This is a genomic window from Pseudomonas sp. GW822-FHT02D10, from assembly GCF_058802345.1.
In genome coordinates this window covers 1-56,362 of sequence record NZ_JBXAOB010000020.1, presented here as the reverse complement: position 1 = coordinate 56,362, position 56,362 = coordinate 1, and the positions used below count along the sequence as shown (strand labels likewise).

At 59.3% G+C, this 56,362-nt stretch carries 56 protein-coding genes and 1 pseudogene (1 of these 57 cut by a window edge); 18 read left to right on the top strand and 39 right to left on the bottom strand.

Annotated elements, in window-relative coordinates:
* From AC1RPZ_RS24460 to sdhC, 5 genes are all read right to left on the bottom strand, one after another.
* Positions 1-2,514, bottom strand: partial view of a 2-oxoglutarate dehydrogenase E1 component gene (locus tag AC1RPZ_RS24460; RefSeq protein WP_493140090.1) — the 5' portion only. 318 nt of this gene lie to the left of the window's left edge; only the first 2,514 of its 2,832 coding nucleotides appear in the window; it begins with the start codon at positions 2,512-2,514; its stop codon lies off the left edge, out of view.
* A 262-nt stretch (positions 2,515-2,776) separates the two neighbouring features.
* On the bottom strand, positions 2,777-3,481 hold the full coding sequence (locus AC1RPZ_RS24455; RefSeq protein ID WP_493140088.1) for a succinate dehydrogenase iron-sulfur subunit: 705 nt from the start codon (positions 3,479-3,481) through the stop codon (positions 2,777-2,779).
* A gap of 11 nt (positions 3,482-3,492) precedes the next feature.
* Positions 3,493-5,268, bottom strand: coding sequence for a succinate dehydrogenase flavoprotein subunit (gene sdhA / locus AC1RPZ_RS24450; RefSeq protein WP_493140086.1), 1,776 nt, complete (start codon positions 5,266-5,268; stop codon positions 3,493-3,495).
* Between the two features lie 3 nt (positions 5,269-5,271).
* Entirely contained in the window at positions 5,272-5,640 is a 369-nt protein-coding gene (gene sdhD, locus AC1RPZ_RS24445; protein ID WP_493140084.1) for a succinate dehydrogenase, hydrophobic membrane anchor protein, read from the bottom strand.
* Entirely contained in the window at positions 5,634-6,008 is a 375-nt protein-coding gene (gene sdhC, locus AC1RPZ_RS24440) for a succinate dehydrogenase, cytochrome b556 subunit (RefSeq protein WP_493140083.1), read from the bottom strand. The genes sdhD and sdhC overlap by 7 nt, the downstream gene beginning before the upstream one ends.
* Positions 6,009-6,371: 363 nt before the next feature.
* Between sdhC and gltA the strand changes: the two genes are divergently transcribed.
* Complete coding sequence (gene gltA, locus AC1RPZ_RS24435; protein ID WP_019692325.1) at positions 6,372-7,661, top strand: citrate synthase; 1,290 nt, start codon at positions 6,372-6,374, stop codon at positions 7,659-7,661.
* A 338-nt stretch (positions 7,662-7,999) separates the two neighbouring features.
* Here gltA and AC1RPZ_RS24430 read toward each other — a convergent pair whose 3' ends face one another.
* From AC1RPZ_RS24430 to AC1RPZ_RS24420, 3 genes are all read right to left on the bottom strand, one after another.
* The gene (locus tag AC1RPZ_RS24430; RefSeq protein ID WP_493140081.1) at positions 8,000-9,658 is read right to left on the bottom strand and encodes a cation acetate symporter; all 1,659 of its coding nucleotides are present in this window, start codon (positions 9,656-9,658) and stop codon (positions 8,000-8,002) included.
* Positions 9,655-9,966, bottom strand: a complete 312-nt coding sequence (locus tag AC1RPZ_RS24425) for a DUF485 domain-containing protein (protein WP_401115293.1) — start codon at positions 9,964-9,966, stop codon at positions 9,655-9,657. The genes AC1RPZ_RS24430 and AC1RPZ_RS24425 overlap by 4 nt, the downstream gene beginning before the upstream one ends.
* A gap of 226 nt (positions 9,967-10,192) precedes the next feature.
* Complete coding sequence (locus AC1RPZ_RS24420; protein ID WP_493140079.1) at positions 10,193-11,044, bottom strand: glycine betaine ABC transporter substrate-binding protein; 852 nt, start codon at positions 11,042-11,044, stop codon at positions 10,193-10,195.
* Positions 11,045-11,332: 288 nt separating this feature from the next.
* On the opposite strand from AC1RPZ_RS24420, the gene AC1RPZ_RS24415 reads away from it, so the two are divergent.
* Entirely contained in the window at positions 11,333-12,928 is a 1,596-nt protein-coding gene (locus AC1RPZ_RS24415) for a glycoside hydrolase family 17 protein (RefSeq protein ID WP_493140077.1), read from the top strand.
* A 127-nt stretch (positions 12,929-13,055) separates the two neighbouring features.
* On the opposite strand, the gene AC1RPZ_RS24410 is transcribed toward AC1RPZ_RS24415, so the two are convergent.
* Positions 13,056-13,424 (bottom strand): hypothetical protein, encoded by a 369-nt coding sequence (locus tag AC1RPZ_RS24410; protein ID WP_493140076.1) that lies wholly within the window; start codon positions 13,422-13,424, stop codon positions 13,056-13,058.
* 223 nt (positions 13,425-13,647) lie between these two features.
* Between AC1RPZ_RS24410 and AC1RPZ_RS24405 the strand changes: the two genes are divergently transcribed.
* Positions 13,648-14,946: a serine/threonine protein kinase gene (locus AC1RPZ_RS24405; RefSeq protein ID WP_493140074.1), complete on the top strand. Its 1,299-nt coding sequence runs from the start codon at positions 13,648-13,650 to the stop codon at positions 14,944-14,946.
* The gene (locus AC1RPZ_RS24400; RefSeq protein ID WP_493140072.1) at positions 14,939-15,727 is read left to right on the top strand and encodes an MlaA family lipoprotein; all 789 of its coding nucleotides are present in this window, start codon (positions 14,939-14,941) and stop codon (positions 15,725-15,727) included. Before AC1RPZ_RS24405 ends, AC1RPZ_RS24400 begins: the two co-directional genes overlap by 8 nt.
* A gap of 194 nt (positions 15,728-15,921) precedes the next feature.
* Here AC1RPZ_RS24400 and AC1RPZ_RS24395 read toward each other — a convergent pair whose 3' ends face one another.
* On the bottom strand, positions 15,922-16,836 hold the full coding sequence (locus AC1RPZ_RS24395) for a DUF808 domain-containing protein (RefSeq protein ID WP_493140070.1): 915 nt from the start codon (positions 16,834-16,836) through the stop codon (positions 15,922-15,924).
* A gap of 133 nt (positions 16,837-16,969) precedes the next feature.
* On the opposite strand from AC1RPZ_RS24395, the gene AC1RPZ_RS24390 reads away from it, so the two are divergent.
* Positions 16,970-17,578 carry a TetR/AcrR family transcriptional regulator gene (locus AC1RPZ_RS24390; RefSeq protein ID WP_123423283.1) on the top strand — a complete coding sequence of 203 codons (609 nt, stop codon included), beginning with the start codon at positions 16,970-16,972 and terminating at the stop codon, positions 17,576-17,578.
* A 108-nt stretch (positions 17,579-17,686) separates the two neighbouring features.
* Here AC1RPZ_RS24390 and AC1RPZ_RS24385 read toward each other — a convergent pair whose 3' ends face one another.
* Both AC1RPZ_RS24385 and AC1RPZ_RS24380 read right to left on the bottom strand, forming a co-directional pair.
* The gene (locus tag AC1RPZ_RS24385) at positions 17,687-18,145 is read right to left on the bottom strand and encodes an REP-associated tyrosine transposase (RefSeq protein ID WP_493140068.1); all 459 of its coding nucleotides are present in this window, start codon (positions 18,143-18,145) and stop codon (positions 17,687-17,689) included.
* Between the two features lie 196 nt (positions 18,146-18,341).
* Positions 18,342-18,782: a GlcG/HbpS family heme-binding protein gene (locus tag AC1RPZ_RS24380; RefSeq protein WP_493140066.1), complete on the bottom strand. Its 441-nt coding sequence runs from the start codon at positions 18,780-18,782 to the stop codon at positions 18,342-18,344.
* Positions 18,783-19,050: 268 nt separating this feature from the next.
* On the opposite strand from AC1RPZ_RS24380, the gene gcl reads away from it, so the two are divergent.
* The 8 genes from gcl to AC1RPZ_RS24340 all read left to right on the top strand — a co-directional run bounded on the left by gcl (position 19,051) and on the right by AC1RPZ_RS24340 (position 28,649).
* Complete coding sequence (gcl, locus tag AC1RPZ_RS24375) at positions 19,051-20,826, top strand: glyoxylate carboligase (RefSeq protein WP_493140064.1); 1,776 nt, start codon at positions 19,051-19,053, stop codon at positions 20,824-20,826.
* Positions 20,827-20,955: 129 nt separating this feature from the next.
* A complete protein-coding gene (hyi, locus tag AC1RPZ_RS24370) occupies positions 20,956-21,738 on the top strand; it encodes a hydroxypyruvate isomerase (protein WP_493140062.1) in 783 nt (260 codons plus the stop codon).
* 156 nt (positions 21,739-21,894) lie between these two features.
* Positions 21,895-22,785 carry a 2-hydroxy-3-oxopropionate reductase gene (locus tag AC1RPZ_RS24365; protein ID WP_493140060.1) on the top strand — a complete coding sequence of 297 codons (891 nt, stop codon included), beginning with the start codon at positions 21,895-21,897 and terminating at the stop codon, positions 22,783-22,785.
* A gap of 179 nt (positions 22,786-22,964) precedes the next feature.
* Positions 22,965-24,245 (top strand): glycerate kinase type-2 family protein, encoded by a 1,281-nt coding sequence (locus tag AC1RPZ_RS24360; RefSeq protein WP_493140059.1) that lies wholly within the window; start codon positions 22,965-22,967, stop codon positions 24,243-24,245.
* On the top strand, positions 24,235-25,650 hold the full coding sequence (pyk, locus tag AC1RPZ_RS24355) for a pyruvate kinase (protein ID WP_493140057.1): 1,416 nt from the start codon (positions 24,235-24,237) through the stop codon (positions 25,648-25,650). Before AC1RPZ_RS24360 ends, pyk begins: the two co-directional genes overlap by 11 nt.
* 144 nt (positions 25,651-25,794) lie before the next feature.
* Positions 25,795-26,715 (top strand): urea transporter, encoded by a 921-nt coding sequence (locus AC1RPZ_RS24350; RefSeq protein WP_493140055.1) that lies wholly within the window; start codon positions 25,795-25,797, stop codon positions 26,713-26,715.
* A 21-nt stretch (positions 26,716-26,736) separates the two neighbouring features.
* Positions 26,737-27,561, top strand: a complete 825-nt coding sequence (locus tag AC1RPZ_RS24345) for an ion transporter (RefSeq protein ID WP_493140053.1) — start codon at positions 26,737-26,739, stop codon at positions 27,559-27,561.
* Positions 27,562-27,650: 89 nt separating this feature from the next.
* Positions 27,651-28,649, top strand: a complete 999-nt coding sequence (locus AC1RPZ_RS24340) for a sulfate ABC transporter substrate-binding protein (protein WP_493140051.1) — start codon at positions 27,651-27,653, stop codon at positions 28,647-28,649.
* 62 nt (positions 28,650-28,711) lie between these two features.
* Here AC1RPZ_RS24340 and AC1RPZ_RS24335 read toward each other — a convergent pair whose 3' ends face one another.
* The 3 genes and pseudogenes from AC1RPZ_RS24335 to AC1RPZ_RS24325 form a co-directional block, all read right to left on the bottom strand.
* Positions 28,712-29,341, bottom strand: a complete 630-nt coding sequence (locus AC1RPZ_RS24335) for a hypothetical protein (RefSeq protein WP_493140049.1) — start codon at positions 29,339-29,341, stop codon at positions 28,712-28,714.
* Positions 29,342-29,475: 134 nt separating this feature from the next.
* Positions 29,476-29,880: a type II toxin-antitoxin system HicB family antitoxin gene (locus AC1RPZ_RS24330; protein WP_493140047.1), complete on the bottom strand. Its 405-nt coding sequence runs from the start codon at positions 29,878-29,880 to the stop codon at positions 29,476-29,478.
* Positions 29,880-30,093, bottom strand: a pseudogene (locus AC1RPZ_RS24325) (type II toxin-antitoxin system HicA family toxin). Before AC1RPZ_RS24325 ends, AC1RPZ_RS24330 begins: the two are co-directional and overlap by 1 nt.
* Before the next feature lie 212 nt (positions 30,094-30,305).
* Between AC1RPZ_RS24325 and AC1RPZ_RS24320 the strand changes: the two are divergent.
* Both AC1RPZ_RS24320 and AC1RPZ_RS24315 read left to right on the top strand, forming a co-directional pair.
* Entirely contained in the window at positions 30,306-30,773 is a 468-nt protein-coding gene (locus tag AC1RPZ_RS24320; RefSeq protein ID WP_493063665.1) for a helix-turn-helix domain-containing protein, read from the top strand.
* Positions 30,770-31,345, top strand: coding sequence for a PIN domain-containing protein (locus AC1RPZ_RS24315; protein WP_493140045.1), 576 nt, complete (start codon positions 30,770-30,772; stop codon positions 31,343-31,345). Before AC1RPZ_RS24320 ends, AC1RPZ_RS24315 begins: the two co-directional genes overlap by 4 nt.
* A gap of 54 nt (positions 31,346-31,399) precedes the next feature.
* Here AC1RPZ_RS24315 and AC1RPZ_RS24310 read toward each other — a convergent pair whose 3' ends face one another.
* The 10 genes from AC1RPZ_RS24310 to ccmA all read right to left on the bottom strand — a co-directional run bounded on the left by AC1RPZ_RS24310 (position 31,400) and on the right by ccmA (position 38,740).
* A complete protein-coding gene (locus AC1RPZ_RS24310; RefSeq protein WP_493140043.1) occupies positions 31,400-31,807 on the bottom strand; it encodes a hypothetical protein in 408 nt (135 codons plus the stop codon).
* Positions 31,808-31,821: 14 nt separating this feature from the next.
* On the bottom strand, positions 31,822-33,030 hold the full coding sequence (ccmI, locus tag AC1RPZ_RS24305) for a c-type cytochrome biogenesis protein CcmI (protein ID WP_493140041.1): 1,209 nt from the start codon (positions 33,028-33,030) through the stop codon (positions 31,822-31,824).
* Entirely contained in the window at positions 33,027-33,497 is a 471-nt protein-coding gene (locus AC1RPZ_RS24300; protein ID WP_493140039.1) for a cytochrome c-type biogenesis protein, read from the bottom strand. Before AC1RPZ_RS24300 ends, ccmI begins: the two co-directional genes overlap by 4 nt.
* Positions 33,494-34,030, bottom strand: coding sequence for a DsbE family thiol:disulfide interchange protein (locus AC1RPZ_RS24295; RefSeq protein WP_493140038.1), 537 nt, complete (start codon positions 34,028-34,030; stop codon positions 33,494-33,496). Before AC1RPZ_RS24295 ends, AC1RPZ_RS24300 begins: the two co-directional genes overlap by 4 nt.
* Positions 34,027-36,015, bottom strand: a complete 1,989-nt coding sequence (locus AC1RPZ_RS24290) for a heme lyase CcmF/NrfE family subunit (RefSeq protein WP_493140036.1) — start codon at positions 36,013-36,015, stop codon at positions 34,027-34,029. The genes AC1RPZ_RS24295 and AC1RPZ_RS24290 overlap by 4 nt, the downstream gene beginning before the upstream one ends.
* Positions 36,016-36,018: 3 nt before the next feature.
* A complete protein-coding gene (ccmE, locus tag AC1RPZ_RS24285; RefSeq protein WP_493140034.1) occupies positions 36,019-36,474 on the bottom strand; it encodes a cytochrome c maturation protein CcmE in 456 nt (151 codons plus the stop codon).
* Positions 36,471-36,647, bottom strand: coding sequence for a heme exporter protein CcmD (gene ccmD / locus AC1RPZ_RS24280; protein WP_019692354.1), 177 nt, complete (start codon positions 36,645-36,647; stop codon positions 36,471-36,473). Before ccmD ends, ccmE begins: the two co-directional genes overlap by 4 nt.
* Complete coding sequence (locus AC1RPZ_RS24275; RefSeq protein ID WP_493140032.1) at positions 36,647-37,399, bottom strand: heme ABC transporter permease; 753 nt, start codon at positions 37,397-37,399, stop codon at positions 36,647-36,649. Before AC1RPZ_RS24275 ends, ccmD begins: the two co-directional genes overlap by 1 nt.
* 94 nt (positions 37,400-37,493) lie before the next feature.
* Positions 37,494-38,162 carry a heme exporter protein CcmB gene (ccmB, locus tag AC1RPZ_RS24270; protein WP_262116711.1) on the bottom strand — a complete coding sequence of 223 codons (669 nt, stop codon included), beginning with the start codon at positions 38,160-38,162 and terminating at the stop codon, positions 37,494-37,496.
* Positions 38,159-38,740, bottom strand: a complete 582-nt coding sequence (ccmA, locus tag AC1RPZ_RS24265; protein ID WP_493140030.1) for a cytochrome c biogenesis heme-transporting ATPase CcmA — start codon at positions 38,738-38,740, stop codon at positions 38,159-38,161. The genes ccmB and ccmA overlap by 4 nt, the downstream gene beginning before the upstream one ends.
* Positions 38,741-38,989: 249 nt before the next feature.
* Between ccmA and fliK the strand changes: the two genes are divergently transcribed.
* Together fliK and AC1RPZ_RS24255 are read left to right on the top strand one after the other, a co-directional pair.
* The gene (gene fliK, locus AC1RPZ_RS24260; protein ID WP_493140028.1) at positions 38,990-40,561 is read left to right on the top strand and encodes a flagellar hook-length control protein FliK; all 1,572 of its coding nucleotides are present in this window, start codon (positions 38,990-38,992) and stop codon (positions 40,559-40,561) included.
* The gene (locus tag AC1RPZ_RS24255) at positions 40,558-40,887 is read left to right on the top strand and encodes an EscU/YscU/HrcU family type III secretion system export apparatus switch protein (RefSeq protein ID WP_493140027.1); all 330 of its coding nucleotides are present in this window, start codon (positions 40,558-40,560) and stop codon (positions 40,885-40,887) included. Before fliK ends, AC1RPZ_RS24255 begins: the two co-directional genes overlap by 4 nt.
* Before the next feature lie 119 nt (positions 40,888-41,006).
* Here AC1RPZ_RS24255 and AC1RPZ_RS24250 read toward each other — a convergent pair whose 3' ends face one another.
* From AC1RPZ_RS24250 to flhA, 14 genes are all read right to left on the bottom strand, one after another.
* Positions 41,007-41,399: a DUF2802 domain-containing protein gene (locus AC1RPZ_RS24250; protein WP_493140025.1), complete on the bottom strand. Its 393-nt coding sequence runs from the start codon at positions 41,397-41,399 to the stop codon at positions 41,007-41,009.
* Positions 41,400-41,885 (bottom strand): chemotaxis protein CheW, encoded by a 486-nt coding sequence (locus tag AC1RPZ_RS24245; RefSeq protein WP_019692361.1) that lies wholly within the window; start codon positions 41,883-41,885, stop codon positions 41,400-41,402.
* Between the two features lie 76 nt (positions 41,886-41,961).
* Positions 41,962-42,855, bottom strand: coding sequence for a CheW domain-containing protein (locus tag AC1RPZ_RS24240; protein ID WP_493140024.1), 894 nt, complete (start codon positions 42,853-42,855; stop codon positions 41,962-41,964).
* 33 nt (positions 42,856-42,888) lie between these two features.
* Complete coding sequence (locus AC1RPZ_RS24235) at positions 42,889-43,677, bottom strand: ParA family protein (protein WP_054596306.1); 789 nt, start codon at positions 43,675-43,677, stop codon at positions 42,889-42,891.
* 50 nt (positions 43,678-43,727) lie between these two features.
* Positions 43,728-44,615, bottom strand: a complete 888-nt coding sequence (gene motD / locus AC1RPZ_RS24230; RefSeq protein ID WP_493140022.1) for a flagellar motor protein MotD — start codon at positions 44,613-44,615, stop codon at positions 43,728-43,730.
* Between the two features lie 16 nt (positions 44,616-44,631).
* The gene (locus AC1RPZ_RS24225; RefSeq protein WP_493140021.1) at positions 44,632-45,372 is read right to left on the bottom strand and encodes a flagellar motor protein; all 741 of its coding nucleotides are present in this window, start codon (positions 45,370-45,372) and stop codon (positions 44,632-44,634) included.
* Positions 45,372-46,499 carry a protein-glutamate methylesterase/protein-glutamine glutaminase gene (locus tag AC1RPZ_RS24220; RefSeq protein ID WP_493140019.1) on the bottom strand — a complete coding sequence of 376 codons (1,128 nt, stop codon included), beginning with the start codon at positions 46,497-46,499 and terminating at the stop codon, positions 45,372-45,374. Before AC1RPZ_RS24220 ends, AC1RPZ_RS24225 begins: the two co-directional genes overlap by 1 nt.
* 49 nt (positions 46,500-46,548) lie before the next feature.
* The gene (locus AC1RPZ_RS24215; RefSeq protein ID WP_493140017.1) at positions 46,549-48,789 is read right to left on the bottom strand and encodes a chemotaxis protein CheA; all 2,241 of its coding nucleotides are present in this window, start codon (positions 48,787-48,789) and stop codon (positions 46,549-46,551) included.
* A 14-nt stretch (positions 48,790-48,803) separates the two neighbouring features.
* Entirely contained in the window at positions 48,804-49,592 is a 789-nt protein-coding gene (locus AC1RPZ_RS24210) for a protein phosphatase CheZ (protein WP_493140015.1), read from the bottom strand.
* Between the two features lie 31 nt (positions 49,593-49,623).
* Entirely contained in the window at positions 49,624-49,995 is a 372-nt protein-coding gene (locus AC1RPZ_RS24205) for a chemotaxis response regulator CheY (RefSeq protein ID WP_008006721.1), read from the bottom strand.
* A gap of 164 nt (positions 49,996-50,159) precedes the next feature.
* Positions 50,160-50,900 (bottom strand): RNA polymerase sigma factor FliA, encoded by a 741-nt coding sequence (gene fliA, locus AC1RPZ_RS24200; protein WP_007894214.1) that lies wholly within the window; start codon positions 50,898-50,900, stop codon positions 50,160-50,162.
* Positions 50,897-51,727, bottom strand: a complete 831-nt coding sequence (gene fleN / locus AC1RPZ_RS24195; RefSeq protein ID WP_019692370.1) for a flagellar synthesis regulator FleN — start codon at positions 51,725-51,727, stop codon at positions 50,897-50,899. The genes fliA and fleN overlap by 4 nt, the downstream gene beginning before the upstream one ends.
* A 114-nt stretch (positions 51,728-51,841) precedes the next feature.
* Positions 51,842-53,173, bottom strand: coding sequence for a flagellar biosynthesis GTPase FlhF (gene flhF / locus AC1RPZ_RS24190; protein ID WP_493140013.1), 1,332 nt, complete (start codon positions 53,171-53,173; stop codon positions 51,842-51,844).
* 11 nt (positions 53,174-53,184) lie between these two features.
* A complete protein-coding gene (gene flhA, locus AC1RPZ_RS24185; protein WP_493140011.1) occupies positions 53,185-55,314 on the bottom strand; it encodes a flagellar biosynthesis protein FlhA in 2,130 nt (709 codons plus the stop codon).
* 342 nt (positions 55,315-55,656) lie between these two features.
* Here flhA and AC1RPZ_RS24180 point away from each other — a divergent pair, with 342 nt between their 5' ends.
* Entirely contained in the window at positions 55,657-55,953 is a 297-nt protein-coding gene (locus tag AC1RPZ_RS24180) for a DUF3077 domain-containing protein (protein WP_493140009.1), read from the top strand.
* Positions 55,954-56,362: the final 409 nt, after the last annotated feature.

Here is a 56,362-nt window from a genome sequence, read left to right as displayed (position 1 = left end):
TTCCAGCAGGTCGTAGTAGACCTTGCCGCTACACAGCACGAGACGAGTGACCTTTTTCGGATCATGCGCATCGATTTCCGGAATAACGGTCTGGAACGAACCTTCGGCCAGATCTTCCAGGGTCGAGATGGCCAGTTTGTGACGCAGCAGCGACTTCGGAGTCAGGACTACCAGCGGTTTGCGCAGCGGGCGAATCACCTGACGACGCAGCAAGTGGTAGATCTGAGCCGGCGTAGTCGGTACGCACACCTGAATGTTGTGCTCGGCGCACAGCTGCAGGTAACGCTCCAGACGAGCCGACGAGTGCTCCGGACCCTGACCTTCATAACCGTGTGGCAGCAACATGGTCAGACCGCACAGACGGCCCCACTTGTGCTCACCGCTGGTGATGAACTGGTCGATAACCACTTGGGCACCGTTGGCGAAATCGCCGAACTGGGCTTCCCAGATCACCAGCGCGTCAGGCGTGGTGGTGGAGTAGCCGTATTCGAACGCCAGTACGGCTTCTTCGGACAGGAACGAATCGTACAGATCGAAACGTGGCTGGCCTTCGTACAGGTGTTGCAACGGGATGTAGGTGCCCGCGTCTTTCTGGTTGTGCAATACCGCATGACGGTGCGAGAACGTACCGCGGCCGATGTCCTGGCCGGTCATGCGAATCGGGTGACCTTCGAACGCCAGGGTCGCGTACGCCATGGTTTCGGCGTAACCCCAGTTGATCGGCAGGCCGCCGGCTTGCATTTTCTGACGGTCTTCGTAGATCTTCGCGACCTGACGCTGAACCACGAAACCTTCCGGGATTTCCAGCAGTTTGGCGGACAGCTCTTGCAGGGTCTTGAGATCGAACGTGGTGTCGTGACGCGCAGTCCAGGCGTGGCCCAGGTACGGACGCCAGTCGACGAACAGCTCTTTGTTCGGCTCCTTGACCAGGCTTTTCACTACGTGCAGACCGTTGTCCAGCGCGTTGCGGTATTCGTCGACTTTCGCCTGAACACGTGCAGCGTCAAGCACACCGCTCTGGGTCAGACGATCGGCATACAGTTCACGAGTGGTGCGCTGCTTGGTGATCTGCTGATACATCAGAGGCTGGGTGCCGCTTGGCTCGTCGGCCTCGTTGTGGCCGCGACGACGGTAGCAGACCAGGTCGATCACTACGTCACGCTTGAACTGCATGCGGTAGTCGATGGCCAGTTGGGTTACGAACAATACGGCTTCTGGATCATCACCATTCACATGGAGGATCGGCGCCTGGATCATTTTCGCAACGTCGGTGGCGTACTCGGTGGAGCGAGAGTCTTCCGGGTTGCTGATGGTGAAGCCAACCTGGTTGTTGATCACGATGTGAATGGTACCACCGGTCCGGAAGCCGCGGGTCTGCGACATCTGGAAGGTTTCCATGACCACGCCTTGACCGGCGAATGCCGCGTCACCGTGGAGGGAAATCGGCAGGACCTTCTCACCGGTCGGATCGTTACGACGATCCTGACGGGCACGGACCGAACCCTCGACCACTGGCGAAACGATTTCCAGGTGGGACGGGTTGAAGGCCATGGCCAGGTGGACTTCGCCGCCTGCGGTCATCACGTTGGAGGAGAAGCCCTGGTGGTATTTAACGTCACCGGAACCCAGCTCGACCTTCTTCTTGCCTTCGAACTCGTCGAACAGCTCGCGCGGGTTCTTGCCGAAGGTGTTGACCAGCACGTTCAGACGGCCACGGTGGGCCATGCCGATGACGATTTCCTTGGTGCCGTAGGAACCGGAGCGCTGGATCAGCTCGTCAAGCATCGGAATCAGGCTCTCGCCGCCTTCCAGGCCGAAACGCTTGGTGCCCGGGTATTTGGTACCCAGGTATTTTTCCAGACCTTCGCCTGCGGTGACGCGCTCGAGCAGGTGGCTCTTGATATCGGCCGAATACACCGGACGGCCACGCACGCCTTCCAGGCGCTGCTGGAACCACTGGCGCTGCTCGGAATCGACGATGTGCGTAAATTCAGCGCCGATGGTGCGGCAATATGTCTGCTGCAACGCTTCGTGAATTTCGCGTAGGCTCGCTTCCTCTTTGCCGATGAACAGGTCGCCGGCACGGAAGGTCGTATCAAGATCGGCATTGGTCAAGCCGTAATGATTGATCGACAGGTCTGCAGGTGCAGAACGCTGCCACAGCCCCAGCGGGTCAAGCTGGGCTGCCTGGTGGCCACGCATACGGTAGGCCTGGATCAGTCGCAGTACTTCAACTTGCTTCTTCTCGTGCTCACTGCTCACGCTGCCGGCGGAAACCGGTTGAGCGCGGCGCTGGTTCTTTGCCAGCAGCACGAAATGATCGCGAATCGTCGAATGCGAAACATCGGTGGCAGCGTTGCCGTCAGCGGGCAACGTCTGAAATTTGGTGCGCCATTCTTCTGGCACAGCGTTAGGGTCGTGCAGGTAGAGCTCATAAAGCTCTTCCACATAGGCAGCGTTACCACCTGAAAGATAGCCGCTGTTCCACATGCGCTGCATCACGCTTTCTTGCATGCTTGGTCACCCTCGGTTAGGGGAACACCATCGGCGAAGACACCGAGCAAGCTTGCAGAAGTCCGAGTGCAACGACCAAAACAAGCCACTTAGGATCACGCTGATAGTCCGGGTACCAGCCCGGATGCCCCTGCTTGTCTCATTTCTTCAAAATAAGAGCCGTAGCCTTATGGGCTGCTGCTCTGGTTATAGCTACGACGCGGGTTGAAGCCCGCGCCTTAGCCTCTACGGGTACAGCGGTCCTACGGGTACAACAGCTGAATCACACGCCGCTTTGCAGCAGCATGTTACGTATGTGACCGATGGCCTTAGTCGGGTTCAGGCCTTTCGGACAAACGTTGACGCAGTTCATGATCCCGCGGCAGCGGAATACGCTGAACGGGTCATCCAGCGAAGCCAGACGCTCGGAAGTCTTGGTGTCGCGGCTGTCTGCCAGGAAGCGGTAGGCTTGCAGCAGAGCAGCTGGACCCAGGAACTTGTCCGGGTTCCACCAGAAGGACGGGCAAGAGGTCGAGCAGCAAGCGCACAGGATGCACTCGTACAGACCGTCGAGCTTTTCACGCTCTTCAGGAGTCTGCAGACGCTCGATGGCCGGAGCCGGCGTGTCGTTCTGCAGGAAAGGCTTAACCTTCTCGTATTGCTTGTAGAAGATGCTCATATCGACGACCAGGTCACGGATAACCGGCAAACCTGGCAGAGGACGAACGATCAGCTTGTTACCTTTTACAACAGCAGACAGCGGCGTGACGCAGGCCAGGCCGTTTTTGCCGTTGATGTTCATGCCGTCGGAACCGCAGACGCCTTCACGGCAAGAGCGACGATAGGAGAAACCCTCGTCCTGCTCTTTGATCAGGGCCAGCACGTCCAGCACCATCAGGTCTTTACCACCGGTGTCGACCTGGAATTCCTGCATGAACGGCGTAGCGTCCTGATCAGGGTTGTAGCGATAAACACTGACTTGCAACATGGTGGCCACCCTTAATAAGTCCGAATCATTGGTTCAAAGGTCGGGACTGTTTTTGGCGAGAAGTTCACGGCACGCTTGGCAACGCGTTTCTCACCAGGGAAGTACAGGGTGTGGCACAGCCAGTTGACGTCGTCGCGATCTTCGAAGTCTTCACGGGCGTGAGCGCCGCGGGACTCTTTACGGATCTCTGCGGCGATGGCGGTAGCTTCGGCCACTTCCAGCAGGTTTTGCAGCTCAAGCGCTTCGATACGAGCGGTGTTGAACGCCTGGCTCTTGTCGTTGATCTTGACGTTGGCGATACGGCCACGCAGATCAGCCAGCTGGGCAATACCCTTCTGCATGTATTCGCCGGTACGGAATACACCGAAGTAGTTCTGCATGCAGCTTTGCAGCTCTTTACGCAGGGTCGCTACGTCTTCGCCTTCGGTACGCGAGTTCAGGCCATCGAGACGCGCCAGGGCAGCGTCGATGTCGGACTGGCGAGCGCGAGTGTAGTCAACGCCTTCTTTCAGGGTCTGTTCCAGGAACAGGCCGGCGGCACGACCGAATACCACCAGGTCGAGCAGCGAGTTGCCGCCCAGACGGTTGGCACCGTGAACCGATACGCAGGCCACTTCACCGACCGCGAACAGACCCGGGATGATCTGGTCGACGCCGTCGGCGTCCTGTGTGATCGCCTGGCCATGAATGTTGGTGGCAACGCCGCCCATCATGTAGTGGCAGGTTGGAACCACTGGAACCGGAGCAACTACCGGGTCAACGTGGGCGAAAGTCTTGGACAGTTCGCAGATCCCTGGCAGACGGCTGTGCAGAACTTCCTCACCGAGGTGATCGAGTTTCAGCATTACGTGGTCGCCATCCGGACCGCAACCATTGCCGGCGATGATTTCTTTAACCATCGAACGGGCAACAACGTCACGACCGGCAAGGTCTTTGGCGTTCGGAGCATAACGCTCCATGAAACGCTCGCCGTGCTTGTTGATCAGGTAACCGCCTTCACCGCGGCAGCCTTCAGTAACCAGTACACCGGCGCCGGCGATACCGGTCGGGTGGAACTGCCACATTTCGATGTCTTGTACCGGCACGCCAGCACGCAGAGCCATGCCGACGCCGTCACCGGTGTTGATCAGGGCGTTGGTGGTGGACGAGTAGATACGACCTGCACCGCCGGTCGCCAGTACGGTGGCGTTAGCTCGAACGTAGGAAGTTTCGCCGGTTTCGATGCAGATCACGATCATGCCGACAAAGGCACCATCTTCGTTCTTCACCAGGTCGACGCCGTAGTATTCGTTGAGGAATACAGTGCCGGCCTTGAGATTGGCCTGGTACAGGGTGTGCAGCAGTGCGTGACCGGTACGGTCGGCAGCAGCGCAGGTACGGGCAGCCTGGCCACCTTTACCGAAGTCTTTCGACTGACCGCCGAACGGACGCTGGTAGATGCGGCCCTGTTCGGTACGGGAGAACGGCAAGCCCATGTGCTCGAGCTCGAAGACCGCTTCCGGACCTACGGAGCACATGTATTCGATAGCGTCCTGGTCACCGATGTAGTCGGAACCCTTGACGGTATCGTACATGTGCCAGCGCCAGTCATCGTTCGGGTCAGCGGACGCGATGGCGCAGGTGATGCCACCCTGTGCGGATACGGTGTGCGAACGAGTCGGGAAAACCTTGGTGATAACGGCAGTCTTGTGACCGCCCTGTGCCAGTTGCAGCGCAGCGCGCATGCCAGCACCGCCGCCACCAATGATGATGGCGTCGAACGAAAGCGTATTTACTGAGTTAGACATGAATCAGATACCCCAGAGAATCTGCACACCCCAGACGAAGTAAGCGAACATCGCGACGCCGCATACTGCCTGGAAAAGGAAACGTACTGCAGTCGCAGACTTGCCCAGCGCCATTGGCGTCAGGTAGTCGGTCGCGATGGTCCACATGCCGACCCAGGCGTGAGCGCCAAGGGCAACCAGGGCCAGCAGACTGAAGATGCGCATCCCGTTGTTTGCGAACAGCAAGTGCCATTGGGCGTAGCCAAGGCCAGGGTTCGCAACGAGGTATCCGATCAGGAAAATGAAATAAGCCGCGAGAACGACCGCAGACACACGCTGTGCCATCCAGTCATAGAGGCCCGAACGCGATAGGTTCGTAACGCTGGTTACCATATCCAAACTCCCGCCAGAACGATCATCACCACGGAAACGGCAATGACGATTTTCGAGCCCAGCGTGCCGCCTTCCAGCGTCTCACCGATGCCCATGTCCATGATCAGATGGCGTACACCGGCCACCATGTGATACAGCAAGGCGGACAACAGGCCCCATGCTACGAACTTGGCCAGCGGACTGGTCAAGCATGCCTTCACCCCGGCAAAACCTTCCTCGGAACCCAGGGATTTGCTCAATGCATACAGCATGAAGCCAAGGCCCAGGAAGAGGATGATGCCGGAAACACGGTGAAGAAACGACGTAACGCCGGTGATGGGGAGTTTGATGGTCCTTAGGTCTAGGTTTACAGGTCGTTGGCTTTTCACGGCTTTTTTTTCACACTGAAGAGCCCCTAACAATCAGGGCAAAGTTGTTGGGGAGTGCACTGGTCAGGTAACCACCACCCAGGGATGCGACCCCCAATAAAGCAGGCCCAAAAGCCCCTGGCGGTCGGTGGCCGAGTATAGACAGTTAGGCTACTAATGACAACGCAAACACCTTCCCCTAATAGCTCATTGCGCAAGCGGGATAAAAGGCGTAAATGGCAGTCAATTTCGAGGAAAAAGTTCCGTTAAAGCCTTCTGGAGCAAGACTTTAGTCAAATTGACATTCGAATTTATCTCACTATAGTGGTGCGGGCCCTGCGTGGGGGGTCTGTCTGATGATTTCAAGCATAAATAGGAGGCCACATGGCTGACAAAAAAGCGCAGTTGATCATCGAGGGCGCAGCCCCCGTCGAGCTGCCCATTTTAACCGGCACCGTTGGTCCCGATGTAATCGACGTTCGGGGCCTGACGGCCACGGGCCGTTTCACGTTTGACCCGGGTTTCATGTCGACCGCCTCTTGCGAGTCGAAGATTACCTATATCGACGGCGACAACGGCATTCTGCTACACCGCGGCTACCCGATCGAGCAACTTGCCGAGAAGTCGGACTACCTGGAAACCTGCTATCTGCTGCTCAACGGCGAACTGCCGACCGCAGAGCAAAAGGCCCAGTTCGTCAGCACCGTCAAGAACCACACCATGGTTCATGAACAGCTGAAGACCTTCTTTAACGGCTTCCGTCGCGACGCCCACCCAATGGCCGTCATGTGCGGTGTAGTCGGTGCCCTTTCGGCCTTCTACCACGACTCCCTGGACATCAATAACCCGCAGCATCGCGAAATCTCCGCGATCCGTCTGGTTGCCAAGATGCCAACCCTGGCAGCGATGGTTTACAAGTACTCCATGGGTCAACCCATGATGTACCCGCGCAACGACCTGTCGTACGCGGAAAACTTCCTGCACATGATGTTCAACACCCCGTGCGAGATCAAACCGATCAGCCCGGTACTCGCCAAGGCCATGGACCGGATCTTCATCCTCCATGCCGACCACGAGCAGAACGCATCGACCTCCACCGTACGTCTGGCAGGCTCGTCGGGTGCCAACCCGTTCGCCTGTATCGCTGCCGGTATCGCTGCACTCTGGGGCCCGGCTCACGGCGGCGCCAACGAAGCCGTGCTGACCATGCTCGACGAAATTGGCGATGTCTCGAACATCGACAAGTTCATCGCCAAGGCCAAGGACAAGAACGATCCGTTCAAACTGATGGGCTTCGGTCACCGGGTTTACAAAAACCGCGACCCACGCGCTACCGTCATGAAAAAGACCTGCGACGAAGTCCTCAAGGAACTGGGCATCCAGAACGATCCGCAACTCGAACTGGCCATGCGCCTGGAAGAGATCGCCCTCACCGACCCGTACTTCATCGAGCGCTCGCTGTACCCGAACGTCGACTTCTACTCGGGGATCATCCTCAAGGCGATCGGCATTCCAACCAGCATGTTCACCGTGATCTTCGCCCTGGCGCGGACCGTCGGCTGGATCTCCCACTGGAAAGAAATGCTCTCCAGCCCGTACAAGATTGGCCGCCCGCGCCAGCTGTACACCGGCTACGAGTCGCGTGACATCACCCGGCTTGAAGACCGCAAATAAGACCTGTCTTGCGATAACGTCTTGGCTGCACCGGAAACGGCCTCTGCCTCTGATACAAGAGCAGAGGCCGTTTTTGTTTGTGCTTCCCCGTCCTCCCCCCCCTTAAATACTGTGGTGACTGGCCTGCCGCCATCGCGAGCAAGCTCGCTCCCACAGGGATTGTGTGAACACCGGAGATCCACTGTGGGAGCGAGCTTGCTCCGGGCGGCGATCCGACGATGGCATTCGACCGGACAACACCCCCTCAAACCCTACCCAAACAAAAATGCCCCGATCTCTCGACCGGGGCATTTCTGTTTAACGCAGCTTATATATAGACGCTTATACAACTCTATACGTTAGTGCGACACCGCCCCACTCGCCCCCAACCCCGTCTGCGAGCGAACGAACTGCGGGAAGAACAGCGCCCGCTCATTGTCAGCCGCAGCGGATTTGTCAGTGATGGAGAAGAACCAGATCCCGACAAAGGCAATGGCCATCGAGAACAGCGCCGGGTACTCATACGGGAAAATCGCCTTCTCGTGCCCCATGATCTGCACCCAAATGGTTGGACCGAGGACCATCAAACCTACCGCACTGACCAGCCCCATCCAGCCGCCGACCATCGCACCGCGCGTGGTGAGCTTCTTCCAGTACATGGAAAGCAGCAGCACCGGGAAGTTGCAGCTGGCAGCGATCGAGAACGCCAGACCCACCATGAACGCGATGTTCTGGCTTTCGAACAGGATGCCCAGAATAATCGCCAACACGCCCAAGGCAATGGTGGTGATCTTCGAAACACGGATCTCGTCCCTCTCGTTAGCCTTGCCCTTCTTGATCACACTGGCGTACAGGTCGTGAGACACCGCCGTGGCCCCGGCCAGGGTCAGACCGGCAACCACCGCCAGAATGGTGGCGAATGCCACTGCCGAGATGAAACCGAGGAACAGGCTGCCACCCACCGCGTCAGCCAAGTGCACTGCCGCCATGTTGTTACCGCCCAACAACGCTCCAGCAGCGTCTTTGAAGACAGGGTTGGTGCTGACCAGCAGGATCGCGCCGAAGCCGATGATAAAGGTCAGGATGTAAAAGTAACCGATGAAGCCAGTGGCATATAGCACGCTCTTGCGAGCTTCTTTTGCGTCACTGACGGTGAAGAAGCGCATCAGAATATGTGGCAGACCAGCGGTACCGAACATCAACGCCAGGCCAAGGGAGAATGCCGAGACCGGATCCTTCACCAAGCCGCCGGGGCTCATGATCGCTTCACCTTTAGGGTGAACCTTGATCGCCTCGGAGAACAGCGTGTTGAAGTCGAAGTTGACGTGCTTCATCACCATCAGCGCCATGAACGAGGCACCGGACAACAACAGCACGGCCTTGATGATCTGTACCCAGGTGGTCGCCAGCATGCCGCCGAACAACACATAGAGGCACATCAGGATCCCCACCAGAATCACCGCAACATAGTAATCAAGACCGAACAGCAGCTGGATCAGCTTGCCGGCACCGACCATTTGCGCGATCAGGTAGAACGCCACCACCACCAGTGAACCGCAGGCCGACAGCGTGCGAATCTGGGTTTGCCCAAGGCGGTAGGACGCCACGTCGGCAAAGGTGTACTTGCCCAGGTTACGCAGACGCTCGGCGATCAGGAACAGAATGATCGGCCAGCCCACCAGGAAGCCGATCGAATAAATCAGACCATCGTAGCCAGACGCAAACACCAGCGCGGAAATCCCCAGGAAGGACGCCGCCGACATGTAGTCACCGGCAATCGCCAGACCGTTCTGCAAACCGGTGATCTTGCCGCCTGCCGCATAGTAGTCGGCCGCCGACTTGTTGTGCTTGGAGGCCCAGTAAGTGATGCACAGCGTTGCGCCGACAAACACCACGAACATCAGGATCGCCGAAACGTTGAGCGGTTGTTTTTGCACTGCGCCGGTGAGCGCCTCGGCAGCCCAAACTGCCGGTGCGAAGGCTGCAATGCCTAAAGCTGCCAATAGACGCCGGATCATTGCTGAGCCTCCTTGAGAATCGCATTGTTCAGGTCATCGAATTCGCCATTGGCGCGTCGTACGTAGATAGCCGTCAGGACAAAGGCCGACACAATCAGCCCTACCCCAATGGGTATGCCCCAGGTAATCGATGACCCAGGGCTGATCTTCGCCCCCAGTAAATGCGGCCCGTAAGCAATCAGCAGAATGAAACCGGAGTACAGCCCAAGCATGATTGCCGAGAGAATCCAGGCGAACCTTTCCCTTTTACGAACCAGCTCCTTGAAGCGCGGGCTGTTTTGAATCGAGAGGTAAATGCTGTCGTTCATTGTTTTTATCCTCGCAGCACAGATTTAGTTGGAACGTATCCACTCTATGCGGCTGAAGGTGAGGTTCCAGACGACCTTAGTATTAGAACGACCTGACCCTTTCGCCAATGTTGAGCCAATAAAAAAACAACGGTAATACGCCGTTAACCTGCCTGAAACACAAAGGGCCGCTTGGCATAAATGCCAAGCGGCCCTGGAAGGTGCTGACCAGACGCGTCAGATCAAATTATTTGGTCCACTGAGCGACGCGCTCAGGGTGTTTGGCCACCCAGTCCTTGGCTGCCACTTCAGGCTTGGCACCATCCTGAATGGCCAACATGACTTCGCCGATTTCGTCTTTCGACGACCACTGGAAGTTCTTCAGGAACTTCGCGACTTCCGGCGCTTTGGTTGCCAGCTCTTTGCTACCGATGCTGTTCACGGTTTCAGCTGCGCCATAAACGCCTTTTGGGTCTTCCAGGAAGCGCAGTTTCCACTTGGCGAACATCCAGTGCGGCACCCAACCGGTGACAGCGATGGATTCGTTTTTCTTCTCGGCACGGGTCAGCTCGGCAATCATGCCGGCACCGGAACTGGCCTTGAGGGTGTAGTTGCTCAGACCATAATCCTTGATCGCCTGATCGGTCTTGAGCATCACGCCTGAACCGGCGTCGATGCCGACGATCCGACCTTTAAAGCTTTCGTCGGCTTTAAGATCGTCAATGGTCTTGGCCTTGACGTACTCCGGCACGATCAGACCGATTTTCGCGTCCTTGAAGTTCGGGCCGTAATCGACGACCAGATCCTTGTTCTTCGCCCAGTATTCGCCGTGAGTCACTGGCAGCCAGGCTGACAGCATCGCATCGAGTTTGCCGGTGGCTACACCCTGCCACATGATCCCGGTGGCCACGGCCTGCAGCTTCACGTCGTAGCCGAGCTTTTGCTTGATCACTTCAGCCGCCACGTTGGTCGTGGCGACACTGTCCGACCAGCCGTCAACATAACCGATAGTCACTGCCTTGCCTTCAGCACTGGCCACAGTAGAACTGATCGCCAGTACCAAAGCCGCACCCGCGCCCAAGAGTCGTCGCATCTTCATCGTTACTTCCCCGAAAGTGCTGCGCCCGACGGATGCCGAGCAGCGTCAACGTATTGTTATGGTGCACAGCGCCCCCATCACGCCTCACCGCAAACTCGTTCGAACATCAGCGGAGTACTGATACGTCGATAATCAACCTCGCGCCCATGGCGACCTGCTCTGTCTGCGACCTCAACGCAACGAGAAACGACATCAGAACGCCAGTAACCGCGACCTGCAAAAATACCCCGACCATTCCCGCTCGAACATTGCATATCAAAATCATGCAGGCCACCAAGCACAGGACAAATGCAGGTAAGATGCGCGGCTTTGTTCCCAGACGGCCTGACCATGCCCGCCACCTCGCGTTTCCCTTTCTTCGCTTATCTATTTTCCTGCCTGCTTGGCCTGTTTGCCCTCGGTGGTTACTGGTACGGGCTCGGTCAACCGGTGCTGCTGCCGGACGTGGCCAGTGCCACGCACAAATTGCAGTGCGCCTCTTACACACCGTTCGATAAAGACCAATCGCCGTTCGATCAGCCATTCAAATTACGCCCCGAGCGCATGGACGCCGACCTCGCCCTGCTGGCAACCCGCTTCGAGTGCATTCGCACCTATTCGATGACCGGCCTGGAAGCACTGCCGGATCTGGCGCGCAAACATGGCCTGAAACTGATGATCGGCGCCTGGGTCAACAGCAATCCGGTGGACACCGCCAAGGAAGTCGAACTGCTGATCGCCGAGGCCAACGCCAACCCGGACGTGGTCAGCGCGGTGATCGTCGGCAACGAAACGCTGCTGCGCAAGGAAGTGACCGGCGCGCAATTGGCCAAGTTGATCAACCACGTCAAAAGTCACGTCAAACAGCCGGTGACCTACGCCGACGTCTGGGAGTTCTGGCTCAAGCATCCTGAAGTCGCCCCGGCGGTGGACTTCCTGACCATCCACTTGCTGCCGTACTGGGAAGATGATCCGTCCAACATCGACGCCGCCCTCCAGCACGTCGCCGAGGTTCGGCAGCTATTTGGCAGCCGTTTCGCGCCCAAGGACGTGCTGATTGGCGAGACCGGCTGGCCAAGCGAAGGCCGTCAACGGGAAACCGCAGTCCCGAGCCGGGTCAATGAAGCCAAGTTCATTCGTGGTTTTGTGGCGATGGCCGAGCAACAAGGTTGGCACTACAACCTGATCGAAGCCTTTGACCAGCCGTGGAAACGTGCCAGTGAAGGTGCGGTCGGCGGTTACTGGGGGCTGTTCGATGCAAACCGTCAGGATAAGGGCGTGCTGGCAGGCCCCGTTACCAATCTGCCGTTCTGGCCGCAATGGCTGGCCGTCGGTGGCCTGATCTTCCTCGCTACGCTGATGCTGGGCGGCCGTGTACGCAGTACTCGCGCAGCGTTGATGTTGCCACTGCTCGGCGCGGTCGCTGCGTGCTCCATTGGCACCTGGGGTGAGCTGGCTCGTGCCACCAGCCGCTTTGCTGATGAATGGATCTCTGCCGGGTTGCTCACCGTCCTGAACCTGCTGGTACTGGCCCACGCGGCATTGTTCCTGAGTGCCGGAACCGGTTGGCGTGAACGCGCCTTCAATGCGCTGGAACGTCGTGCCGGCTGGCTGCTGGCCGCTGCCGGGTTCGCTGCGGCGGTGATGATGCTGGCGCTGGTGTTCGAACCGCGTTATCGCAGCTTCCCAAGCGCCGCCCTGCTGCTGCCGGCGCTGGTCTACCTGATTCGCCCGGTCAGCGCTCCGCGTCGGGAAATTGCACTGTTGGCCTTCATCATCGGTGCCAGCATTGCCCCGCAACTGTACCGCGAAGGCCTGTTCAACCAGCAAGCCTGGGGCTGGGCGCTGGTTTGCCTGTTGATGGTCGCCGCGCTGTGGCGCAGCTTGCGGGTGCGCAACGCTTAATTTGTATAGAGCACCTGTCGGTGCTATCGCGAGCAAGCTCGCTCCCACTCTTGATCTCGGTCGTTCACATAATTTGTGTACACAGATGATCCAATGTGGGAGCGAGCTTGCTCGCGATGACGGTCTATCAGGTAGCTCGCGGCGCCCGGACCAACCGCAACCCCGCGATCACCACGGCAAATACCGCAATGCCGGTGTTGTACAAGGCCAATGCCGGAAACCCGAACACCAGCGCCAGCACCGCCAGCCACCAGCCGGCCCGACCCGGCACAACAAAGCCCAGCACCGCCGCCGCCAATGCAGCCCAGCCCATCACCTTGAAGTGAATCATCAAGCCGAGGGTCGAACGCGCCTGGCATTCCCAACGGCTCGCCTCATCGATGCAGAGACCGACCCACTGCGCATCCTCCATCAGGACATAACGCAGGCCAAAACTGGCAGCCAGCCACAGCGGCAAGGCGATAAGCAAAATAATGACGGGCAGACGGCGAGACATGAAGCACTCCGATAAACGAAAACGGCGCCCAGCTTAATCGCCCGCCAGCGGTAAGCAAGCAAGACCATCAGAAAACTGTTCAGCCAATCGCTGCAAAGTGTATCGTTCGGCCACTATTGATCCGAATTCAGCCTCTTTGATGCCGCCCCATGGCACTTAGGCGCACTACCGATGGTCATAGCCTGCGAACCTCATCAGGCACCTTCCTCTAAGGGATTTAGTCATGCTCCGTTCCTTGCGCTTTGCTGCCTTGTTTGGCGGCCTTATCTTGAGTGCGTCCGCACTGGCGGCAGACATCGACGCCGTCAGCTATGGCTACCCCTTGACCAACCCGTTCGAGGCGACCATCGCCACGACCCCGCCGGAGTTGCGTCCCGAGCTGCCGTCCAACGACCAGATCCACCAATCGGATTACACCCTGACGCTGCGCCCGGAGCGCGACTTCAACCTGCCGGACAATTTCTGGGCAGTGAAAAAGCTCACCTATCGCATGGCCACTCAGGATCACGCCGCACCGCTGATTTTCCTGATTTCCGGCACGGGTGCGCGCTTCGACAGCAGCATTAACGAATACCTGAAAAAGCTCTACTACAAGGCCGGTTATCACGTTGTGCAACTGTCCTCACCGACCAGTTTCGACTTCATGAGCGCCGCCTCGCGCTTCGCCACCCCAGGCGTGTCCAAGGAAGACGCCGAGGACATGTACCGCGTGATGCAAGCGGTTCGCGCGCAAAACCCGAAGCTGCCGATCACCGACTACTACCTCACCGGCTACAGCCTGGGCGGACTGGATGCGGCGTTTGTCAGTAAGCTGGATGAAACCCGACGCAGCTTCAACTTCAAGAAAGTCTTGCTGCTCAACCCTCCGGTCAACCTCTACACCTCCGTCACCAACCTCGACAAACTGGTACAAACCGAGGTCAAGGGCATCAACAACAGCACCACCTTCTATGAACTGGTGCTCAACAAGCTGACCCGCTACTTCCAGCAGAAAGGCTACATCGACCTCAACGACGCGCTGGTCTACGACTTCCAGCAATCGAAGCAGCACCTGACCAACGAACAGATGGCCATGCTGATCGGCACCTCGTTCCGCTTTTCGGCGGCCGATATCGCCTTTACCTCGGACCTGATCAACCGACGCGGCCTGATCACCCCGCCCAAGTTTCCGATCACCGAAGGCACCAGCCTCACGCCGTTCCTCAAGCGTGCACTGCAATGTGATTTCGACTGCTACCTCACCGAGCAGGTGATCCCCATGTGGCGCGCCCGCACCGATGGCGGCAGCATCTTGCAGTTGATCGACCAGGTCAGCCTCTATGCGCTCAAGGACTACCTGCACGACAGCCCGAAAATCGCCGTGATGCACAATGCCGACGATGTGATCCTCGGCCCGGGCGACCTCGGCTTCCTGCGTAAAACCTTCGGCGACCGCCTGACGGTTTACCCTCACGGCGGCCATTGCGGCAACCTCAACTACCGCGTCAACGCCGACGCCATGCTGGAGTTCTTCCGTGGCTAAACACTTTCTGCTACTCGCCGCGTTGCTCTGCGCAGGTTATGCCAATGCCGACAACAGCAAGGCCAACAGCACGACCGTAGTCGATCAGGACGGCTTCACCGAGCCCATGACCAAACTCAAGTTCAACCCAGGGCTGGACCAACGCGAATTCGAACGCTCGACCCTGAGTGCGCTGAGCGTCTATGACCCATTGGAGTCGTGGAACCGTCGGGTCTACCACTTCAACTATCGCTTCGATCAGTGGGTGTTCCTGCCGGTGGTCGACGGTTATCGCTACATCACCCCAAGTTTCCTGCGCACCGGCGTCAGCAACTTCTTCAACAACCTGGGCGACGTGCCCAACCTGGTCAACAGCTTGCTGCAGTTCAAGGGCCAGCGCTCGATGCAAACCACCGGGCGCTTGCTGCTCAACACCACCCTCGGCATCGGCGGCCTGTGGGACCCGGCCACCGCCATGGGCCTGCCACGCCAGGTCGAAGACTTCGGCCAGACACTGGGCTTCTACGGGGTTCCGGGCGGCGCCTACCTCATGCTGCCGATTCTCGGCCCATCAAACCTGCGTGATACCGCCGGTCTTGCGGTCGACTACACGGCGGAGTCGGCAATCAACTACCTGAACGTGTCGAAAGTCAGCGAAAATCACCCGGAAATCTGGGTCCTGCGCGGCATCGACAAGCGCTACCAGACCAACTTCCGCTACGGCCAGCTAAACTCGCCATTCGAGTACGAGAAAGTGCGTTACGTGTACACCGAAGCGCGCAAGTTGCAGATTGCCGAGTAACTTCATCGGCAACAAAATAGGCCATTCAAGCGGATCGAATGGCCTTTTTCATGCACACCACAAATCAACTGTGGGAGCGAGCTTGCTCGCGATGAGGCCATAACATTCAACATCGATGTTGACGGTTAGACCGCTATCGCGAGCAAGCTCGCTCCCACAGTTGATAAGTTTTGCCCTTGGATAGTGTCCAGGCTTTAGCCTTTGACTGCTTTCCAGATCTTGCTCACCACCATCACACCCGCCAACACCACCGCGCCCGCAACAATCCCCGCTGCCGCGTTGAGCAAGCTCGGCACGATCCACGAGAAACCGGCCGTGCTCTGACTGACACCTTCAATCCAGTGATGCACCACCGGCACGCCGTGGGTGAGAATCCCGCCGCCGACCAGGAACATCGCCGCAGTGCCAATCACCGAGAGGCTTTTCATCATGTACGGCGCGGCGCGCAGGATGGCGCCGCCGATACTTTTGGCCATCTCTCCGGGCTTCTGGGTCAGCCACAGTCCGAGGTCGTCGAGTTTGACGATGCCCGCCACCAGGCCATAAACGCCGACGGTCATGATGATAGCGATGCCTGACAGCACGATCACTTGCTGCATTAGCGTTGCACCGGCGACGGTGCCGAGGGTGATGGCGATGATTTCAGCCGAAAGGATGAAGTCGGTGCGCACCGCGCCTTTGATCTTGTCCTGCTCGTACGCCACCAGATCAGTCGCCGGATCAGTTACAGCTTCGACCAATTGCGCGTGTTGCGCCTGATCTTCAGCCTTGCTGTGAAGGAATGTGTGCGCAAGCTTTTCGAAACCTTCAAAACACAAATAGGCGCCACCGACCATCAACAAGGGTGTGACCAGCCAAGGGATGAATGCACTGATGGCCAGCGCCGACGGCACCAAAATCAGTTTGTTGCGAAACGAGCCCTTGGCCACGGCCCAGACCACCGGGATTTCCCGCTCGGCGCGTACACCGGATACCTGCTGGGCGTTGAGCGCCAAGTCGTCGCCAAGCACGCCGGCGGTCTTCTTCGCGGCCATCTTGGTCATCAGCGCGACATCGTCGAGTACGGCGGCGATATCGTCGATCAGCACCAGCAAACTGCTTCCTGCCATGGATCATGGTTTCCTTTGCAAATGAATGTTGCGCAGCATAACGTGCCGAGCCGCTCCAGGGCATTCTTGAGCGCCGCGCGAGGCCGGTGCTACCATGCGCAACCGCCAGTACAGGCAAGGAATCACCTGGTTTATGAGCACTATCCGCGAACGCAATAAAGAACTGATCCTGCGTGCCGCCAGTGAAGAGTTTGCCGACAAAGGCTTCGCCGCGACCAAAACCAGTGACATCGCGGCCAAGGCGGGGTTGCCCAAGCCCAACGTCTACTACTACTTCAAATCCAAGGAAAACCTCTACCGCGAGGTCCTTGAAAGCATCATCGAGCCGATCCTTGCGGCCTCGACGCCGTTCAACGCCGACGGTGTGCCCAGCGAAGTGCTCAGCGGCTACATTCGCTCGAAGATTCGCATCTCCCGCGACCTGCCGTTCGCATCCAAGGTGTTTGCCAGCGAGATCATGCACGGTGCACCGCACCTGAGCGCCGACCTGGTCGAACAGCTCAACGCTCAGGCCAAGCACAACATCGACTGCATCCAGACCTGGATCGATCGCGGCCAGATCGCCCCCATCGACCCCAATCACCTGATGTTCAGCATCTGGGCCGCGACCCAGACCTACGCCGACTTCGACTGGCAGATCTCCGCCGTCACCGGCAAGGCCAAGCTGGATGAAAGCGACTACGAAGCGGCGGCGCAGACCATCATTCGGTTGGTGCTCAAGGGCTGCGAGCCTGACAGGTAGACCGCAACGCCCCCATCGCGAGCAAGCTCGCTCCCACAGGGGGTTTGTGAACACTACAGTCCAATGTGGGAGCGAGCCTGCTCGCGATGGGGGCAACTCGGTATTCGGTCAAACCCAGATAGCATCCCACAGCGGATAATCGCCAAGCCGCTCAACCAGCCCCGCCCGCAATGGGTTGGCCACAACATACCGAGCCAGCTTTACGAGATCTTCCTCACGGCGCAGCGCCCGATCATGAAAGCCTTTCTGCCAAAGGCTGACCTTACGACCGGTGGACAGGTTTACCGCTTTAGTACTCAATGACTTGGTCCTTTGCATCAATCCACTCAGCGCCCCCTGCTGCAACTCGATCAACCAATGAAAGTGATCGGGCATGACAACCCACGCCAATGAGTTAGCACAGCCTTGGTCTTGCGCGGCGCGAAACTGTGCGATGACTAATCTACCCAAGACAAAGTCGTTGAAAACAGGCTCTCTACCAAGCGTGTTGGCAGTCAGAAGGTAAATTCGGTTCTGTTCGGCATAGCGGCCGATGCGCAAGCGATGTGAAGCGGGTAGATCCGGCATACCCTTGCCCCTTCCATGATCAAGTCATGAAGAAGGCTAGACTTGTGAATGCCGGATGGTAGGGCAGACCTTTAGCTGGATGTGTCTGGTAGATAGCTATCGCGAGCAGGCTCGCTCCCACAGGGGATTTGTGAACACAGGAGATCCAATGTGGGAGCGAGCCTGCTCGCGATGGCGGTAGATCAGTCAACACAAATCAGGCCGTCACACCCGCATCCGCCCGCAACCCCTGTTCCTCGATGGCGCTGATCGCGCATTGTTCATCGATATCCGAGGTGTCACCGCTGATGCCGATCGCCCCCAGCACAACCCCGTCCTGATCCCGAATCAGCACCCCGCCTGGCGCGGGTACGACGCTGCCCTGCCCCAGACTGTTCAACGCCGCGATAAACGCCGGGCGTTGTTGTGCGTCCAGTGCCAATAGCCGCGAACCCTTGCCCATGGCGATCGCACCCCAGGCTTTGCCGATGGCGATCTGTGGACGAAGCAGGCTCGCGCCGTCTTCACGCTGCAAGCTCAACAAATGCCCGCCGGCATCGAGTACTGCAATGGTCAGCGGTGCCGCGGCGATTTTGCGCCCGAAGGCGATGGCCTGACCGGTCAGATTGACTGCGACTTTCAAGGTTAAAGCGCTCATGGGTGCCGTCCTTATCTTGTTATGGGAAAGCCTTTGGGTTTCTTTTTGTTGAGAAGCCCGACGCAACAAATAGAACACAATGAATTGTTTTTTTGTATACAATAATTTTCGAAAAGCAGCTCATGCGACGAAACGCCACAGCATTTATGGCCCTCCGACGAATGAAACAGCTGCTTGAGAAAATGGATTGACCTGCGCCGTCCGCCGTGAATACACTCTGCGCAAAGCCACTTGTATACAATTACAAAACGTAAAGAGGCACAAAACCATGAGCAAAATGAGAGCAATCGAAGCCGCCGTTCTGGTGATGCGCCGTGAAGGGGTTGATACCGCTTTTGGCATTCCGGGCGCTGCAATCAACCCGCTGTACTCCGCCCTGCAAAAGGTCGGCGGCATCGATCACGTCCTCGCTCGCCACGTTGAAGGCGCCTCGCACATGGCCGAGGGTTACACCCGCACCAAGGCCGGCAACATCGGCGTGTGCATCGGCACCTCCGGCCCTGCTGGCACCGACATGGTCACCGGGCTTTACAGCGCCTCGGCCGACTCGATCCCGATTCTTTGCATCACCGGGCAGGCACCCCGCGCCCGTATGCACAAGGAAGACTTCCAGGCCGTCGACATCACCACCATCGTCAAGCCAGTGACCAAGTGGGCGACCACTGTCATGGAACCGGGCCAGGTGCCTTACGCGTTCCAGAAAGCTTTCTATGAAATGCGCTCCGGCCGCCCAGGCCCGGTACTGATCGACCTGCCGTTCGACGTGCAGATGGCCGAAATCGAATTCGACATCGATGCTTACGAGCCACTGCCACTGGCCAAGCCAGCGGCAACCCGCAAGCAGGTCGAGAAAGCCCTGGCCATGCTCGATCAGGCTGAACGCCCATTGCTGGTAGCCGGCGGCGGCATCATCAACGCCGACGCCAGCGACCTGCTGGTGGAATTCGCCGAGCTGACCGGTATCCCGGTTATCCCGACCCTGATGGGCTGGGGCACGATCCCGGACGATCACCCGCTGATGGTCGGCATGGTCGGCTTGCAGACTTCGCACCGTTACGGCAACGCGACGATGCTCAAATCCGACGTGGTGCTGGGTGTCGGTAACCGTTGGGCCAACCGTCACACCGGTTCGGTTGACGTGTACACCGAAGGCCGCAAATTCATTCACGTCGACATCGAACCGACCCAGATCGGCCGTGTGTTCACGCCAGATCAGGGCATCGTTTCCGACGCTGGCCTGGCACTGAAAATGTTCATCGAAGTGGCCCGCGAGTGGAAAGCCGCCGGCAAATTGAAGGACCGCAGCGCCTGGTTGCAAGACTGCCAGCAGCGCAAGTCCAGCCTGCACCGCAAGACTCACTTCGACAACGTGCCGGTCAAGCCGCAACGCGTGTATGAAGAGATGAACCAGGTGTTCGGAAAAGACACCTGCTACGTCAGCACCATTGGTCTGTCGCAGATTGCCGGCGCGCAGTTCCTGCACGTTTACAAACCGCGTCACTGGATCAACTGCGGTCAGGCCGGTCCTCTGGGCTGGACCATTCCGGCAGCGCTGGGCGTAGTCAAGGCTGATCCCTCGCGCTCGGTCGTAGCCCTTTCGGGCGACTACGACTTCCAGTTCATGATCGAAGAACTGGCAGTGGGCGCGCAGTTCAAACTGCCGTACATCCACGTGGTGGTGAACAACTCGTACCTGGGCCTGATCCGTCAGGCACAGCGCGGTTTCGACATGGACTACTGCGTGCAGCTGTCCTTCGACAACCTCAACGCACCGGAGCTCAACGGTTACGGGGTTGACCACGTAGCGGTTGCCGAAGGCCTGGGTTGCAAGGCTCTACGCGTGTTCGAACCGGCTGATATCGCCCCTGCCCTGCGCAAGGCGCAAGAGCTGATCGAGGAGTTCAAGGTGCCGGTGATCGTCGAGATCATCCTGGAGCGCGTGACCAACATTTCCATGGGCACCGAGATCAACGCCGTCAACGAATTCGAAGACCTGGCGCTGGTCGGCACCGACGCACCGACTGCGATTTCGTTGCTCGACTGACCGTGCCCCCCTGTGGGAGCGAGCTTGCTCGCGATGAGGCCAGCACATTCAACATTGCTGTTGTCTGGCACACCGCCATCGCGAGCAAGCTCGCTCCCACAGGAGGCCTCACAAATTTAGGAGACCACCATGCCGCGTTTCGCAGCCAACCTGTCCATGCTGTTTACCGAGCAGGATTTTCTTGCCCGCTTCGAAGCGGCCGCCAAAGCCGGCTTCAGCGGTGTCGAATACCTGTTCCCTTACGATTTCAGCTCCGCCGAGATCAAGGCTCAACTGGATGCCAACGACCTGACCCAAGTGCTGTTCAACCTGCCGGCCGGTGACTGGGCCAAGGGTGAACGCGGGATCGCCTGCCATCCGGATCGCGTGGAAGAGTTCCGCGCCGGGGTCGATCTGGCGATCGCCTATGCACAGGTTCTGGGCAACACCCAAATCAACTGCCTGGCCGGTATCCGCCCACAAGGCGTCGACGATGCCACCGTGGAAAAGACCTTTGTCGCCAACCTCAAATATGCCGCTGACAAGCTGCAAGCGGTGGGCATCAAACTGGTGATGGAAGCCATCAACACCCGTGACATTCCGGGCTTCTATCTGAACAACACCGCTCAGGCGCTGTCGATTCGCGAACACGTGGGCAGCGCCAACCTGTTCCTGCAATACGACATCTACCACATGCAAATCATGGAGGGCGACCTGGCCCGCACCATGGCGACGCATCTGGGCGAGATCAACCACATTCAACTGGCCGACAACCCGGGTCGTAACGAGCCGGGCACCGGTGAAATCAACTACCGCTTCCTGTTCGAACACCTGGACCGCATCGGTTATCAGGGCTGGGTCGGTTGTGAATACAAGCCGCTGACCACCACTGAAGCGGGTTTGGGTTGGTTGAAAACCCATAACGTAATTTGAAGTGATTTCCCTGTGGGAGCGAGCTTGCTCGCGATGAGGCCATAACATTCGACATCTCTGTTGCCTGTTCCACCGCTATCGCGAGCAAGCTCGCTCCCACAAAAGCAGCGCTCCCCTATTTGCTTGAAGCAGCAATAAAAACAAGAGGATTTTCTCATGGCTAAAATCGGATTTATCGGCACCGGCATCATGGGCCACCCAATGGCGTTGAACCTGCAGAAAGCCGGTCACAGCCTGTTCCTGTCGGCACACCACGACCCCGCTCCAGCTGACCTGGTCGCTGGCGGCGCGGTCGCTCTGGCGAGCCCGAAAGAAGTCGCTCAGGAAGCCGAGTTCATCATCGTCATGGTGCCGGATACCCCACAAGTCGACGACGTGCTGTTCCGTGCCGATGGCGTCGCCGCCGGTGTTGGCAAAGGCAAGGTTGTCATCGACATGAGCTCGATCTCGCCGACCGCGACCAAAGCCTTCGCAGCGAAGATCAACGAGAAAGGCGCGCAGTACCTCGACGCCCCGGTGTCCGGTGGTGAAGTCGGCGCCAAAGCCGCGACCCTGAGCATCATGGTCGGTGGCGACAGCGATGCTTTCGAACGTGCACTGCCGCTGTTTCAGAGCATGGGCAAGAACATCACCCTGGTCGGTGGCAATGGCGACGGTCAAACCGCCAAAGTCGCGAACCAGATCATCGTTGCGCTGAACATCCAGGCCGTTGCCGAAGCCCTGCTGTTTGCCTCGAAAAACGGTGCTGATCCAGCCAAGGTACGTGAAGCGCTGATGGGCGGTTTCGCCTCGTCGAAGATCCTTGAAGTACACGGCGAGCGCATGATCAAAGGCACCTTCGATCCAGGTTTCCGCATCAGCCTGCACCAGAAGGACCTCAACCTGGCGCTGGCCGGTGCGCGCGAGCTGGGCATCAACCTGCCCAACACCGCTGGCACCCAGCAAGTGTTCAGCACCTGCGCGGCCATCGGTGGCAGCAATTGGGACCACTCGGCGCTGATCAAGGGCCTGGAACACATGGCGAACTTCTCGATTCGCGATAAATAAAACCCTTGCATGAAGCTGGCTCGGTCCCCTGTGGGAGCGGGCTTGCTCGCGATGAAATCGCCGCGGTGTACCTGATACACCACGTCGCCTGAATCGCAGGCAAGCCAGCTCCCACACTGGACCGCGTCGCAACACCCGCTGTCGTCCTACCCCAATAACAAGAACTCCGGGAGCCCGCCATGTCGGTCGATCCGCAACAATTCCTGCGCGAGCTGTTTGCCACAGCCATCGACGCGGCCCATCCGCAGCATGTCCTCGAAGCCCATTTACCCAAAGAACGCAGCGCTCGAGTGATCGTCATCGGTGCTGGCAAAGCCGCCGCGGCCATGGCCCAAGTGGTCGAGCGCTGCTGGCAGGGTGAAGTGTCTGGCCTGGTGGTCACCCGCTATGGTCATGGCGCCCCATGCGAAAAAATCGAAGTGGTCGAAGCCGCCCACCCGGTGCCTGATGCAGCCGGTCTGGCCGTGGCGAAACGGGTGCTGGAACTGGTTAGCAATTTGACCGAAAACGATCGCGTGATCTTCCTGCTGTCGGGCGGTGGATCGGCCTTGCTCGCCCTGCCAGCAGCTGGCATCACCCTGGCCGACAAACAAGCGATCAACAAAGCCCTGCTCAAGTCCGGCGCGACCATCGGCGAGATGAACTGCGTGCGCAAGCACCTCTCGGCGATCAAGGGCGGCCGCCTCGGCAAAGCCTGCTGGCCTGCCACTGTTTATACCTACGCGATTTCCGATGTCCCAGGCGACCTCGCCACGGTGATCGCTTCCGGCCCAACCGTGGCTGACCCGAGCACCTCGGCCGAAGCCCTGGCGATCCTCAAACGCTACGCCATCGAGGTTCCGGCGTCGGTGCGCAGCTGGTTGCAAAGCCCGGAATCGGAAACCGTAAAACCGGGTGATCCGAGCCTCGCCCGCAGCCATTTCCAACTGATCGCTCGTCCGCAGCAATCCCTGGAAGCGGCGGCAGTGAAAGCCCGTCAGGCCGGTTTCAGCCCGTTGATCCTCGGTGACCTGGAAGGCGAATCCCGCGAGGTGGCGAAAGTCCACGCTGGCATCGCGCGCCAAGTGGTGCTGCACGGTCAGCCGTTGGCCGCGCCTTGCGTGATTCTCTCTGGCGGCGAAACCACCGTCACCGTACGCGGCAATGGCCGTGGCGGACGCAACGCCGAGTTCCTGCTGAGCCTGACCGACAGCCTCAAAGGTCTGCCCGGCGTCTACGCACTGGCTGGTGACACCGACGGCATCGACGGCTCCGAAGACAACGCCGGCGCAATCATGACCCCGGACAGCTACGCCCGCGCCGCCGCCCTCGGCTTGAGCGCCAGCGATGAACTGGACAACAACAATGGCTACGGCTATTTCGCCGCGCTCGACGGGCTGATCGTCACCGAGCCGACGCGCACCAACGTCAACGACTTCCGCGCCATCCTGATCCTCGAGAGCCCTGAAAATGACGCCTGATAAAAAGGTCAAAATCCTCGCCACCCTCGGCCCCGCCACCGACGGGATCGATAAAATCCGTGAGCTGGTCGAAGCCGGGGTGAACATCTTCCGCCTGAACTTCAGCCACGGCGAGCACGCCGACCACGCCCAGCGCTATCAGTGGATCCGCGAAGTCGAGCGACAACTCAATTACCCGCTCGGCATTCTGATGGACCTGCAAGGCCCGAAACTGCGGGTCGGGAAGTTTGCCGAGGGCAAGGTGCAACTGGTGCGTGGTCAGGCCCTGCGCCTGGACCTCGACGCCACACCGGGTGACGAGCGTCGGGTCAACCTGCCGCACCCGGAAATCATCGCCGCGCTGGAACCCGGCATGGACCTGCTGCTGGACGACGGCAAACTGCGCCTGCGGGTGGTGACCAAATACGCCGATGCCATCGACACCACGGTGCTCAACGGCGGTGAGCTGTCGGATCGTAAAGGTGTGAACGTGCCGCAAGCGGTACTCGAACTCAGCCCGTTGACCGCCAAGGATCGTCGTGACCTGAGCTTCGGTCTGGAGCTGGGTGTGGACTGGGTCGCGCTGTCGTTTGTGCAGCGTCCGGAAGACATTCGTGAAGCCCGCGCGCTGATCGGCGACAAAGCCTTTTTGATGGCGAAAATCGAAAAGCCATCGGCCGTTGAACAGCTGCGCGAAATCGCCGAACTGAGCGACGCGATCATGGTTGCCCGTGGCGACCTGGGCGTGGAAGTACCGGCCGAGAGCGTGCCGCAGATCCAGAAAGACATCATCAGCACCTGCCGCCAGCTCGGTAAACCGGTGGTGGTGGCGACCCAGATGCTCGAATCCATGCGTTTCTCCCCGGCACCGACTCGCGCCGAGGTGACCGACGTCGCCAACGCTGTAGCAGAAGGTGCCGATGCGGTGATGCTGTCGGCAGAAACCGCCTCTGGCGATTACCCGCTTGAAGCAGTGCAGATGATGAGCAAGATCATCCGCCAGGTCGAAAGCGGCCCGGATTACCAGGCGCAACTGGACGTCAGCCGGCCAAAAGCCGAAGCCACTACCTCGGACGCCATCAGCTGTGCGATCCGCCGGATCAGCAACATCCTGCCGGTGGCGGTGTTGGTGAACTACAGCGAGTCCGGCAGTTCAAGTTTGCGTGCCGCGCGAGAACGGCCAGCAGTGCCGATCCTCAACCTCACGCCGAACCTTTCAACTGCGCGGCGCTTGAGCGTGGCGTGGGGCGTGCACTCGGTGGTCAACGATCGTTTGCGGCAGGTCGACGAGGTGTGCTCCACCGCGCTGGAAATCGCCCAGGCGCAAGGCATGGCCCAGCGCGGCGACACGTTGTTGATCACTGCGGGCGTGCCATTCGGCCAGCCGGGATCGACTAACTCGTTGCGCATCGAGACGTTGATTTAGCGCCTGTACCGGCCTCTTCGCGAGCAAGCCCGCTCCCACACTGGATCTCTGTTCAGTCATTGATTTTGTGAGCAACACAAATCAACTGTGGGAGCGAGCTTGCTCGCGATGGGGGCGCCTCGGTTTACCAGATACAGACTCAAAATGCCCTCAAACCACTTCAACACCCACTGTCCGGACTGGGCAACCGCCCTGCTCAACGGCTTCAGCCAGATTTTCCTCCAGCGCAATCCGCTGTGCGGCCTGCTGTGCCTGTTGGCCATCCTGTTTAGCGCGCCGACGTTGCTCGGCGGCGCCCTGTTGGGTGGCGTGGCCGGTTTGCTGACCGCGCAACGTCGTGGCTACGCCAAGGCTGATCGCCAGGCCGGGCTCTTCAGCTACAACGGCGTCTTGCTCGGCCTGTTGCTGAGCCTGACGTTCAGCTGGTCGGCGATGCTGCCGCCGCTGATCATCGCCTGCGGCGGACTGAGCGCAATCCTCACCCAGCAATGGCTCAAGCGCGCTCACGATCAGCATTGCCTGCCCGCCTACACCGCGCCTTTCGTGGGGTTGAGCTGGATACTGCTGGGCTTTGCCGCCCCTGCACAGTCGACACCTGCATCACTGCCAGAATTTGATTTCCTGAACCTGCTCGGCGCCGAGTTCAAAGGCCTGGGCCAAGTCATCTTCCTCGAGCATCCCCTGGCGGGCGTGTTGATCGCCGCCGGGCTGCTGCTTGCCAACCGCCGCGCTGCCATTTGGGCGCTGGTCGGTTCCGGCATGGGGCTGGTCTGCGCCTTGTGGCTGGACGAGATTCCCGGCGCATTGCTTGGCCTTTATGGCTACAACCCGGCACTGGCTGCCCTCGCCTTCAGCCAACAACGCCGCCAACCCTGGCTGCCGTTGTTGGGCATCGCACTGGCGACCCTCCTGACACCGGGCTTCGCGGCTCTGGGTCTGGCCACCCTGACGGCGCCATTCATCCTCGCCTGCTGGCTCCTGCACGCCAGCATTCGGCTGTTGCGCCAAGCCGCCATCGACAGCGCGCCTTGCAAAACCCCGGAGAATCAACCTAGGCTGCGCTGATTTATGGTCAAGGCGATTTGAATGGACAGCAACGACACGTGGCGTAACCGCCTGTACGTGATGATTTTCCAGACCGACACGGTGGCCGGGCGACGCTTCGACAGCACGCTGTTGCTGATCATTCTCGCCAGCCTGGTGGTGGTGATCCTCGACAGCATCGATGACGTTCATCAGAACTTCGCCAATACGCTGGCGTACATCGAGTGGGGCTTTACCCTGATCTTCCTGGTCGAGTACGTGTTGCGCCTGTACTGCTCGCCCAGGCCGCTGCGCTATGCCTTCAGCTTCTATGGATTGGTAGATTTGCTGGCGATTGTGCCGGGGATCCTTGCGCTGTATTACAGCGATGCCCAGTACCTGTTGATCATCCGAATCATCCGTATGCTGCGGATCTTTCGTGTACTCAAGCTCGGCCCCTACCTGAAACAAGCCCATTACCTGCTCGACGCCCTGCGCGGCAGCAAACAGAAAATCCTCGTTTTCCTGCTGAGCGTCTGCACGCTGGTAACGGTGTTCGGCACGCTGATGTACGTGGTCGAAGGTCCGGAACATGGCTTTACCAGCATTCCGAAAGGCATCTACTGGGCGATCGTCACCCTGACCACTGTCGGTTATGGCGACATCGTGCCCAAGACCGCTTTGGGGCAGGTCATCTCGGCAATGGTGATGGTCACCGGTTACTCGATCATCGCCGTCCCCACCGGGATATTCACTGCCGAACTGGCCACGGCCATGCGCGGCGAACAGCTGCAACATGACTGCCCGGTGTGCAGCAAGAACCACCATGAGCACAGCGCGGCATTTTGCTCACGCTGCGGTAATGCGCTGTTCAAAAAAATGGAATAAGCAAAGTACTTTTTAATCTTTAAAGGGATATGTAGCCCCGGCTATAGTCGACGGCAAATGGCCTTCATCTCGAACAAAAGGAATGTGCAGTGAAAAAGATCTTTGGCGCCTCACTTCTGGCCGCTGGCCTGGCCCTCGCGAGCGTGGCCCAGGCCGCACCGACCCTGCTCAACGTGTCTTACGATGTGATGCGCGATTTCTACAAGGACTACAACACTGCCTTCCAGAAACACTGGCAAGCCGAGCACAACGAAAACATCACCTTGCAGATGTCCTTCGGCGGCTCCAGCAAACAGGCCCGCTCAGTGATCGACGGCCTGCCGGCTGACGTCATCACCATGAACATGGCCACCGACATCAACGCCTTGGTCGACAACGGCAAACTGGTCCCGGACAACTGGGTGACTCGCCTGCCGGACCACAGTGCTCCGTTCACTTCCGCCACCGTGTTTATCGTTCGAAAGGGCAACCCGAAAGCCCTGAAAGACTGGCCCGACCTGCTCAAGGACGGCGTGCAGGTGATCGTGCCTAACCCGAAAACCTCGGGCAACGGCCGCTACACCTATCTGTCGGCCTGGGGTTACGTGCTGAAAAACGGCGGTGACGAGAACAAGGCCAAGGCCTTCATCGGCAAGCTGTTCAAACAAGCCCCGGTACTCGACACCGGCGGCCGTGCAGCCACCACCACCTTCATGACCAACCAGATCGGTGACGTACTGGTGACCTTCGAGAACGAAGCGGAAATGATCGCCCGCGAGTTCGGCCGCGACCAATTCGAAGTGATCTACCCAAGCGTCTCCGCCGAAGCCGAGCCGCCGGTCAGCGTGGTCGACAAAGTCGTCGACAAGAAAGGCACCCGCGCTGCCGCCGAGGAATACCTGAAGTACCTGTGGTCCCCGGAAGGCCAGGAAATCGCCGCCGCCAACTACCTGCGCCCGCGTGACCCAGCGGTACTTGCCAAGCACACCGACCGGTTCCCGAAAGTCGACTTCCTGTCGGTGGAGAAAACCTTCGGTGACTGGCGCACCGTGCAAAAAACCCACTTCAATGATGGCGGGATTTTCGACCAGATTTACAGCGGGCAGTAAGCATCGGCCAGTCATGAAAAAGGCGACCTTCGCGGGTCGCCTTTTTTATACTCGCTGGTGACTCACATCGGCGGCGCCATGCCATCCTTGCCGGCCGAAATCGATTGAGCTGTCAGGGTGCCGTCGACGCTTTGGGTGGCGAACAACACGACTTTGACCCCGACTTTGAGCAGGCTGCGGTCGCCGGGTGTCAGGTAGACGATCGGCACGTCTTCCGGCACCAGGATTGTCTGCTGGCCGCCCTTGTAATTGACGGTCAGGATTCGGCCATTGCTGACCACCAGATCGCCGACGCTGCCATTGGTCATGCTGCTGCCCTTGACCAGATCGAACGGGCGGTGACCGTCGCCGGTGCCGGCCATCTCGGGCGGGAACACATGCACTTCCAAGGCCTTGAGCGTGCCATCGGCTTGCGGTATTGCCGCTGAGCCAATGTAGCTGCCGGGCTTGATGTCTTCGATATTGGCCAGGGTCACTGCGCGGACCTTCGTATCCTTGGTCAACTGGATGACCCCGTTCTCGCCGCTGTTGGCGTGTACTTTCAAGACCTCTTCGGACACACCGGTAATTTCACCACGCACGCCTATACGCATGCCCGGTGCGTCCTGGGCCAGAACAGAAGTGGCGATCAGCAAACCGCCCAGGGAGATCACACCAATAGTGCGTATCAGGCTTCCAAACATCGTTTTCATGGGACCGGTTTCCGCTGATGGAACGTTGAAAAATGACTGATACAAGAGGGCTCAACCGCCCACACGGATCATAGGCGCGCTACGAAACAAGATGAAAGCTTCGCGGGCTTCGGGCTGCTGCCCGCGAACAGCCCTCAATGCCGTACCAACTTCTCCATCGCCGCGTCCGCCAAAAACGAAGAGCGGCTTTTGACGTTATGCTCACGCACATAACGGTCAATTCGCTGGATAACGTAGCCGGGTAATGTCACGTTGACCTTCTCGGTTTTGCCGAGGTAAGGCGCGATGTCGAGTTCCAGCATGCCCCAGCCCATGCCGGCAAAGTCCGGGTGACTCCGGTGCGCCGCTGCCAACGTCGGCATTGGAATGTCCTCCCCGCCTGCTGCAATTTCCTGCAGCAGGATGTGGGCAACTTCCACCGCCGCGTTGTAAGCCTCTTCAAACGTGTCGCCTGCGGTGACGGCGCCCGGAATATCGGGGATCTGAATACCGATGGCGGTGTTCTCGTCGCCCCACTCGATACAGATTGGGTATTGCATTACGGATCTCCTGCGTAACTGGCCACCGGGTAGCGAAGCCCGGCGCGCCGCCTGATGCTTTTTAACCGTCCCGATCGGCAAGTCTTTCTTGGGATGAGGTACGGGTATCGTGTATGGGCCGTAAGGGTGGGTGAAGATGTGATGACTGCCGGTGACCCGATCGAGCCTCCAGCCTGCCGCCTCCAACTCTCTGATCAATAACCTGCTCTGCACCACGCGCCTCCTTGCACCGGCCTGATTAAAAATAACTCTAGAGTTATATTTGCTCAAGCACAAAAAACCGATGCATGACGTACGGTTGTTTTACAGGGTGTTGAATCGAGCGCTGATTTGCGTAGAAGAGAGCCAAGAGTTTCGTTTATTGCGATTTTCGTTTAATTCGAATAACCTTCCTGAATCGCCTATCCAGAACACCGGAAATCATCATGTCTACCGTCACTCATCCACCGATCAATCTACCTATGGAACGTGAGGTACAGGCCGCCATCGAAGGTCAGCGTACCTTGGCAGGCTATCTCGCCACGCAGTTCGACACTCAGCGGATTCAGATTTTCGATGAGCAGAATGAAGCACACAGCGTCGAACTTCCCACTTCGGCCCTGCGGTTGCTTGTCGATATCCTGGCGGAGCTGGCAGCGGGCAATGCGGTCAAAGTAGTGCCGGTTCATGCTGAACTCACCACGCAGGAAGCCGCCGACCTACTGAATGTCTCACGTCCGCACCTAATCAAACTGCTGGAATCCGGGGAACTGTCCTACCACAAAACCGGCAAGCACCGGCGTGTACGTTTTGCCGAATTGATGGACTATAAAAGCAAGCGCGATGCAGCCAGTGAACAAGCAATGGCATTACTCGCAGAACAGGCACAGGCGTTGAGGTTCGGATACGAGTGAGGCATTCCTCTTTTACTGTTGTATACGACGCTTGTGTTCTTTACCCCGCACCCTTACGCGACTTTCTGATGTGGCTCGCACTTTCCGGACGGTTTCGAGCGAGATGGACGCTGGAGATACACAACGAATGGAAAAGGAATCTTCTGAAAAACCGTCCTGATCTGATGCCAGAACAATTGGATCGCACATCCGACCTGATGAATCGGGCCATACCCGACGCCTGCGTAACCGGTTATGAAAACCTCATCGAAGGACTTTCGCTGCCAGATGTTAATGACCGTCATGTCCTGGCTGCCGCCATACGCTGTAATGCCAGCGTCATCGTGACCTTCAATCAAAAAGACTTCCCGACCAGAAAGCTCGACCCCTTTGGCATCGAAGCCCAGCACCCCGACGAATTTATCGATAACCTTTTCGACCTGGATCCTGCGGCGGTTATTGCGTCAGCCCAACGGCAGCGCCAGCAACTGAAACTGCCCCCCATGAATGTCGATACCTACCTGGATCTTCTGCTACGCCAAGGCCTGGTACAGTCGGTAAAGGCGCTAACCGAATACCGAGCCATTCTTTAACCCTCACTGCTAGAAGCACCTACAAAAACGGCGACCCTGAGGTCGCCGTTATCGTTACTGTCCGAACTGCCTTCCCAGCCCGGATGGAACGCCATGAATATCCGTCTCTTCCCACGGTCCATTCGGGCTGATGCTGCGGCTCCAGCCGTTGTTCCAGCGGTAGTAGGTGCGCTGGCGGTAGAAGGTGTCGGTCTGGTCGTCGAGGACGTAGACGCCGAGCTTCGCATCCCAGTGGCTGTTGCCACCCGGTGGTGGAGCGAAGCTTGCGGAAGTGCGTGGCTGTGGTTTGGCGGGCTTGTTTGGGGTCACCGGCTGACCAGGAGCGGTCGTCGGCCTCGGTTTGCTGCCCGGATACGATGGCTGGATTGGCGGCAAGGGGCCTTCATGTGAAGGCGGCTGGACCGCGCATGCGCTTAACCCCAAAACAAGACCGAGCAGGGTGATACGAGCAATCGCGGTCATAGCGGTTTTCCTGATTATTTGTCTGGGCTGTCGATAGTCAATTGTTGCGGCGCGGTGGTGCTGCTGGCCAAAGGCTCGCTGCGACCGACCCACTCGCCGGCAGTCGGTTGGCCAGCACGGGAAACGCGCGCGACCAGTTGGACTTCAGGAAAGTTAGACAGTTTCAATTGCGGCATCATTGCGTCGGCATCACCCAGTTCGACGGTCGCCGGCAGGTCGGAAACGGTCAGGCGTTTGGCCGCCAACGGAGCCGGAGGACCCGAGGTAGCGCGAGCGAAGATGAACACGCTGTCACCCGGCTGTACCTTGGCTTTCACGTTCGCCGCCAGATCGACCGTCACTTTCAACAATGCCGAAGGCTTGGCCGCTACAACTGGCGCCTTGGCGACAGTACCGCCGCTCGCTTGCAATTTTTCGGTCGCCCGTGCAATGCCGCCTTGCAGCGCGCTGCGCGAGTTATCTTCCGGCGGCAGTTGCGCCAGCAAACGACTCCAGTAGTCGATGGCCTCTTGATAACGCTCGCCTTCGAAAGCCGCGATGCCCAACAATCCAAGGCTGGTGACTTCTTTAGGATCGGCTTTAAGCGCTTCGTCGGTCAGCGCCTGGACCTTGTCCGACCACTTTTTGTTGTCGGCAAAGTACTGCGCCTGGGCCCATTGGCCGAGCAATTCAGGCTGACGGCCAGCCAGCGCCACGGTGCGCTCGAAGATCTTCGCCGCATCGCCAGGTCGGTCCTGAGCCATGTAAGTACGACCAAGGAAATACAGGCCTTCAGCGGAGTCCGGTTGAGCCGCAACAGCGCGTTCAAGACGACGGGTCATCTCTTCCATCGATTGCGGTGCCTGGGCGAATTCGCGGGTCAGCTCGACTTTGTCACTGGCGCCGAAATGCAAGTACAACCCCAGGCCCAACACCGGCACCAGGATCGCTGCCAGCAGCGGCAAGGGCTTGCCCAGACGAGAAACCCGACCAGTGTCGGCACCTTCTGTATCGGCCAGCAGCTCACGAGCCGCTTCGTCACGACCAGCGCTCATTTGCGTCGAATCGAGTACGCCTTCGGCCTGCTGAGCCTGCAACTCAGCCACGCGTTCTTGGTAAAGCGCCACGTTCAGCGCGGTACGATCCTCTTCACGCTGGGCGCGACGGCCACGCAGAACCGGGATCAACAGAAAACTCAGGGCAACCAGTAGAAGCAGACCTGCAGCGAGCCAGAAATCAATCATTCTTGGTTTTTATCCAACAGTTGGTCGAGGCGCTTGCGCTCATCAAAAGAAAGCGTGTCCGGGCCTGCCGTGCGCTCGGCGCGACGACGACGGATGATCACGGCGATCACCAGCACGCCACCCAGCAACAATCCCGCCGGGCCAAACCACAGCAACGCGGTCTTGCTGGTCAGGGCTGGCTTGTAGCGCACGAAATCGCCATAGCGGTCGACCATGAAGTCGATGATCTGCTGGTTATCCTTGCCCTCGCCGAGCATGCGGAAAATCTCTTTGCGCAGGTCGGCAGCGATCGGTGCATTGGAATCGGCAATGTCCTGATTCTGGCACTTTGGGCAACGCAGCTCTTTGGTCAGTTCGTGAAAACGCTCGCGCTCGGCGTCATTGGCGAACACGTAAGTGTCGATGGCCGCGTGAGCGACGCCGGCGATACTCAAGCCGAGTACAGCGGCAGCAATCCAGCGCTTCATGGCTTGCCCTCATCGACCAGCGCCTGATACTTGGCCGCCAGTTTTTCGCGCCAGACCACTTCGTCGATCACCCCGACGTATTTGTCGCGAATGATGCCTTTGGCGTCGATGAAGAAGGTTTCCGGAGCGCCGTAAACGCCGAGATTCAGCCCCAGGGAGCCCGCCTCGTCACGGATATTCAGCAGGTACGGGTTGTGAAACTCGACCAGCCACTTCAAGGCATCGGTATTGACGTCCTTGTAGTTGACGCCGTAGATCAACACACCCTGCTGGGCCAGCTTGTTCAACACCGGGTGTTCGACCCGACAGGAGATGCACCAGGTGCCCCAAACGTTGACCAGTGCCGGTTTGCCCAGCAGATCAGCACGGGTCAATGCCTTGTCGCCTTGCACGGCCGGCAGGGAAAACTCGGGGAACGGCTTGCCGATCATCGCCGAGGGTAACTCGGCCGGGTCCAGATAGAGCCCCCGGTAAAGAAACACCGCCACCACCAGAAACAGCGCCAGTGGCAACACCATTAACCAACGTCTCATGCAGTGGCTCCCGTCATGCCCAGCGCTTCACGCACGCGGCTTTTCACCTTGACCCGATATCGACGATCGAGCGCCGCCAGCAGCCCACCGAAACCTGTCAGCAAGCCGCCGAACCAGATCCAGCGCACGAACGGTTTCACATGCACGCGCACTGCCCAGGCGCCATTGTCCAGCGGCTCACCGAGGGCAACGTACAGGTCACGGGTGAAACCGGCGTCGATGCCGGCTTCGGTCATCATCGAGTTCTGCACGGTATACAAACGCTTTTCCGGGTGCAGCACCGCGACTTCCTTGCCGCTACGGATCACCCGAATGGTGCCCTTATCGGAGGTGAAGTTCGGTCCTTCGACGTGCTTGGCGCCTTCGAAAATGAAGTGATAACCGGCCAGGTCCATGGATTCACCCGGTGCCAGACGCAGATCGAGCTCGGCACTGTTCTGGCTCGAAAGCACCACGCCCAGGGCGCACACGGCGATACCCAGGTGTGCGACCTGCATGCCCCAATAGCTGCGGGTCAGGGTTGGCAGGCCTTTGATCAGGCCTTTGTTGCGCGTCTTGTCGAAAATGTCACGCACGCCAGCCAGCAACACCCACGCGGCGAGCATGAAGGTCGCCAGCACGGCCCAGTTGAAGTCGCCATAGGCGATCCCGGCCACGACCGCCAAAGCGGCACTGCCGAGCAACACCGGGGTCAGCATGCTTACCAGCCATTTCACCGGGGTGTCTTTCCAGCGCACCAGCACACCGACTGCCATCACCACCATCAGCAACGCCATCAACGGAGCGAACAACGCGTTGAAGTACGGTGGGCCGACCGAGAGCTTGGCGCCGCTCAGAGCGTCGAGCACCAGCGGATACAAGGTGCCGAGCAGAATCATCGAAGCCGCGACCACCAGTACCAGGTTGTTGCCCAGCAGCAGGGTTTCACGCGACCACAGGTTGAAGCCGACGTGGCTCTTGACCACCGGGGCGCGCAGGGCGAACAGCGTCAGCGAACCGCCGACCACGAACAACAGGAAGATCAGGATGAACACGCCGCGCGCGGGGTCCGAGGCAAACGCGTGCACCGAGGTCAGCACACCGGAACGTACCAGGAAGGTTCCCAGCAGGCTCAGCGAGAACGCAGCAATGGCCAGCAACACGGTCCAGCTTTTGAACACACCGCGCTTTTCAGTCACGGCCAACGAGTGAATCAGCGCCGTACCGACCAGCCAAGGCATGAACGAGGCGTTTTCCACCGGGTCCCAAAACCACCAGCCGCCCCAACCGAGTTCGTAGTAGGCCCACCAGGAGCCAAGGGTGATGCCGATACCGAGGAACGCCCAGGCGACGATGGTCCAAGGTCGCGACCAACGCGCCCAGGCCGCATCCAGACGTCCACCGAGCAAGGCTGCGATAGCGAAGGCAAAGGCCACCGAGAAACCGACGTAACCCATGTAGAGCATCGGCGGGTGCACGATCAGACCGATGTCTTGCAGCAACGGGTTGAGGTCATGACCATCCGTGGGAATCTGCGGCAGAATCCGTGCGAACGGGTTCGACGTAAGGATCAGGAACAGCAGGAAACCGCTGCTGATCATGCCCATCACCGCCAGCACGCGGGCCAGCATGACCTGCGGCAACTGCCGGGAAAAGATTGACACGGCAAAGGTCCAGCCGCCGAGAATCAGCGCCCAGAGCAACAACGAGCCTTCGTGGGCACCCCACACCGCGCTGAACTTGTAGTACCACGGCAAGGCGCTGTTGGAGTTGTTGGCGACATAACCCACCGAAAAGTCATCGGTCATGAAGGCGTAGGTCAGGCAGCCGAAGGCGAACACCAGAAAGGTAAACTGCCCCCAGGCCGCGGGCTGGGCCAGGCCCATCCACATGCGGTCACCGCGCCAGGCACCGAGCAACGGCACGGTGGCCTGAACGATGGCAAAGCACAGGGCGAGAATCATCGCCAGATGGCCCAACTCGGGAATGAAGATGCCTGAGGTCATGGGTCAACCCTCCTTCGCGGGTGTGGGGGCGGTTTGACCACTGTCTTTCAGGGCCTTGGTCACTTCTGGCGGCATGTACTTCTCGTCGTGCTTGGCCAGTACTTCGTCAGCCACCACTACGCCATCCGCGTTGATTTTGCCCAGAGCAACGATGCCCTGCCCTTCGCGGAACAGGTCCGGGAGGATGCCACGGTAGGTGATGGTCACGGATTTGTTGAAGTCGGTAACGATGAATTTAACGTCCAGCGAATCGCCGGAACGTTGCAGCGAGCCCTTCTCGACCATGCCGCCAGCACGGATGCGTGTGTCTTGCGGGGCTTCGCCATTGGCGATCTGGGTCGGGGTGTAAAACAGATTGATGTTCTGCTGCAGGGCACTCAAGGCCAGGCCAACGGCAGCGCCGACCCCGACCAGGATCGCGAAAATGATGACAAGACGTTTTTTACGCAGCGGATTCACTTGCTGTTCTCCCGGCGCAGACGACGCGCCTCTTGTTGCAGATAACGCTTGCGGGCCAGGATCGGCGCAGCCACGTTGAGGGCCAGTACCGCCAGACAAATGCCATAAGCCGACCAGACATAAAGACCGTGATGGCCCATGGCGAGGAAGTCGCCGAATGAAGCAAAACTCATTACGCGGCCTCCAGGCTGTTTTGCACTTCGGCTTTTACCCAGCTGGAACGGGCTTCGCGCTTGAGCACTTCAAGGCGCATGCGCAGCAACAGCACGGCGCCGAAGAAACAGTAGAACCCCAGCACCGTCAGCAGCAACGGCAGCCACATCTCGGCGGGCATTGCCGGTTTTTCGGTGAGGCTGAAGGTCGCGCCCTGGTGCAGGGTGTTCCACCACTCCACCGAGTACTTGATGATCGGGATGTTGATCACGCCGACAATCGCCAGCACCGCGCAAGCCTTGGCCGCGCTGTCACGATTGCTGATGGCATTGCCCAGCGCAATAAGACCGAAGTACAGAAACAGCAAAATCAGCATCGACGTCAGGCGTGCATCCCAGACCCACCACGAGCCCCAGGTCGGTTTGCCCCAGATCGCCCCGGTAATCAGCGCCACGGCGGTCATCCAGGCACCAATCGGCGCTGCGCATTGCAGGGCGACGTCGGCCAGTTTCATCTTCCATACCAGCCCGACGATGCCGCAGACCGCCAGCATTACGTAGCAGGACTGCGCCAACATGGCGGCCGGCACGTGAATGTAGATGATCCGAAAGCTGTTGCCTTGCTGGTAGTCCGGCGGCGCGAAGGCCAGGCCCCAGACCACCCCGACGCCGATCAGCAGCAACGCCGCGACGCTCAGCCAGGGCAGCAGTTTGCCGCTGATGCCGTAAAACCATTTGGGCGAGCCGAGCTTATGAAACCAGGTCCAGTTCATTACTGTTTCCATCACGGTTGCTTTGCGTTGTCACGCAAAGTCAAGGTCTGCCTTTCTTAAAAAAAAGCGGTCAAAAAATAACCAGACCTCATTATTATTCGCCGACACTGATCTTCAGGCCAGCGGCTATTGCAAAGGGTGTCAGGGTTATCGCCAGGGCGGTCAGGCTACCAAGCCACAGCAAATAACCGGTTGCCGGCATGCCCTGCAAGGCAGCCTGCAGGGCGCCACTGCCGAGAATCAACACCGGGATGTACAGCGGCAGAATCAACAAGGCCAGCAGCAAACCGCCGCGCTTCAAACCGACCGTCAGCGCCGCGCCCACCGCACCGAGCAAACTTAGTACCGGTGTACCGAGCAACAGCGACAAGAGCAAAACCGGCAGACAGGCGGCAGGTAAACCGAGCATCAACGCCAATAACGGGGCAAGCAACACCAGTGCCAAGCCGGAAAACGCCCAGTGTGCCAGTACCTTTGCCAAAACCAGAAGAGGCAGGGGGTGCGACGAAAGGACCCACTGTTCAAGGGATCCGTCCTCGAAATCACTACGGAAGAGCCCGTCCAGCGAGAGCAAAACCGATAAAAGGGCGGCGACCCAGACCAGTCCCGGTGACAAGGTTTGCAACAATTGTGTCTCAGGTCCGACCGCCAATGGGAACAATGCGACAACAATGGCGAAGAATACGAGGGGGTTGGCAAGCTCGGCAGGACGACGACACAGCAAACGCGCCTCGCGGGCGACCAACAGTGCGAAAACACTCATACAGCCCACTGCCCCAAATCGATGTCGCGGTAACCGGCCGGCATCCGGGTCAACGTGTGGTGAGTGGTCAACACTACCATGCCGCCTTGCTCGCAGTGCGCGGCCAGGTGTTCTTCCAGTTGTGCAACACCTTGTTTGTCCAGCGCGGTGAACGGCTCGTCGAGAATCCACAGCGCCGGGCTGTCCAGATACAAGCGGGCCAGGGCCACGCGGCGTTGCTGACCGGCGGACAGGGTGTGACAAGGAACATCTTCGAAACCACGCAGTCCTACCGCTGCCAGCGCCTGCCAGATCGCCTCATGGGTGGCGGGCCGATGCAACGCGCAGAGCCAGCGGAGGTTCTCTTCGGGGGTCAGCAGGTCCTTGATGCCGGCGGCGTGACCAATCCACAACAGGTTGTGGGCCAGCTCCGGCCGTTGGGTGTTCAGAGGCTGGCCGTTGAGCAGCACCTGACCACTTGTGGGCTGCATCAAACCGGCGAGCAGGCGCAGCAGGCTGGTCTTGCCGCTGCCGTTGGGGCCGCTGATCTGTAACATGTCACCGCTGCCCAGACGCAATTCGAGGTTTTCGAAGAGCATCCGCCAGTCTCGCTCACAGGCGAGCGCTACGGCTTCTAGTAGAGGGATGGTCAAGAGATCACGGGCCTTTACGGTTCAAGTCGGCAATGGAGCGGCCGTTAAAGTGATGCAGCATAGATGCATTGACGGCCTGTTCTAGAGAGCTGCGTCAAACATTTGCGATGTTTTTGACACGCCTCTCGGAGACGGGCGGCATTATACATGTCATGTCCTACTCTCAAGAGGGCAATTTCGACAGGGTGTGACCTGATGACCGGCGACATGAACATCCTTCCACTGCCCCCTACTACGCCGGCCGCCTCACGCCCGCTCGTGGTCAGTGGTGAGTTGCTCAAGCTGCAGACCCCGGTGGAAGGTTTGATCGCCGCCGGGCAAAGCGCCAGTGCGCAAGTGCTGTCGCTCAAACAGAACGACCAGACTTTCCAGCTGCTGCTCAAGGTCACTCTCGACAGCGGCCGCCAAACCACGGTGCAAGTCACCAGCAACCAGCCGTTACCTCAGGGCACCAGCCTGTTGGTCAGCCAGCCTTCCGCTGGCAGCCTGGCAATCACCGTGCAACAGGCCATCGCCGCAAACATCGCCACGCTCACCCGCCTCGACACCTCACAATTGCCGGTCGGCACCTTGCTGCAAGGTAAAGTGCTGACCACTCAGCTGATGCCGCAAACACCGGGGCAGCCAGCGGTCTATCGCTCGCTGGTGAGTTTGCTTAATACCGCATTAAGCGGCAGCACCTTGAGCATCGACAGCCCGCAGCCTTTGCGCATCGGCAGCCTGCTCAGCGCCTTGGTCCAGGGTGCGCAAAGCCTGAGTTTCGTGCCACTGGCCGGTCGTCAGGAGCAATTGGCAGTGACCCAGCAGTTGCTGGCTCAACAAAGTCGCCAAGGTTCTTTGAGCGGACTGATCGACGCCCTGCAAAACCTGCCAGACTCCGACACCACGTCCGACGACCTGCGTGCTGCCGTCGACAAACTGCTCGCCGGCCTGCCGGATGCTCAGCAGCTGAGTACGCCCAAAGGCCTGGCTCAGGCGCTGGCCAACAGTGGATTGTTTCTGGAAAGTAAACTGCTCGCCGGACAGAACCCTGCCCTGACGCCGGACCTGAAAGGCAATTTGCTGCGATTGATCGCACAATTGGCTCCCGGCCTGCCGGCCAATATCAGCTTCAATGCGGTCATCGCCGCCAACACCCTGGCTCAGGCGCTGCCAAGCTTTGTCCGCAGCGCCCTCGGCACCCTCGGCCAGGTCAGCGCCAAACCGCAGCCAAGCGGCTTCCCCCTGCCCTCGCGGTTGCTGCAAAGCCTGGAGGGTGAAGGTGATCTGGAACACTTGCTGCGCCTGGCTGCGGCGGCCGTTTCGCGCCTGCAAAGCCATCAACTGTCGAGCCTGGAACAGACCGGCATGACCGAGGATGGCAAGCTGCAAACCACCTGGCAGCTGGAAATCCCCATGCGTAACCTGCAAGACATCGTGCCGTTGCAGGTCAAGTTTCAACGCGAGGACACACCGGAAAAGCAACAGCACGAGAAATCCGTCGAGCGCGAGCCGAAACAACGGCTCTGGCGGGTCGAGTTGGCGTTCGACATGGAACCACTCGGGCCGCTGCAAATCCAGGCACAGCTTGCTCAGGGCAAACTTTCCAGCCAGCTCTGGGCCGAACGGCCTTACACCGCCAGCCTGATCGAAAGCAACCTGGAAGGGCTGCGCGCGCAGCTGCTGGCATCGGGTCTGAATGTTGGCGATCTGAATTGCCACCTCGGCACACCGCCCCAAGGCAATCAAACCCGCCTCGAACAACGCTGGGTCGACGAAACCGCATGAACAACCACACTCCACCGCGCCAGGCCATCGCCCTCAAGTACGACGGCCAACATGCCCCAACGCTCACCGCCAAAGGCGATGACGAACTGGCCGAAGCCATTCTGAAAATTGCCCGCGACTATGAAGTGCCGATTTATGAGAACGCCGAGCTGGTGAAGTTGCTGGCGAGGATGGAACTGGGGGACAGCATCCCTGAAGAGCTGTACCGCACGATTGCCGAGATCATTGCGTTTGCGTGGAAACTGAAGGGCAAGTTTCCGGAAGGGTACGGTTCAGGGGCAGCGATGGCGGAAAGAGATGTGACGGATCGCGGGGATGATTATTGAGGTTTCGAGGACGCCATCGCGAGCAAGCTCGCTCCCACAATGGATCATCTAAACCCTGTGGGAGCGGGCTTGTTCCGGGCGGCGATCCGACGATAGCGATCTCAGCCCAATCGCAAAAATCAGTTCTTGTGCAACTTGCTCATCAACTCGGCCTCTGCCTGGGTCAGGCCGCAGGACTGGGTCAATTCGTCGACGCTGGCGCCCATCCCCACCAGGCGTGCGGCCTGGGCGAATGACAGGCTCGACGGGTCGCGCTGTTCGAGCTGGGCCAGCTTGTCTGGCAAGGGTCGGACCACGGCACGCAGTTCATGCAGGTCTTCGCCCATGCGCACGCTACCGTTCTGATAATCGTCGACGCGCTTGGCCAGCTCCTTGATGCGCTGATCACGCAGCGCATCGCCCTTGACTTGCAGCACCGCCAGCTCGCGCTGCTTGCGGGTGTAAGCCAGGAACATCGCCAGGGTCCCTACCCACAGGAGCCCCAGTACAATGACAGCAACCTCGAGAATCAATCAGATACTCTCCAGTTCCGACCACTCTTCTTCGCTCATCATCTTGTCCAGCTCGACCAGGATCAGCAATTCATTGTTCTTGTTGCACACGCCCTGGATGAACTTGGCCGATTCTTCGTTACCGACGTTAGGCGCGGTTTCGATCTCGGACTGACGCAGGTAAACCACTTCAGCCACGCTGTCGACCATGATCCCGACCACTTGCTTGTCGGCTTCGATAATGACGATACGGGTATTGTCGCTGACTTCGACAGTGCCCAGGCCAAAGCGCTGACGGGTATCGATCACGGTCACCACGTTGCCGCGCAGGTTGATGATGCCCAGCACGTAGCTTGGCGCACCCGGAACCGGAGCGATTTCGGTGTAACGCAGGACTTCCTGAACGCGCATCACGTTGATGCCGTAGGTTTCATTGTCCAGCTTGAAGGTTACCCATTGCAGGATCGGATCTTCGGAACCCTTTGCAGACGACGCCTTATCATTCATACCCTGACCCCTCGAAAAACCGCCTCTGGCGGTGTGTGTTCTGTCCGGCCGCACCGTGTATGCGGCCAGTTACTTGTTATGCAGGTTTGTGGGCCGGCTTGCTGCCCATGTGTTTGGCACCACCGCTGGCGATCAACTCTGCCAGCTCCGAGACATCCAGCAACGCACACATGTGCTCAATCACCGTGCCGGCCAGCCATGGCCGTTGCCCCCGGTGACTGCGCCATTTGATTTCGTTCGGGTCCAGGCGCAACGAGCGGCTGACCTGATGCACCGCCAGCCCCCACTCATAACCCTGAACCGAGATTACGTATTGCAGCCCCTGGCGGAAGTCATCGCGATAGCGATCGGGCATGACCCAGCGCGCGGTATCCAGCACCTTCAGGTTGCCCGCCTGACTCGGCAGAATCCCCAGGAACCATTCCGGCTGACCGAACAACGGTGTCAGCTCATGACCGGCCAACGGGTAAATCGACCCCAGACACACCAACGGCACAGCGAGGGTCAAACCGGCAACGTCGAACAGCAGGCATTCGAACGGTTCGGCGGCCCAACTCGGCCGGTCATCGCTGACCACCGGCGGTGGCGGGTTGCTCGGCGGCAGGTGGACTTCGACTACCGGCGGCACCAGCGCTTGCAGTAACGGCGCAATTGATGAGACCGGCGCCAGAATCGGTGCAGGCGCTTCCAGTACCGGCACCACAATGGGCGCCTTGGCAACCGGCGCGACAACGGCAGGCGCAGCCACCGGTTTTTGCGCATCGCGAGCCTGTTCTTCAAGCACCGCGGCCTGAAATTCGTCCAGCGCGCCTTGAGCCTCGATGGCTTCGACAACCTCGACGACTTCGACGACCTCGGGTAATACGTCGACCTCTGACGGCCACTCCTCAGTCGCGTCTTGCAACAACGCATCCAGATAGGACTGCAACGCCAGTTGCGGGCGCGAAGTGATCTTCACCGGCCGATTCATTGGCACGCTACCCTGGCAGAAAGAAGCCCCACCTCAAGCCACCTGCGGAACAAGTTGTTGGGCCAGCAAGTGTTTGAGCAACGCACGATAAGCCAGTACTCCACGGCTCTTGCCGTCGAACTGCGAAGGTGTCAGGCCGGCACGACTGGCATCACGCAGTCGGGTATCGACCGGGATGTAGCCTTGCCAGATTTCTTCCGGGTACATGTCGCGCAGCACCCGCAAGGTTCCCAGCGAGGCCTGGGTGCGACGATCGAACAAGGTCGGCACGATGCTGAACGGCAACGCTTGTTTACGCGAACGGTTGATCATCGCCAAGGTGTTGACCATGCGCTCCAGACCTTTCACCGCCAGGTGCTCGGTCTGCACCGGGATCACCAACTGCTGGCTGGCCGCCAAGGCATTGACCATCAACACACCGAGCAACGGTGGACTGTCGATCAACGCGTAATCGAAGTCCTGCCACAACTGCGCCAGGCTCTTGGCGATCACCAGGCCCAGGCCACTCTGCCCCGGCGACTGGCGTTCGAGGGTGGCCAGAGCGGTGCTCGACGGCAATAGGGAAATACGTTCGTCGCTGGTCGGTAGCAGCAGTTGCCCGGGCAGGCCTTGCGGCACGCTGCCCTTGTGCAGGAACAGGTCGTAACTGCTGTGTTCCAGGCTGTCGGGGTCATAACCGAAGTAGCTGGTCATGGAGCCATGCGGGTCGAGATCGACCACAACCACGCGCTTGCCCGCCTCGGCCAGCAAACCGGCTAAAGCGATGGAGGAAGTGGTTTTACCGACACCACCCTTTTGATTGGCGACTGCCCAGACTCTCATTCAGATTGTTCCTCCCGGTCGAATCGATACAACCGAGAAATAGCCCAACGTTATAAGCCGGGTGACGGAGAATTGACGGCACTCTCGCGTCCCGGCGACTTAACGTGCGTCGGTGCAGTTTGTGTGCCAGCACGCTTCAACGCGGCGTCCGGTTTTGCATTGGCGGTTCCGGTACCGGTCAGGCTGCGGCGTACATCGAGATTGCGCGACACCACCAGCACCACTCGCCGGTTACGTGCACGTCCTTCGACGGTCGCGTTATTGGCCACCGGCTGAAACTCGCCGTAACCCACCGAAGCCAAGCGGCCGGGGTTGACGCCCTGCATGGCCAGCATGCGCACGATGCTCGCCGATCGGGCCGAGGACAGCTCCCAGTTGGTCGGGTACTGCGCAGTGCGGATCGGTTGATCGTCGGTGAAGCCTTCAACGTGAATCGGGTTGTCGAACGGTTTCAGAATCGCCGCGACCTTGTCGATGATGTTGAACGCGATATCGCTGGGCATGGCATCACCGCTGCCGAACAGCAGGCTGGAGTTGAGTTCGATCTCGACCCACAATTCATTGCCGCGGACGGTCATCTGATTGGAGCTGATCAAATCGCCAAACGCCGCACTGATGTCGTCGGCAATGCTCTTGAGCGGATCCTTGCTGGCCTGGGCGATGCCGGCGTCGATCTGCTCGCTGTCCTTGACCAGCGGTTTGGCCGGGGTGACCGTCTTCGGACGCTCGTCGCCGATGGGGATCGGTTTGAGGGCGCGATCAGAGTTGGTAAAAACCCCGACCAGCGCTTCGGAAATTTCCTTGTACTTGCCTTCGTTGATCGAAGAAATGGAGTACATCACCACGAAAAAGGCGAACAGCAACGTGATGAAGTCCGCGTAGGACACCAGCCAGCGTTCATGGTTGACGTGTTCATCATGCTGACGGCGGCGTGCCATGGGTAATCCCTTAGTCCTAGTCCATGAAGCCCTGAAGCTTCAACTCGATGGAGCGAGGGTTTTCACCTTCGGCGATCGACAGAATGCCTTCGAGCAACATTTCACGATAACGCGACTGCCGCAACGCAATGGATTTGAGCTTGCTGGCAATCGGCAGCAGCACCAGGTTGGCGCTGGCCACACCGTAGATGGTCGCAACGAACGCCACGGCAATACCGCTGCCCAGTTGCGACGGATCGCCGAGGTTGCCCATGACGTGGATCAGGCCCATGACCGCACCGATGATACCGATGGTCGGCGCGTAGCCGCCCATGCTTTCAAAGACTTTGGCGGCTTCGATGTCACGGCTTTCCTGGGTGTAGAAATCCACTTCCAGAATGCTGCGAATCGACTCGGGCTCGGCGCCATCGACCAGCAGTTGCAAGCCTTTGCGCGAGTAGCTATCGGGTTCGGCATCCGCCACCCCTTCAAGCCCGAGCAAGCCTTCCTTGCGCGCGGTGAGGCTCCAGTTGACCACACGGTCGACGCCACCGGCCAGGTCGACACGCGGTGGAAACAGAATCCAGCCGAGAGTCTGTATGGCGCGCTTGAAGGCACTCATCGGCGACTGCAACAACGCAGCGCCGATGGTCCCGCCGAGCACGATCAACGCTGCCGGGCCATTGGCCAAGGCGCCAAGATGACCACCTTCCAGGTAGTTGCCGCCAATAATGGCGACGAACGCCATGATGATCCCGATAAGGCTTAAAACATCCATCAGATGCACGCCTCGGCCAGGTGCCTGCCGATATCGTCAAGGCCGTAAATCGCGTCTGCCAGATCGGCTTTGACGATTGCCATCGGCATGCCATAGATCACGCAACTGGCTTCATCCTGAGCCCAGACCGCACTGCCGCCCTGCTTGAGCAGACGTGCACCTTCACGACCGTCGGCGCCCATGCCAGTGAGGACCACTGCCAGAACTTTGTCGCCGTAGGACTTGGCCGCCGAACCGAAGGTGATGTCCACGCAGGGTTTGTAGTTCAGACGCTCGTCGCCCGGGAGGATTTTCACCACGCCACGACCGTCGATCATCATTTGCTTGCCACCCGGCGCCAGCAAGGCCAGGCCTGGACGCAGGATGTCACCGTCCTCGGCTTCCTTGACGCTGATCTGGCAAAGCTTGTCCAGACGCTCGGCAAAGGCTTTGGTGAACGCCGCCGGCATGTGCTGGATCAACACGATCGGCGCCGGGAAGTTTGCCGGCAGCTGTGTCAGCACCCGCTGCAACGCCACCGGACCACCGGTTGAAGTACCAATGGCAACCAGTTTGTAGGCTTTGCGTTTCGGTGCCGGCGATGATGTGCTGGCCGCTGGCGCACGCGCAGGAATCGGTGCCGGTACCGGACGCGCAGGCACAGCTGCACTGCTGCCGAAACTCGAAGGTGTCGGTGTCGGGGTGGGTGCGGCCGCTGGAGCCGGTGCGCTGTAGGCGCTGAAACGACGGTTACTGCGCGAGATACTGTGAACCTTCTCGCACAGCAGTTGCTTGACCTTCTCGGGGTTGCGCGAGATGTCTTCGAAATTCTTCGGCAGGAAGTCCACCGCGCCAGCGTCCAGCGCATCGAGAGTGACCCGAGCACCTTCGTGTGTCAGCGAGGAGAACATCAACACCGGGGTCGGACAGCGCTGCATGATGTGCCGCACCGCTGTGATGCCATCCATCATCGGCATCTCGTAGTCCATGGTGATCACGTCTGGCTTGAGGGCCAGGGCCTGATCGATCGCCTCTTTACCGTTAGTCGCCGTACCGACGACCTGGATACTCGGATCCGCTGAAAGAATTTCCGAGACGCGGCGGCGGAAAAAACCGGAATCATCCACCACCAGGACTTTGACTGCCATAAACACTCCGTTAGACGGAGCGAGGCTCAGTCGCCCCGCTCCACCAGAATCAAATACGCCGTGCGGCGTAACGCTTGAGCATGCTCGGAACATCGAGAATCAAGGCGATGCGGCCGTCACCGGTAATGGTGGCGCCGGACATGCCCGGAGTTCCCTGGAGCATTTTGCCCAATGGCTTGATGACCACTTCCTCCTGGCCCACCAGTTGATCGACGACGAAGCCGATCCGCTGAGTACCCACCGAAAGAATCACCACATGGCCTTCACGCTGCTCTTCGTGAGCGGCGGAGCTGACCAGCCAGCGTTTGAGGTAGAACAGTGGCAAGGCCTTGTCCCGCACGATCACCACTTCCTGACCGTCGACCACGTTGGTGCGCGACAGGTCGAGGTGGAAGATCTCGTTGACGTTGACCAGCGGGAAGGCGAAGGCCTGATTGCCGAGCATGACCATCAGCGTCGGCATGATTGCCAGGGTCAACGGGACCTTGATGACGATCTTCGAGCCTTGGCCCTTGGTTGAGTAGATATTGATCGAACCGTTGAGCTGGGAAATCTTGGTTTTCACCACGTCCATGCCCACGCCACGCCCGGACACGTCGGAGATCTCGGTCTTGGTCGAGAACCCTGGCGCAAAAATCAGGTTGTAGCATTCGGTTTCGCTCAGACGATCGGCGGCATCCTTGTCCATCACGCCGCGTTTTACCGCGATGGCGCGCAGGACATTCGGGTCCATGCCTTTACCGTCATCGGAGATCGACAGCAGGATGTGATCGCCTTCCTGCTCGGCCGCCAGGATGACTTTGCCGCCGCGGGCCTTGCCCGACGCTTCGCGCTCTTCCGGCGACTCGATACCGTGGTCGACTGCGTTGCGCACCAAGTGGACCAGTGGGTCGGCCAGGGCCTCGACGAGGTTCTTGTCGAGGTCGGTTTCTTCGCCGACCAGCTCCAGGTTGATCTCTTTCTTCAACTGGCGCGCGAGGTCGCGAACCAGTCGCGGGAAGCGCCCGAAGACTTTCTTGATCGGCTGCATCCGGGTCTTCATCACCGCGGTCTGCAAGTCGGCCGTCACCACGTCGAGGTTCGACACGGCCTTGGACATGGCTTCGTCGCCGCTGTTGAGTCCCAGACGAACCAGACGGTTACGGACCAGCACCAGCTCGCCGACCATGTTCATGATTTCGTCGAGACGCGCGGTATCCACACGGACGGTGGTCTCGGCTTCACTGGCCGGTTTTTCAGGCGGTGGTGAAGCCGGTGCGCGGGCTGGAGCCGGTGCAGCAACGGCAGCAGGCTTCGGCGCTTCAGCCTTTGGCTCGGGCGCTTTGGCGACAGGCTTGGGTGCCGCGGCCTTGGCGACTGGCGCCGCCACCGAAGCAGCAGAACCTGTGCCGACCTCAGTGAACTTGCCTTTGCCATGCAACTCATCGAGCAGCGCTTCGAATTCGTGATCGGAGATCAGATCGCTGCCAACGGCTGCGGCCACAGGTGCCGCAGGCGCTGGAACGGAAGCAATCGCCGATTCCAGAGCATCAACGGCGAAGTTGCCTTTGCCATGCAACTGATCGAGCAATGCTTCGAATTCGTCGTCGGTAATGTCAGAGCTGTCGCCTGCCGCTTTCGGGGCAGCCGGTGCGGTTGGCGCTGCCACCGCATCGACAGCGAACTGGCCTTTGCCGTGCAGCTGATCGAGCAATGACTCGAACTCGGCATCGGTAATTTCATCACTGCCGGCAGCCGCTCCAGGTGCCTGGACAACGGGCGCCCCGGCTTCGGCTTGCGCCTTGACCGCGTTCAGCGAGTCGAGCAGCAGTTCGAATTCATTGTCTGTGATGTCGCCCGATTCGCTTTCAGCGGCAGGTGTTTCGACCACTTCAGCAACCGGTTGCGCCTCATCGGCCGTTTGAGGCTCGGCCAAACGGGCCAGCGCCGCCAGCAGTTCCGGTGTCGCCGCAGTGACAGGAACACGCTCACGGACTTCGCTGAACATACTGTTCACCGCATCCAGCGCTTCGAGAACCACGTCCATCAGTTCCGAGTCGACGCGACGCTCACCCTTGCGCAGGATGTCGAACACGTTCTCGGCGATGTGACAGCACTCCACCAGCTCGTTGAGCTGGAGGAAGCCGGCGCCCCCTTTTACAGTGTGAAAACCGCGAAAAATTGCATTGAGCAGATCCGCATCATCGGGTCGGCTTTCCAGCTCGACCAGTTGCTCGGACAGTTGCTCTAGAATCTCGCCGGCCTCAACCAGGAAATCCTGAAGGATCTCTTCATCGGCGCCGAAGCTCATGTGTATGGGTGCTCCTAGAATCCAAGGCTGGAAAGCAAATCGTCTACATCGTCCTGACCGGACACAACGTCTTCTCGTTTATCGGCATGAATCTGCGGACCTTCACCCTGCGAGAGATGTTTTTGCGGATCTTTTTCAGCCAGCATCGCTTCATGGTCATGTTCGATGCCCGCAAAGCGGTCGACCTGACTGGCCATGAGCACGAGCTTGAGCAGGTTGCTTTCGACTTCGGTGACCAATTGGGTCACGCGCTTGATCACCTGACCGGTTAGATCCTGGTAATCCTGAGCCAGCAGAATATCGTTGAGGTTGCCCGAGACGACGCGAGTGTCCTCCGCGCTACGCGTCAGGAAACCGTCGACACGCCGGGCCAGTTCGCGGAACTCTTCGGCACCGACTTCGCGGCGCATGAAACGCCCCCAGTCCGCGCTCAAAGCCTGGGCATCAGTGCTCAGACCATTGACCAGCGGAGTGCTGTTCTCGACCAGGTCCATGGTGCGATTCGCAGCCGCCTCGGTCAGTTTGACCACATAGGACAGGCGCTCGGTGGCATCCGTGATCTGTGAGACTTCCTCGGCTTGCGGCATGTGCGGGTCAATCTGAAAATTGACGATCGCGCTATGCAGTTCGCGAGTGAGCTTGCCCACTTCCTGGTACAGGCCGCGGTCACGGGTCTGATTGAGCTCATGGATCAATTGCACAGCGTCGCCGAACCTGCCCTTTTCAAGGCTTTCGACCAGTTCCTGGGCATGTTTTTTCAGGGTCGACTCGAAATCGCCCTGTGAAGATTCTCTTTGCTCCATAGCTCCCCCCGTGGCGCAGTGGCTCCGCACATCAACCGATGCGTTCGAATATTTTTTCGATTTTTTCTTTCAACGCCTGGGCCGTGAAGGGTTTGACCACATAGCCGTTTACACCGGCTTGAGCGGCTTCGATGATCTGCTCGCGTTTGGCTTCGGCAGTGACCATCAGCACCGGAAGATGCTTGAGCTTTTCATCGGCGCGCACATGGCGCAGCAGATCGATACCGGTCATGCCCGGCATGTTCCAGTCCGTTACCAGAAAGTCGATGCTCCCGCTGTTGAGGACGGGAATGGCGGTAATACCGTCGTCCGCCTCGACCGTGTTGGTGAACCCAAGGTCACGCAACAGGTTTTTTATGATCCGCCGCATCGTTGAGAAGTCATCAACGATGAGGATTTTCATGTTCTTGTCCAATTCGACCTCCAAGCAGTCTTAAACGCGTTCAGCACCTGAACACGCCATTCAATCAATCAGGTAGAGCACTCAACGACTGTCTGGAGCACAACGGATGAAGACCGGCACAGCTACGCCATACCTGTTTCGTTCGCAGTGTCCCCACACTGCTGTCAGCGCGCTCGCCACTCCCCCAAACGCCCCCGCAAACGGGCCGCGCACTGGCTGTGTAACTGGCTGACCCGCGATTCACTGACCCCCAGGACCTCACCGATTTCCTTGAGGTTCAGCTCTTCGTCGTAGTACAGCGCCAACACCAGTCGCTCACGCTCCGGCAAATTGGCAATCGCGTCCGCCAGTGCAGCCTGGAAACGTTCATCTTCCAGGTCGCGCGACGGTTCGAGATGAGCACTCGCGCCATCCTCGTGCAGCCCTTCATGCTCGCCGTCCTGCAACAGATCGTCGAAGCTGAACAGGCGACTGCCCAAGGTGTCGTTCAAAATCCCGTAATAATCGTCGAGACTCAATTGGAGTTCGGCCGCAACCTCGTGATCTTTAGCGTCGCGCCCGGTTTTAGCTTCAATTGAGCGAATCGCATCACTCACCATCCGGGTATTGCGGTGGACCGAGCGTGGCGCCCAGTCACCCTTGCGGACTTCATCGAGCATCGCACCACGGATGCGGATCCCCGCATACGTCTCAAAACTCGCGCCTTTGCTCGCGTCGTATTTGGTCGACACTTCGAGCAAACCGATCATGCCGGCCTGGATCAGGTCTTCGACTTGAACACTGGCCGGCAAGCGCGCCAACAGGTGATAGGCAATACGTTTTACCAGTGGCGCGTAACGCTCGATCAGTTCGTACTGCGCGTCACGCGCCGACTTCTTGTACAGGTTGTAACCGCTGGCTGTCATAGAACCGGACCCGCAGTTTGCTGCACCAGACGCTCGACGAAAAACTCCAGATGCCCACGCGGGTTGGCAGGCAGTGGCCAGGTATCGACCTTCTGCGCGATGGCCTTGAACGCCAGCGCACATTTGGAACGAGGAAAGGCTTCATACACGGCGCGTTGCTTCTGCACGGCCTTGCGCACGCATTCGTCGTAAGGCACCGCACCGACGTATTGTAAGGCGACGTCGAGGAAGCGATCCGTGACCTTGGTCAACTTGGCGAACAGGTTTCGCCCTTCCTGAGGGCTTTGCGCCATGTTGGCCAGCACCCGGAAGCGGTTCATGCCGTAATCGCGGTTGAGCAGTTTGATCAGCGCATAGGCGTCAGTGATCGACGTCGGCTCGTCGCACACCACCAGCAACACTTCCTGGGCGGCGCGAACAAAACTGACGACCGATTCACCAATACCCGCCGCCGTGTCGATCACCAATACGTCGAGATTATCGCCAATGTCGCTGAACGCCTGAATCAGGCCAGCATGCTGGGCTGGGCTGAGGTGAACCATGCTCTGGGTACCGGACGCTGCTGGAACAATACGAATTCCGCCCGGCCCCTGAAGTAATACATCGCGCAGCTCACAGCGCCCTTCGATGACGTCGGCCAGCGTACGCTTGGGCGTGAGCCCCAGCAGGACGTCGACGTTCGCCAGCCCCAGATCGGCGTCCAGCAGCATGACGCGCCGGCCGAGCTCAGCAAGAGCCAGGGACAAGTTTACTGACACATTAGTCTTCCCGACGCCACCCTTGCCGCCGGTCACCGCGATCACCTGTACGGGATGCATGCTGCCCATGTTCGTTCTTTACCTTGTCTTGCTTAGACGCGGGCTACATGACTGGCTGCGCGTTCACTTCGGAACAATGCATGGCAGGCCATCGATGTAGATACAAATCTATTCATTATTACCTCAGCCGACGCGCTTGGTCGGGCTGTGGTAGAGGTCAGCGAACATATCAGCCATGGCTTCTTCGCTGGGTTCTTCCTGCATCTGCACGCTAACGGCGCGACTGACCAACTGATGCCGGCGCGGTAAATGTAGATCATCCGGAATCCGTGGCCCGTCGGTCAGATAAGCGACAGGTAATTCGTGACTGATTGCCAGGCTCAACACTTCGCCCAGGCTCGCCGTTTCATCCAGTTTAGTCAGGATGCAGCCTGCCAGCCCGCAACGCTTGTAGCTGTGATAAGCGGCGGTCAGCACCTGTTTCTGGCTGGTAGTGGCCAGCACCAGATAATTCTTCGACTTGATCCCGCGACCGGCCAGGCTTTCCAGTTGCATGCGCAACGCCGGATCACTGGCCTGCAGACCGGCGGTGTCGATCAACACCACACGCTTGCGCAGCAGCGGATCAAGGGCTTGCGCCAGGGATTGGCCCGGGTCGACGTGAGTCACCGGGACATTGAGGATACGCCCCAGGGTCTTCAGTTGTTCCTGAGCACCAATGCGGTAGCTGTCCATGCTCACCAGCGCGATGTTCTGCGCGCCGTACTTGAGCACATAACGCGCGGCCAGCTTGGCCAGCGTCGTGGTTTTGCCCATGCCGGCAGGGCCGACCATGGCAATCACGCCACCCTCTTCCAGCGGTTCGATCTCGGGGGTGGCGATCATCCGCGCCAGGTGCGCCAACAGCATGCGCCAGGCCTGACGAGGCTCTTCAATTTCAGTAATCAGCTCCAGCAGATCGCGCGACAGCGGGCCGGACAGGCCGATGCGTTGCAGGCGACGCCAGAGGTTGGCTTGCTGCGGGCGACTACCTTGCAACTGGTTCCAGGCCAGCGAGCCCAATTGCACTTCCAGCAATTCACGCAGCCCATTGAGCTCGAAACGCATCGAGTCGAACGCTCGCGGGTCTACCCCGGCGGACGGTGCAGGCGCTGGAGCAGGACGCGGCCGCTCAGCGAAGGTCGGCTCGATCAAAGGTTCAGCTGCGGTCAGCGGCAGGCCGGCGAACAGCTGGCGATTGGTGGCGGCGCTCGCGTCACCCTCACCGTCGCCACGCAGGCTCAATTCGGCCTGAGCCGTGACGATCCGCGACTGGGTCTTGCGCAGTTCGTCTTCGAGCTCGATATTCGGCACACGTGGAGCCAGCGCCGACAGCTTGTAATCCAGGGCAGCCGTCAGCTCGACACCACCGGCGATCCGGCGATTTCCGATAATGGCGGCATCAGCGCCCAGCTCATCGCGAACCAGTTTCATGGCCTGACGCATATCGGCGGCGAAAAAACGCTTAACTTGCATAAACCACTACCTCAGCCGTTGGGCCCTACTGTCGCAACGATGGTCACTTGCTTGTTGTCAGGAATTTCCTGATACGCCAACACATGCAACCCCGGGACTGCCAGACGTCCGAACCGCGAGAGCATCGCGCGTACCGGACCCGCTACCAGCAGAATCACCGGATGACCTTGCATTTCCTGACGCTGCGCGGCTTCGATCAACGAGCGTTGCAGCTTCTCTGCCATGCTTGGCTCCAGCAAAACGCCCTCTTCCGAGCCTTGTCCTGCCTTCTGAAGACTATTGAGCAATATTTGTTCCAACCTTGGTTCCAAGGTGATCACAGGCAGCTCGGACTCAGTGCCTACAATGCTTTGGACGATAGCGCGCGATACACCAACCCGCACGGCGGCCACCAGAGCGGCAGTATCTTGACTCTTGGAGGCATTGTTCGCGATGGCTTCGGCGATGCTGCGAATATCGCGAACCGGAACCTGTTCGGCTAACAAGGCTTGCAGTACTTTGAGCAGTTGCGACAGCGAAACAACGCCCGGCACCAGCTCCTCGGCCAGTTTTGGCGAGCTCTTGGCCAGCAACTGCATGAGCTGCTGAACTTCTTCGTGGCCGATCAACTCGCTGGAGTGCTTGTACAGAATCTGATTGAGGTGAGTCGCCACCACCGTGCTGGCGTCGACCACGGTGTACCCCAGAGACTGCGCCTGCGGACGCTGACTGATTTCGATCCAGACCGCCTCCAGCCCAAAGGCCGGATCTTTGGCGGTGATGCCATTGAGCGTGCCGTAGACCTGCCCCGGGTTGATCGCCAGCTCGCGATCCGGATAAATCTCCGCTTCGGCGAGGATCACCCCCATCAGGGTCAGGCGGTAGGCGCTCGGTGCCAGGTCGAGGTTGTCACGGATGTGCACGGTCGGCATCAGGAAGCCCAGATCCTGGGAAAGCTTCTTGCGCACGCCCTTGATCCGCGCCAGCAACTGACCACCCTGGTTGCGATCCACCAGCGGAATCAGCCGGTAACCGACTTCCAGGCCGATCATGTCGATCGGGGTCACGTCGTCCCAGCCCAGCTCTTTGGTTTCCATGGCCCGTGCCGGCGACGGCAGCAGCTCCTGCTGGCGCTTGACCTCTTCCAGAGCCTGAACCTTGACGATGTTCTGCTTCTTCCAGAACAGATACGCGGCACCCGCTGCCACGGCAGCCATGCTGAGAAAGGAGAAGTGCGGCATGCCTGGCACCAGGCCCATGACTGCCATCAAACCGGCCGCCACCGCCAACGCCTTGGGGGACGCGAACATCTGCCGATTGATCTGCTTGCCCATGTCTTCCGAACCGGAAGCACGGGTCACCATGATCGCCGCAGCGGTGGACAGCAGCAGTGATGGCAATTGCGCCACCAAACCGTCACCGATGGTCAGCAACGCGTAGACCTTGCCGGCATCGCCGAAGGTCATGCCGTGCTGGAAGATCCCGACCGCCATACCACCAATCAAGTTGATGAACAGAATCAGCAGGCCGGCGATGGCGTCACCGCGCACGAACTTGCTGGCACCGTCCATCGAACCGTAGAACTCAGCCTCCTGGGCCACTTCCATACGACGCAGCTTGGCTGCCGGCTGGTCGATCAGGCCGGCGTTCAAGTCGGCGTCGATAGCCATCTGCTTGCCTGGCATCGCATCAAGGGTGAAGCGCGCGCTGACCTCGGAAATCCGCCCGGCACCCTTGGTTACCACGACGAAGTTGATGATCATCAAAATCGCGAACACCACGATACCAACCACGTAGTTACCGCCGATCACCACCTCACCGAAAGCCTGAATCACCTTGCCGGCGGCGGCATGGCCGTCCTGACCGTGGAGCATCACCACCCGGGTCGAGGCCACGTTCAACGCCAGTCGCAACAACGTGGCGATCAGCAGAATGGTCGGAAAGACCGCGAAATCCAGCGGCCGCAAGGCGTAGACACAGACCAGCAGCACGACAATCGACAGCGCAATGTTGAAGGTGAAGAACACGTCGAGCAGGAACGGCGGAACCGGCAACATCATCATTGCCAGCATGACCAACAGCAACAGCGGCACACCCAGATTGCCTCGACTGAGGTCTGCCAGGTTGCTGCGGGCACTGTTGATTAACTGAGAGCGATCCACCGGTATTCCCCGTTCCTTGAAGCAAACTTTTGACGCCTGAAGCGGGCGCAGGCCGGCTATTGCAAGAAGCCTTCCAACTTTTGCGGGGACGGGTAATAGAGAAGTCAGTGATGGCGCGCAACCTGGAGCGGGCCTGCCCGCGAAGAGGCCGGAATATTCAACGCCCATCTTGAGAATGCAACCACAAACCTGCAAAACAGCGGGAAACGTCCGACAGGTTTTCAAGGTTGCCCCTCGGAAATCGCATCACTAGTCTTCGGTGGTCGCTGCCAAATCAGCGACCGGGCCTGGAAACCCGATGAGTAAACGAGGCCGCTCTAACCAGTAAACGAGAACCTCGCCGTGAACAAATCTTCGCACCTCCACGATTTAAAAACCGCCGGCCTCACCCCCTTCTCCATCCACAACGATCAAGCCCTGTTCCGCGTCAACAGTGGCGTCCCTCTGCTCACTGCCTTGTCCCACGTCTCCGACCTGCTCCACCTCTCCAAGATGCTGGCCAAAGATGCAGCGATGGAGCGCAAAACCGACCGCTATGCCTGGGCCTCCCACTACTTGCAGGAGATGAGCAAAGCCGTCATCGATGACGTAGTGAAAGTCATAGCCGTATCGAACAACCATCAACAGGCCAAGCGTTAACTCACCCACTGCGGATCGCTCCCTCGCTCCTGTGCGGGAACGATCACCACCACCCCACTCAACAGGCCGAGCGTTAGCTCGCCTGCAGCTCTTGATCTTGATCCACCCGCCCCTTCAGGAGGCTGAGTGGAGGCGTTCATCAGGGGGTAGGCGCGCAGCGCCGTTCGACGCAGTCGAACACATCGAGAGGAGGTCGAAGCGAAGCCGACCGGAGGCGATGCCCCCTGATGAATGCCGGAGCGAGGGTACGCCGAGCCTAGGCGAGGGGCCGTACGCTTGGGGCGAAGCCTTTTGGTTCCTTTTTGGCGTTTGAAAAAGGGACTCGCCGTAAGGGCCAGCCCTTTCAAGGTCTTCGTTTAAAATCCCCCAAAACTCCAGTCAAGGTGACTAAAGCGATGTGGGCAGAGGT

Excerpts from the sequence above, each read along its gene's own strand:
- AC1RPZ_RS24405 (WP_493140074.1), top strand. The coding sequence starts at position 13,648 with ATGCTCCGTTCCTTGCGCTTTGCTGCCTTGTTTGGCGGCCTTATCTTG.
- gcl (WP_493140064.1), top strand. The coding sequence starts at position 19,051 with ATGAGCAAAATGAGAGCAATCGAAGCCGCCGTTCTGGTGATGCGCCGT.
- AC1RPZ_RS24365 (WP_493140060.1), top strand. The coding sequence starts at position 21,895 with ATGGCTAAAATCGGATTTATCGGCACCGGCATCATGGGCCACCCAATG.
- AC1RPZ_RS24335 (WP_493140049.1), bottom strand. The coding sequence starts at position 29,341 with ATGAAAACGATGTTTGGAAGCCTGATACGCACTATTGGTGTGATCTCC.
- AC1RPZ_RS24220 (WP_493140019.1), bottom strand. The coding sequence starts at position 46,499 with ATGGCAGTCAAAGTCCTGGTGGTGGATGATTCCGGTTTTTTCCGCCGC.
- AC1RPZ_RS24255 (WP_493140027.1), top strand. The coding sequence starts at position 40,558 with ATGAACAACCACACTCCACCGCGCCAGGCCATCGCCCTCAAGTACGAC.
- sdhD (WP_493140084.1), bottom strand. The coding sequence starts at position 5,640 with ATGGTAACCAGCGTTACGAACCTATCGCGTTCGGGCCTCTATGACTGG.
- AC1RPZ_RS24275 (WP_493140032.1), bottom strand. The coding sequence starts at position 37,399 with ATGAACTGGACCTGGTTTCATAAGCTCGGCTCGCCCAAATGGTTTTAC.
- AC1RPZ_RS24240 (WP_493140024.1), bottom strand. The coding sequence starts at position 42,855 with ATGAATCGGCCGGTGAAGATCACTTCGCGCCCGCAACTGGCGTTGCAG.
- ccmI (WP_493140041.1), bottom strand. The coding sequence starts at position 33,030 with ATGATTGATTTCTGGCTCGCTGCAGGTCTGCTTCTACTGGTTGCCCTG.
- sdhA (WP_493140086.1), bottom strand. The coding sequence starts at position 5,268 with ATGTCTAACTCAGTAAATACGCTTTCGTTCGACGCCATCATCATTGGT.
- ccmB (WP_262116711.1), bottom strand. The coding sequence starts at position 38,162 with ATGAGTGTTTTCGCACTGTTGGTCGCCCGCGAGGCGCGTTTGCTGTGT.
- AC1RPZ_RS24350 (WP_493140055.1), top strand. The coding sequence starts at position 25,795 with ATGCCCTCAAACCACTTCAACACCCACTGTCCGGACTGGGCAACCGCC.
- AC1RPZ_RS24410 (WP_493140076.1), bottom strand. The coding sequence starts at position 13,424 with ATGTCTCGCCGTCTGCCCGTCATTATTTTGCTTATCGCCTTGCCGCTG.
- motD (WP_493140022.1), bottom strand. The coding sequence starts at position 44,615 with ATGGCACGCCGCCGTCAGCATGATGAACACGTCAACCATGAACGCTGG.
- AC1RPZ_RS24245 (WP_019692361.1), bottom strand. The coding sequence starts at position 41,885 with ATGAATGATAAGGCGTCGTCTGCAAAGGGTTCCGAAGATCCGATCCTG.
- gltA (WP_019692325.1), top strand. The coding sequence starts at position 6,372 with ATGGCTGACAAAAAAGCGCAGTTGATCATCGAGGGCGCAGCCCCCGTC.
- AC1RPZ_RS24430 (WP_493140081.1), bottom strand. The coding sequence starts at position 9,658 with ATGATCCGGCGTCTATTGGCAGCTTTAGGCATTGCAGCCTTCGCACCG.
- AC1RPZ_RS24300 (WP_493140039.1), bottom strand. The coding sequence starts at position 33,497 with ATGAAGCGCTGGATTGCTGCCGCTGTACTCGGCTTGAGTATCGCCGGC.
- AC1RPZ_RS24345 (WP_493140053.1), top strand. The coding sequence starts at position 26,737 with ATGGACAGCAACGACACGTGGCGTAACCGCCTGTACGTGATGATTTTC.
- ccmA (WP_493140030.1), bottom strand. The coding sequence starts at position 38,740 with ATGCTCTTCGAAAACCTCGAATTGCGTCTGGGCAGCGGTGACATGTTA.
- fliA (WP_007894214.1), bottom strand. The coding sequence starts at position 50,900 with ATGACAGCCAGCGGTTACAACCTGTACAAGAAGTCGGCGCGTGACGCG.
- AC1RPZ_RS24395 (WP_493140070.1), bottom strand. The coding sequence starts at position 16,836 with ATGGCAGGAAGCAGTTTGCTGGTGCTGATCGACGATATCGCCGCCGTA.
- AC1RPZ_RS24320 (WP_493063665.1), top strand. The coding sequence starts at position 30,306 with ATGTCTACCGTCACTCATCCACCGATCAATCTACCTATGGAACGTGAG.
- AC1RPZ_RS24330 (WP_493140047.1), bottom strand. The coding sequence starts at position 29,880 with ATGCAATACCCAATCTGTATCGAGTGGGGCGACGAGAACACCGCCATC.
- AC1RPZ_RS24290 (WP_493140036.1), bottom strand. The coding sequence starts at position 36,015 with ATGACCTCAGGCATCTTCATTCCCGAGTTGGGCCATCTGGCGATGATT.
- AC1RPZ_RS24425 (WP_401115293.1), bottom strand. The coding sequence starts at position 9,966 with ATGAACGACAGCATTTACCTCTCGATTCAAAACAGCCCGCGCTTCAAG.
- ccmD (WP_019692354.1), bottom strand. The coding sequence starts at position 36,647 with ATGAGTTTTGCTTCATTCGGCGACTTCCTCGCCATGGGCCATCACGGT.
- AC1RPZ_RS24455 (WP_493140088.1), bottom strand. The coding sequence starts at position 3,481 with ATGTTGCAAGTCAGTGTTTATCGCTACAACCCTGATCAGGACGCTACG.
- flhF (WP_493140013.1), bottom strand. The coding sequence starts at position 53,173 with ATGCAAGTTAAGCGTTTTTTCGCCGCCGATATGCGTCAGGCCATGAAA.
- pyk (WP_493140057.1), top strand. The coding sequence starts at position 24,235 with ATGACGCCTGATAAAAAGGTCAAAATCCTCGCCACCCTCGGCCCCGCC.
- AC1RPZ_RS24215 (WP_493140017.1), bottom strand. The coding sequence starts at position 48,789 with ATGAGCTTCGGCGCCGATGAAGAGATCCTTCAGGATTTCCTGGTTGAG.
- AC1RPZ_RS24390 (WP_123423283.1), top strand. The coding sequence starts at position 16,970 with ATGAGCACTATCCGCGAACGCAATAAAGAACTGATCCTGCGTGCCGCC.
- AC1RPZ_RS24210 (WP_493140015.1), bottom strand. The coding sequence starts at position 49,592 with ATGGAGCAAAGAGAATCTTCACAGGGCGATTTCGAGTCGACCCTGAAA.
- AC1RPZ_RS24415 (WP_493140077.1), top strand. The coding sequence starts at position 11,333 with ATGCAGGTAAGATGCGCGGCTTTGTTCCCAGACGGCCTGACCATGCCC.
- AC1RPZ_RS24385 (WP_493140068.1), bottom strand. The coding sequence starts at position 18,145 with ATGCCGGATCTACCCGCTTCACATCGCTTGCGCATCGGCCGCTATGCC.
- AC1RPZ_RS24310 (WP_493140043.1), bottom strand. The coding sequence starts at position 31,807 with ATGACCGCGATTGCTCGTATCACCCTGCTCGGTCTTGTTTTGGGGTTA.
- AC1RPZ_RS24380 (WP_493140066.1), bottom strand. The coding sequence starts at position 18,782 with ATGAGCGCTTTAACCTTGAAAGTCGCAGTCAATCTGACCGGTCAGGCC.
- fleN (WP_019692370.1), bottom strand. The coding sequence starts at position 51,727 with ATGGGCAGCATGCATCCCGTACAGGTGATCGCGGTGACCGGCGGCAAG.
- fliK (WP_493140028.1), top strand. The coding sequence starts at position 38,990 with ATGACCGGCGACATGAACATCCTTCCACTGCCCCCTACTACGCCGGCC.
- AC1RPZ_RS24205 (WP_008006721.1), bottom strand. The coding sequence starts at position 49,995 with ATGAAAATCCTCATCGTTGATGACTTCTCAACGATGCGGCGGATCATA.
- AC1RPZ_RS24235 (WP_054596306.1), bottom strand. The coding sequence starts at position 43,677 with ATGAGAGTCTGGGCAGTCGCCAATCAAAAGGGTGGTGTCGGTAAAACC.
- hyi (WP_493140062.1), top strand. The coding sequence starts at position 20,956 with ATGCCGCGTTTCGCAGCCAACCTGTCCATGCTGTTTACCGAGCAGGAT.
- AC1RPZ_RS24225 (WP_493140021.1), bottom strand. The coding sequence starts at position 45,372 with ATGGATGTTTTAAGCCTTATCGGGATCATCATGGCGTTCGTCGCCATT.
- AC1RPZ_RS24360 (WP_493140059.1), top strand. The coding sequence starts at position 22,965 with ATGTCGGTCGATCCGCAACAATTCCTGCGCGAGCTGTTTGCCACAGCC.
- AC1RPZ_RS24420 (WP_493140079.1), bottom strand. The coding sequence starts at position 11,044 with ATGAAGATGCGACGACTCTTGGGCGCGGGTGCGGCTTTGGTACTGGCG.
- AC1RPZ_RS24295 (WP_493140038.1), bottom strand. The coding sequence starts at position 34,030 with ATGAGACGTTGGTTAATGGTGTTGCCACTGGCGCTGTTTCTGGTGGTG.